This window comes from Nonomuraea sp. NPDC004702 (assembly GCF_053601695.1).
In genome coordinates this window covers 57672-113942 of the sequence record NZ_JBSGCE010000035.1, presented here as the reverse complement: position 1 = coordinate 113942, position 56271 = coordinate 57672, and the positions used below count along the sequence as shown (strand labels likewise).

The window sequence follows — 56271 nt, the reverse complement described above, 5'->3', positions numbered from 1 at the left end:
ATCGGACTTGGCGTAGAAGCTGTTCGGGCGCGCGGCGAGCCGGGTGAGCGTGCCCTGCTCGACGAGGAGGTTGGTCAGGCGCGTCCACTCCTCCTCCGAGCCGTCGCACCACTCGATCCGGTCGGGCTGGGTCAGGGCTGCGATCTCGTTCACCCACGCGACCAATTCGCGATTGCTCGTCGGCGCGGGCACTTCCACGGAAACGGACACGACTGCGACTCCTCCACTCTCTCAGGGCCCAGTCATCATTAACGACGAAGGCGCATGAAAGCCAATTGGCATAGACCTGTTGGCGCGACCGTCGCCGCAGGCAGCGGCCCTGACGATCCGGGGAGCCTACCCAGGTCTCCGAGTTTTAAAAGAGGAATTTCGCGGGGCCGGTCCAGGCGAATTCGCGTGGTCTAAACCAATTACCGCAGTGGTTTAGTCCAATTTCCCGAGCCGTTTCCGCCGGTGTTCTCAGGAATTGACGTCGGGGCCCGCGTTGCGCACTCTGTCGACGTGCTGGAGGGCGTCGCGCAGCTCGGCCAGCCAGGTGTCGGTGTTCTTGCCGACCAGGCGCACGCACCAGGCGAGCGCGTCGCTGCGGCTCCTGGCCACCCCGGCGGCGACCAGCGTGTCGAGCACCTGACGCTCCGACTGACGCAGACGCGTCATCACGGGCACGGAGAGTGTGGTGAACATCACAGTCTCGCCCCCGCACCGCACGCCCCACGAGACCTTCTGGCGGAACCGGCGCTCCGCCTCGCGGGCGATCTCGATCCGCCGCTCGCGGGTCTCCTCACGGAACCGGCGGGCCAGCCCCTCGATGAGGGCGAGCCGCTCGGCCTCGGGCGTGTCGGCGGGCGGGTCGGGCAGCGTGCCGAGCACCGCGATCTCCTCGCGGTCACGGACGATCTCGGGGGCCCCGGTGAACCACCCCTCGGGGAGCCGGCCGGTGAACCAGCCGCGGACCTGCGCGCTCATATCGTCTGTTGACATGTAATCACGATTACACAGTTGCGCGCGAAATGCACGAGCCGAACCGCGGATCGTGCGAAGGTTCGTTCAGCGGACGCGGGCGGCCGCGACGGGGCTGACCCGGACGACGCCGGCCAGGTTCCGCGTGCTCAACGGGGAGATCTTGACGACGTCACCGGTGCGCGGCGCCTGCAGCACCTTCCCGTTGCCCCAGTAGATCGCCACGTGCGAGATGTAACCCGGATTCGTCGGGTCGTTGCGCCAGAAGATCAGATCGCCCGGTTGCGCCTGCGCCAGCGGCACCTGCGGCCCGGCCACCCACTGCTGGTGGGTCACCCGCGGCATCCGTACGCCCGCCTGCCCGTACGCCCACTGCACCAGCCCCGAGCAGTCGAACGTGTCGGGCCCCTCGGCCCCCCACACGTACGGCCGGCCCAGCTTGGACACCGCGGCCTTCAGCGCCGCCGTGAGCTGTTCCACGGTCATGAACGATCCGGACGGCCAGTTCTTCGGGGTGTCGGCCCTGGGCCGCGGCTGGACGGGGTTGACGGTGGCCACCTGCGTGCCCTTGGGCATCGCGGCCAGGATGGCCCGGCGCAGCGCGTCGGAGTTCGCGCCCGGGGCGCTGACGATGAGCGCGTTGTCGCGCGGGAGGCGCAGCCTGCGCCCGGTCTCCTTGGACACGACCGCGTCGACCGCGCCGAACCCGGTGGTGGCGTACGCGCCGATGCGCAGCGGCCCGGCCGGCCCGCTCACGCGGCTGTGCAGCGCCAGGCCGCCGTCGTTGCCCAGCACGAACGAGACCGCCACGTCGCCGGAGGCCACGTTCTGCCACAGGGCGTCCGACGACGCCGTCACCTTGGGGGTGTAGGCCCGGAACGTGGACGGGTTCACCGCGAGCGTCTGCACCCGCTTGCCGTCGAGCGAGATGGAGGCCGCGTCGGCCAGCTCAAGGGCCCGTACGCCGCGCAGCCTGGCCACCTTGCGCAGCAGCTCGTCGGTGAACGGCTTGCGGGTGAGCACGAAGAGGTTGGGCTTGCGCAGCTTGCCCAGCGGCGCCACGGGCTGGTCGGCACGGGACTGGGCCATGAGCGTCTGCTTCGGCACCGGCCGCGCCCGCACCACCTCGACCGGCGCCTGCTCCTCCCCCGTCTGGACCAGCACCAGCACGTCGGTGGTGAGCACGGCCACCAGCATCACCACGATGAAGGGGATGAGCCTGGATAAGTCTCGCCGTTTCCGCGTCTTCACCAGGAAGCTGAGGTCCTGCGCGATTCCCGGTGAACGCGAAAACGCCGCCGGGCCGACGTGGGCCCGGCGGTCAGGATCTGCGGGGGTCAGTTGCCGATGTACGGCACAGCCTCGAGGATCTCGACGGTGTTCTGGCGGCCGTTGGGCATCGAGTACGTCGCCTTCTCACCGATCTTCTTGCCGTTGATCGCCGAACCGAGCGGCGACTTGGGCGAGTAGACGTCGATCGGCGCTCCGCTCTCCTCTCGGGAGGCGAGCAGGAAGGTGACCTCGTCGTCGTCGCCGACGAACCGGATCGTCACGGTCATGCCGGGGCCGACCACGCCCTCGGTCTTGGGGGCCTCTCCCACCTTGGCGTTGTCGAGGATCTGGCGGAGGTGGAAGATCCGGGCCTCCATCTTGCCCTGCTCGTCCTTGGCGGCGTGGTAGCCGCCGTTCTCCTTCAGGTCGCCCTCCTCACGGGCGGCCTCGATCTTCTTGGCGATGTCGACGCGCCCGGGGCCAGAGAGATATTCGTACTCCGCCTTCAGGCGGTCGTACGCCTCCTGCGTCAGCCATGTGACGTTCTCATCGCGAGAGTCGGCCACGGGTTCTCCTTGCTTGCCTAGGGGGCCCTGAGATCACTTGAGGATGTGGACGGTCGAATTGCGAAAGGCTAACAACTCAACCGCCCGGACGCTTCCCCAAATGTCTCACTATACGAGATTGCAGTACTGGATGTGGACGGAAGTGGCCTGACCACTGGTGTCGAGGCTCTCCTTGAGCTGCTTACTACCCTCACCAGCCGGGATTCTTACTTCCTTGCTACCGACTTCCGCGTGGTAGACGTCCAGTGCCCTGATCCGGCAGACGGCCACTCTATCGTCGGGCTTGTACACCTCGAAGGTGATCTCCGCGCGCCCGGGCGCGTCGATGCTGAACGAGACGACCTGCGCCGGGGCCTCCGAGCCGCCGCCGGCCGTCATCGACCACATCACCCATCCCCAGCCGCCCGCGACGATGGCCACCAGCACGCCGATCACGACATGCACGACCAGCCGGCCGCCTCTCTTCGGACGGTCGGGGAAGTCGTCGGGTGTGCCGAGAACGGGTCCGTTCCCGACATCTTCGGTGACCATGGCGGAATCTCCCTGCACTCCCTGAGCGTTATCCGAGACAATTGTCGCCCGCGGGGGGCGTGCCCTCGCGACCGCCCAGCAGAAACTAACCTCTCTGGACGAGTGACCGGTCCTCCACCGAGGAGACCCTGTGAGGAGAACGCGCCCGTGAGTGCACCCCTGAGGTTGATGGCAGTCCACGCCCACCCCGACGACGAGTCGAGCAAGGGCGCCGCCACGATGGCGCGTTACGTGCGCGAAGGCGTGGAAGTGCTGGTCTGTACCCTCACGGGCGGTGAGCGGGGTTCCGTGCTCAACCCGAAGATGGACCGGCCCGAGATCGTGGCCAACATCGGCGAGGTGCGCCGGGCGGAGATGGAGCGGGCCCGCGAGATCCTGGGGGTCCAGCAGCGTTTCATGGGCTTTGTCGACTCCGGCCTGCCGGAGAGCGAGGAGGAGGAGCTGCCCGAGGGCTGCTTCGCGCTGCAGAAGCTTGAGGACGCCTCGGCCCCGCTGGTGGCCGCCGTGCGCGAGTTCCGCCCGCACGTGATCATCACCTACGACGACGACGGCGGCTACCCGCACCCCGACCACATCATGACCAACAAGGTCTCCGTCGAGGCGTTCGAGGCGGCCGGCGACCCCGACCGCTACCCCGGCACCGGCGACCCGTGGCAGCCGATGAAGCTCTACTACCAGATGGGCTTCACCAAGGAGCGCTTCGAGGCGCTGCACGAGGCCATGACCGAGCGCGGCCTCGGCTCCCCGTACTCCGACTGGATCTCCCGCTGGGAGGACCGGCCGGCCAAGTGGCCCGTGACGACGCGGGTGCCGTGCGGCGAGTACTTCCAGATCCGCGACGAGGCGCTGCTCGCGCACGCCACCCAGGTCGACCCCGACGGCTTCTGGTTCGTCTGCCCGCGCGAGCTGCAGCAGGAGATCTGGCCGACCGAGGACTACCACCTGGCGCGCTCGCTCGTCGACACCGAGCTGCCCGAGGACGACCTGTTCGCCGGCATCCACGCCGAGGACGTCTCACCCGCCTGCCACTGACCGGACCACGGCATACGGGTGGCAGACTGAAGGTGTGACAGTTCTCGCAGCTGGTGATGTCAGTCCGGGTCTGCTCGGCTTCACCGTCGTCGCCCTCATCGGGCTGGCCCTCTACATCCTCATCAAGTCGATGAACAAGCAGATGTCGAAGATCCAGGTTCCGCACGAGGGCGACACGGACAAGAAAGCCGAATAGATGCCGATCGAAGTAGTCGACAACTCGACGGAGTGCCGCTTCGAGGTCCTCGTCGACGGCAAGGTCGCCGGGTTCGCCGACTATCGACTGCTGCCCACGAAAGTCGTCTTCACGCACACCGAGGTGCTGCCCGCCTACGAGGGCCAGGGCCTGGCGAGCAGGCTCGTGGAGTACGCGCTGCGCACGAGCGTCGACACCGGGCTGCGCATCGTGCCGCTGTGCCCGTACGTGGCCCGCTACATCGAGCGTCACCCCGAGTTCAAGGAGTACAGCGACCCGTCAGTCGCGGGGTGACCAGGCGCGTTCCAGGGCCTTGGGCAGGCCCCACCAGCCGAGCGGGGTCAGCACCTCGTCGGCGTCCACGATGCCCAGGTAGGTCCACAGGCTGACCACCGAGGCGAACAGGCCCTCGGTGGCGTCGAGGTCGTCGTCGTCCTGCTCCCCCGACTCGATGTCGTCGGACTCGGCGATGAGCCTGGCCAGGCGTTCCGGCGAGGCCAGCACCCCGGGCCCCATGCGGGCCAGCGCCGCCACCGCGGCCAGCCAGTCGGCGTGCTGGATCGCGCACAGGTTGGCCAGGGCGGTGTCCTCGTGGCCGAGCTCCCCCTCCAGGTCGGCGAACTCCTCCGGCACGTCGTCGGCCTCGGACAGATCGGAGATCGGCCCGGCCACGCCCGCCGCCACCGCCAGCCACAACTCCCGGTCGTCGTCCGGCATCGGCCGGTCGTCGAACCCGGCGCAGGCGCGCAGCACGTTCGCGGGGTAGCCGGGCAGGTCCAGCAGCACGCGCAGGCGCGCGGCGGCCAGCTCCAGCTCGACCAGCGGCAGCTCGGGCGCCTTGGGCAGCTCGCCGACGATGCGGCGCAGCTCCGACAGCGCGAACGCCTCCTCCTCGTCGAGGGCGGCGAACAGCTCCTCGTCCTGCTCGTCGCTGACCGCGAAGCCGGGCACCCGGCCGTCGGGCAGCGGCGTGGCCAGCCAGTGCTCCTGGAGCTCCTCGTACGCCCGGCGGGCGGCGTGGTCGCCCTGGGCCAGCGCGTCCGGGTCGATCTCCCCGGCGGCGACGCGCTCCTCCAGGAAGGAGACCATGCGCCCGAACATCTCGGCCGCGACCGGGCCGCGCTCGTCCTCCTCGGGCCAGACGAAGTAGCTGGGCGTCATGAGGATCGGCTCGGTGCCGGTGGACTCGACCCAGCGCTGCACGTCGCCGACGGTGGCCACGCCCGCCTCGATCGAGCTGAGCGTGGCCTTGGCGGAGTCCCAGAACGGCTGCGAGAGCGGATTGCCCGCCGACACCATGGCCCGCCGCAGATCGGGCAGCGCCACCAGCGCCACGCCCGAGGGCACGGCCAGCAGCGCGCGGGCGACGTCCCTGCGCGTGACGGCGGCCGGCGGGCGGCCGGCGTGGGCGCAGACGTAGTCGATGTCCACGCCCGTAACCTACGCCGTCCGCCCCTCCCGAGTCAGCCGCGGGGGTGGCGGGCCTGCCCCGGGGGCGCGGTTTAGGGTGAGCGAGGGAGGTCCTGATGAACCGGTTGAACGACGCCACGAGCCCATACCTGCTGCAGCACGCGGGCAATCCCGTCGACTGGCACCCGTGGGGCGAGGAGGCGTTCGCCGAGGCCCGGCGCCGGGACGTGCCGCTGCTGATCAGCGTGGGCTACTCGGCGTGCCACTGGTGCCACGTGATGGCCCACGAGAGCTTCGAGGACGCCGACACGGCCGCCCTCATGAACGAGCACTTCGTCAACGTCAAGGTCGACCGCGAGGAGCGGCCCGACGTCGACGCCGTCTACATGACCGCCACCCAGGCCATGACCCAGCAGGGCGGCTGGCCGATGACGGTGTTCGCCACGCCCGACGGCCACCCGTTCTACTGCGGCACGTACTTCCCGCGCCCCCACTTCCGGCGCCTGCTGGCCGAGATCCACCGGGTGTGGACCGGCGACCGGGAGTCGGTGCTGGCGCAGGGCGCCAAGGTGGTCGAGGCGCTCAACCAGAACACCGCGTTCCCGCGCGGCGGCACGCCGGAGGCGGAGACGCTGGAGCGGGCCGTCGCCAACCTGCGCGAGTCGTTCGACCCGGTCGACGGCGGGTTCGGCGGCGCGCCGAAGTTCCCGCCGTCGATGGTCCTGGAGTTCCTGCTGCGCTCCGGCGAGCGCGAGATGAGCGGCCGGACGCTCGAAGCCATGGCCCGCGGCGGCATCTACGACCAGCTCGGCGGCGGTTTCGCGCGGTACAGCGTCGACGCCGGGTGGGTGGTCCCGCACTTCGAGAAGATGCTCTACGACAACGCCCTGCTGCTGCGGGTGTACACCCACTGGTGGAAGGCGGGCGGCGGCGACCTGGCCCGCCGGGTGGCGCTGGAGACGGCCGGCTGGATGCTGCGCGAGCTGCGCACGCCCGAGGGCGGCCTCGCCTCGGCCCTCGACGCCGACAGCGAGGGCGTGGAGGGCAAGTTCTACGTCTGGACGCCCGAGGAGCTGCGCGAGGTCCTGGGGGACGACGACGGCCGCTGGGCCACCGGCCTGTTCGACGTCACCGGCACGTTCGAGCACGGCACGTCGGTGCTCCAGCTCCCGCGCGACCCCGAGGACCCGGTGCGGTACGCCGGCGTGCGCGGCAGGCTGCTGGCGGCCAGGGAGCTGCGGGTGCGGCCGGGCCGCGACGACAAGGTCGTGGCCTCCTGGAACGGCCTGGCCGTCGCGGCGCTCGCGGAGGCCGGCGTGGTGTTCGAGCGTCCCGACCTGGTCGAGGCCGCCACGGCGGCGGCCGAGCTGCTCGCGGACGTGCACACGAGCGGCGGGCGGCTGCTGCGCACCTCCCGCGACGGGCGCGCGGGCGCCAACGCGGGCGTGCTGGAGGACTACGCGAACGTGGCCGAGGGCCTGATCTCCCTCTACGGCGTGACCGGCGCGACGAGATGGCTCCGGCTGGCCGGGACGCTGCTCGACACGGTCCTCGACCGCTTCTCCGATGGCTCCGGCGGCTTCTACGACACCGCTGACGACGCCGAACGGCTGTTCCAGCGTCCACAGGACCCCACCGACAACGCCACGCCCTCCGGCCAGTACGCGGCCGCGGGGGCCCTGCTGTCCTACGGCGCGCTGACCGGCTCGGCCCGGCACCGGGAGGCCGCCGCGGCCGCGCTCGCCACGGTGTCGGTGCTGGCCGACCGGCACGCCAGGTTCGCCGGCTGGGGGCTGGCCGTGGCCCGCGCGGCGCTCGACGGGCCCGTGGAGGTGGCGGTCGTGGGCAGCCCCGCCGACCCTCGTACGGCCGCCCTGCACCGGGAGGCGCTGCTGGCCGACGTGCCGGGCCTGGTGGTCGCGCCCGGCGACGGCGAGGCCGGCGGCGAGCCGTTCCCCGCGCTGCTGGAGGGGCGCGGGCCCGTCGACGGCGCGCCGGCCGCCTACGTGTGCAGGGGGTTCGCCTGCCGGCTGCCGGTCACCACGGTGGAGGAGCTGCGGGCCGAGCTAGCCAGTGCCTGACGGCCGGCCGAGGTTGTCGCGCTGGGTGTCGCGGCTCTCGTCCGGGGGCCCCAGAGGCTGGTCGGAGGGCGCCGTGGGCGCGTCCTGGGGGCGTTCGTCCTGCCGGTCGCGGCCGGTCCTGCCGTTGTCGCCGGAGCCGTCGTCGGTGGGCGCCTCGGTGACCGTCGGGTCGCCGAACGGCTGCTGATCGGTGGGGCCGGAGTCGGGGTTGCCCCACTCGTTCTGGTCGGCGGGCGGCGTCGGCTGCTGGTCGCGGACGTCGCGGCCGCGGTCGGGCGGCGAGTAGGAGGACTCGTAGCCGTACTGGGAGGGCTCGGGGAACTCCTCGACGGGCTCGCCGGCCATGGCCTCGGTCATGAACGCCCGCCAGATCTGCGCCGGGAGCTGGCCGCCGAACTGCGTGCCGTAGCCGGGGATGGTGACGGTCTCGTCGTCGCTGCGGAACATGTTCACGGCGACGGCGAGCTGCGGGACGAACCCGTTGAACCAGACGTTCTTGGAGTCGTCGGTGGTGCCGGTCTTGCCGGCCACCGGACGGTCGTAGAGGCGGGCGGCGGTGCCGGTGCCGTACTTGACGACCTGCTGCATCGCGTAGACGGTGTCGGCGGCGGCCTGCTCCCCCACCACCTTCGTGGCGACGGGCTTGACCGTCTTCTTCTCGCCCTTGCCGTCGGTGACCGACTTCACCACGTGGGCCTCCATGTGCACGCCCTTGTTGGCGAAGGTGGAGAAGCCCGAGGCGTTCTGGACGGCGCTGACCGAGGACACGCCGAGCGGGAAGGTCGCGTACGCCTGCTGCCCCTGCAACTGCTCCTTGGGGATGCCCGCGGCCTCGGCGACCTCCGCGACCTTGTTCAGGCCGACCTTCTGGCCGAGGTCGACGAAGGCCGTGTTGACGGAGTTCTGGGTGGCGCTGACCAGGTTGATCTGGCCGTAGGAGCGGCCGCTGTCGTTGGGGATGGGCTTGTCGGCCGAGGCCACGCGCAGCGGCGAGTTGCCGTTGACCCTGGTGGACAGGTCGAAGCCGTTGTCGAGCGCGGCGGCCAGCGTGTACGGCTTGAACGTCGACCCCGCCATCCGCTTGGCCGAGAACGCGTTGTCGTAGTCGCCGACCTGGTCGTGGCGGCCGCCGTAGAAGGCGACGACCTCGCCGGTGGCCGGATCGACGGCGGCCAGCCCGGTGCGCACCTTCTTCGGCGTCGAGGCCGGGAGCACGTCCTTGACCGCCTGCTCGGCCGCCGTCATGAGCTTCTTGTCGAACGTCGTGACGATCTTCAGGCCGCCGCTGTTAATGGTCTCGTCGGAGTAGCCGCGCCGGTTGAGCTCGGCGGTGACCTGGTCGAGCATGTACTGGCCCTGGCCCTTGAGCTCGAACGGCTTCTTGGGCGCCTTGAGCACCGGGAAACGCTCGGCGGCGGCCTGCTGGCGCGACAGCGCGCCCGTCTGGCCCATGGCGTTGATCACGGCCTGCCAGCGGGAGCGGGCCGCGTCGAGGTCGGCGCCCTCGGGGTCGGCGAACCGGCTGGGCTGCTGGATGACCGCCGCCAGGTACGCGCCCTCGGCGACGGTGAGCTTGTCGACGTCCTTGCCGAAGTAGGCGCGCGCGGCCGACTGGACGCCGTTGGCGCCGCGGCCGAAGTAGATCGTGTTGAGGTACTGCTCCAGGACCCAGTCCTTCGACTTGGACTGGTCGACCTTCATCGCGATGAGGATCTCTTTGAACTTGCGGGTGACCGAGCGCTCCTGGCTGAGGCCGCTGTAGTAGTTGCGCACGAGCTGCTGGGTGATCGTGGAGCCGCCCTGGAGCTGCTGCCCGGTGACGGTGGACCACACGGCCCGCGCGGTGCCCTTGAGCGAGACGCCGCCGTCGTTGTAGAACGAGCGGTTCTCGGCGGCGATGACCGCGTCGCGCACGTGCTTGGGCACCTTGGCCAGCTCGACGTTCCGGCGGTCGACGCCCTGCCGGGCGAGCACGGTCTTGCCGTCGCGGTAATAGATCACCGAGCCTTCGGCGGTGGCCGATTTCTGCGTGCTGTCGGGAATGGGAGTCATCGCCCACGCAATGGCGAAAAGACCGGCAAGCACGGCGATTCCGGCGCCGAAAGAGATCAACACTATTCGGAGTACGCGCCGTTTCCGCATGCCTTTTCCACCACCGCCCCGCATCCGAGACCCCCCTCTGAGACACCCTCGCCCAACCCCCGCAAGCTGGGCGAATGTCAAGGGTAAACGATCGATAACGGTGCCTCGTCCCTAAGCGATGGTACGTCTAGCGCCCGCCGCGGCGCGGAACATCGGCGACCAAAGGCAGCACTCGGTAAGGAACCGGGGTGTCGAGTGCGATGATCGAAGAAGTCCTGAGCACCCCCTGAACATCCACGATTTGGTCGATGACCCTTTGCAGATCGGCATTCGTCCGCGCGACCACCCGGCACAGCAGGTCCGCGCCGCCGGTGATGGTGTGCACCTCCAGCACCTCGGGGATGTGGGCCAGCCGGTGGGCGACCGGGTCGTGCCCGGAGACCTGCCTGATCTCCATGGTGACGAACGCCGTCACGTCGTAGCCGAGCGCCACGGGCGACACGTCGGGCCCGAACCCGGTGATCACGCCCCTGGCCACCAGCCGGTCGAGCCTGGCCTGGACGGTCCCGCGGGCGACGCCGAGGCGGCGTGAGCACTCCAGCACGCCCAGCCGGGGCTCGGCGGTCAGCAGCGAGATCAGCCGGGCGTCCAGTTCGTCGATCGTCATGCTGTACAAGTTCTCCGACTCTGACCCGAGATGGGTGGACAGATTGTGCACTCGTTCAAGTAACTGTTGCACAACTCGTCCAGCTAAATCGAGAGTTAGGGGTATGACTGATGTCTTTCCGGTTAACGGCATGGACGCCGTGGTGTTCGCCGTGGGCAACGCCCGGCAGGCCGCCCACTACTACTCGACCGCTTTCGGCATGCGACTGGTGGCCTACCGCGGGCCGGAGAACGGCAGCCGCGACGAAGTCGCCTACGTCCTGACCTCGGGCAGCGCCACCTTCGAGTTCAGGGCCTCGATCCGGCCCGGCACGGACATGGCCAGGCACGTCGCCGAGCACGGTGACGGCGTGATCGACCTGGCCATCCAGGTGCCCGACGTGGAGGCCGGGTACGCCTACGCGGTCGCCCACGGGGCCACCGGCCTGGTGGAGCCGTACACGCTGGAGGACGAGCACGGCAAGGTGGTGCTCGCGGCCATCGCCACCTACGGCGAGACCCGGCACACGCTCGTGGACAGGTCCAACTACGGCGGCGCGTACCTGCCCGGTTACGTGCCGGCCGAGCCGCTCGTCGCGCCGCCCGCGACGAAGACCGGACGCCTGTTCCAGGCGGTCGACCACTGCGTCGGCAACGTCGAGCTCGGCAAGATGGACGAGTGGGTGGAGTTCTACCGCAAGGTGATGGGCTTCACGAACATGGCCGAGTTCGTCGGCGACGACATCGCGACCGAGTACTCGGCGCTGATGTCCAAGGTCGTGGCCGACGGCACCCGGAAGGTCAAGTTCCCGCTGAACGAGCCGGCGATCAGCCGCAAGAAGTCGCAGATCGACGAGTACCTGGAGTTCTACGGCGGGCCGGGCGTGCAGCACATCGCCCTGGCCACCAACGACATCCTCACCACCGTCGACCACATGCGCGCGGCGGGCGTGCAGTTCCTCGACACGCCGGACTCCTACTACGACGACCCCGAGCTGCGCGAGCGCATCGGGCAGGTCAGGGCGCCGATCGAGGAGCTGAAGAAGCGCAAGATCCTGGTCGACCGCGACGAGGACGGCTACCTGCTGCAGATCTTCACGCAGCCGGTCCAGGACCGTCCCACGGTCTTCTTCGAGCTGATCGAGCGGCACGGGTCGCTCGGCTTCGGCAAGGGCAACTTCAAGGCCCTGTTCGAGGCGATCGAGCGCGAGCAGGAACGCAGGGGCAACCTTTAGTTTGTCCCGACTTAGTGGGGGTGATCTGGATTTTATGGGACCACCACCACATTCTGGGCTGATGAGGCGCCGGCGGCGGGGAGCCGCCGGCGCCTCCGGCTCTTCCCCCTCCACGGTGACGAGTCGTCGGGACCGCGTGACCCAGCGTAAGATTCCGGTCACGGGCTGAAGGGGGCTGGTTCACCTTGCGGATCAGGAGACGCGGCGCGGCCGTGCTGGTGGCGCTGATCAGCGTGCTCGCGTGCGCGCCCACCGACGAGCCGCCGCCCCGCTCGGCCGCCGGCCGCCACACGGGCGCCCCGGGCATCGGCGACCCCGACTTCCCGCAGGACGGCAACGGCGGCTACGACGTCGCCCACTACTCGCTGACCGTCGACTACACCCCGGCGACCAAGCGGCTCACCGGCCTGACGAAGATCCGCGCCAAGGCCACCCAGGACCTGTCGAGCTTCAACCTCGACCTCACCGGCCTCGACGTCGCCAAGGTCAGCGTCGACGGCTCGCCCGCGCGTTTCTCCCGCAAGGACGGCGAGCTGACCGTGACCCCGGCCGCGCGGCTCGACGCCGGCTCGCCGTTCACCGCCGAGATCTCCTACTCCGGCAGCCCCACGCCCGCCAAGGACACCGCCAACCTGGGCACGTACGGGTTCATCCCCACCGCCGACGGCGCGTTCGTGGCCTCCGAGCCCAACGGCTCCAAGACCTGGTTCCCCAGCAACGACCACCCGGCCGACAAGGCCACGTTCGACTTCACCGTCACCGTGCCCGCCGGCCTGACCGTCGTGGCCAACGGCGAGCAGAGCGCGTCACCGTCCACCGCGGGCGGCCGCACCACCTACCGGTGGAGCGAGCAGCACCCGATGGCCACCTACCTCGCCACGGCCACGATCGGCAAGTTCGAGGTGCGTCAGGGCCGTTCGCCGGGCGGCATCCCGACGTACGCGGCCGTCGATCCGAAGTTCAAGACCGGCCTCGACCGCGTCTACAACGTCTCGGGCGAGATCACCGACTACTGGAGCACGGTCTTCGGCGCCTACCCGTTCTCCTCGACCGGCGCCATCGTCGACGACTACTCGGCCGGCTACGCCCTGGAGAACCAGACCAAGCCCCTCTACGGCGGCTTCGACCCCGACGAGGGCATCATCGCCCACGAGCTGGCCCACCAGTGGTTCGGCGACAGCCTGACCATCAAGCGGTGGAAGGACCTGTGGCTCAACGAGGGCTTCGCGACGTACGCCGAGTGGCTGTGGTCGGAGCACCGGGGCAAGAAGACCGCCGACACCATCTTCAAGGACTTCTACAACCGCGGCGCCAAAGACCCGATGTGGTCCTACCCGCCGGGCCGGGCCAAGCCCGGTGACCTGTTCAACGAGTCGGTCTACACCCGCGGCGGCATGGCGCTGCACGCCCTGCGCAAAGCGGTCGGCGACCCGACGTTCTTCAAGCTGCTCAAGACCTGGACCGCTGAACACCGCTACGGCAACGTCACCACGCGGCAGTTCGTCGACCTGTCCGAGCGGCTGTCCGGCAAGGACCTCGACCCGCTCTTCGACGCGTGGCTCTTCCAGCCGCGCCGCCCCACCCTCGCCTGACCTGCGCCGAAACGCTTTCCTTCGCCCGGTCCAAGTACAGGTGTAAGGGCGAACGACGAAGGGAGCGAGGCCAGTGCGCCTCAACGAGGACCCGGCGGCCTTCGAGGCCTTCTACCGCCGCCATGTCGACGTCGTCATGAGGTTCGTGGTCCGGCGGGTGAGCGATCCCCACCTGGCCGCCGACCTGACGGCCGACGTCTTCCTGGCGGCCCTCGACTCGGCCCACACCTACGTGCCGGGCCGGGGCAGCCAGACCGCGTGGTTGTACGGCGTGGCCCGCAACGTGGTCTCGGCCCAGCTCCGCAGGTCGGCCAGGGAAGCGCGGGCGGCCGGCCGGATCGCGGGGCGGCGGCTGATGGACGACGACGACCTCGTCCGGATGGAGGAGCGGATCGACGCCGAGCGCGGGATGCGCGGCGCCCTGGAGGCCATGGCGGGCCTGCCGGAGGGCGAACGCGCGGTGCTGGAGCTCGTGGCGATCGACCAGCTCACCGTCTCCGAGGCGGCCGCCGCCCTCGGCATCAGGCAGGTGACCGCGCGGGTCCGCCTGCACCGGGCCAGACGCGCCCTGGAGAACGTCGCTTCGCCGTCGGCCGTGTACGTGGAGGGACAGGCATGAACACTTTCGAGGAGCGGTTGCTCGGCGCGCTCAAGGCGGAGATGGCGGCCGGGACGCGGCCCGTCACGGCTCCGGTCGTCCGGCGGCCCCGGCGCAGGGTCGTGGGGCTCGCCGCCGCGGCTGCGGGGGTCGCCGTGGTCGCCGCGGTGACGGCCACCGGCCTGTTCGGCGCGGGGCCCGCGTACGCGGTGACCGGGACGGCCGACGGCGGGATCGCGGTGGAGATCAACGCCTTCCGGGACCCCGGCGGGCTGGCGGCCGAGCTGGCGGCGGCGGGGGTCGAGGCGGTGGTGGACTACCTGCCGTACGGCCAGACCTGCAAGGAGCCGCGGGGGCGTCAGGGGGGCGGCGAGGGGCGCTTCGAGGCGAGCATCGGCAGGAGCGGCGACGGGATCTCCTTCCGGATCGCGAAGGGCCAGGTCCCGGCGGGGCGGACCTTGGTGCTGGCGGTCACCCTGGACAGGAGCGGGCCCGAGGCTCCTCCGGTGTCCACCTCGCTGCAGGTCGTCCAGGGGGCGGTGGCCCGGTGCGAACCGGTCGCGATGCCCGTCCCGCCGCCGGGCGACCGGAACGACGACGGTTCCGGCACCCGTACGGACACGGGCGGCGACGAGGGCTTCAGCGAGCACACCAGGCAGGGCTGACCTCCGGCGAGGGCGGCCCGGACAGGAACCCGGGCGGGTCGCGGCCTGCGCACCCTCGGCTCGCGCCCGCCCGGCGCCCATCCCGCGAGTCGCGGGGGTCAGTCGCGGGTGGAGGGCCAGTAGGCGTCGCCGGCCAGGAGGAGGGCGGCGGCGCCTACCAGGCCGGCCTCCTGTCCGAGGGCGGCGGGCACGACCTTGAGGCGGCGGGCGAAACCCATGCGGGCGTGGTCCCGCAGCGCCTCCTCCAGGGGGCCGAACAGCGGTTCGCCGGCCTGCGACAGCCCGCCGCCGATCGTGACCAGGTCCAGGTCGCACAGGTGGGTGGCGGAGGCGATCGCGATCCCGAGCGCCCGTCCGGCCCGCCGCATCGCCAGCACCGCCAGGGGGTCGCCGGCGAGCGCGTCGGCCGCCAGCGCCCGCCCGGTGACCGCCCGATCCTCCAGGTACGCCTCAGGACCCTCGGACGCCTCCACGGGCTCGGAGACGGCGGCGGGGGTCCAGCCCTGGGTGAGGGCCCAGGTGGTGAGGGCGGGGCCGCGGGCGATCGCTTCCAGGCAGCCGTGGCCGCCGCAGCCGCAGCGGGGGCCGCCGTCCGGTTCGACCACGACGTGACCGATGTGGCCGGCGTTGCCCGTGCCGCCGTTGACCAGGCGTCCGCCCAGGATCAGGCCGCCGCCGACGCCGGTGGAGACCACCATGCCCAGCATGTCGGCGCTGCCCTGGCCGGCGCCCTGCCAGTGTTCGGCGACGGCCAGGCAGATGGCGTCGTTGTGGAGGCGTACCGGTAAGCCGGGGAACCGGCCGGCCAGCCGGGCGCGCAGCGGGAAGCCGCGCCAGCCGGGGATGTTGAGCGGCGAGACCTCGCCGTCGGGCCAGGTCATCGGCCCGCCGCAGCCCACGCCGACCCCTTCGGCGCGCGCCGACAGGGGGTCGATGAGGGTCGTGAGGGTGTGCCACAGCGTCTCGGCGTCGGCGTTCTGGGGGGTGGCGGCGCGCCGGGACGTGATCACGGCGCCGTCGGGGGCCACCAGCCCGGCGGCCATCTTGGTGCCGCCGACGTCGATCGCCAGGATCACGACAGCTCCGGCTCCGCGGCGCTGGAGAAGACCAGCACGGACGCCGTGAGCCCGTGCACGTGGTTGTGCCCGCCGACCGGCCCGACCTCGCCCGCGGCGAAGAAGCCCGCGACGCCGATCGGTCCCAGCGTGTCGCGCAGGGCGACCGGGTCGTGGTCGGCGGTGCCGAACATCGCCGAGCCCCGGCCGTTGCACGAGAACAGCAATGCGCCGTCGACCTTGCCGAGCTCCTCGCGGTGGGCGTCGAGCAGGTCGTACAGGTCCTCGTCGGCGGTGGCCGCGTCCCTGACCTGGAAGCGCACGGTACGGCCGATCTCCACGATGTCCCCGATGGCCACGGCCTCGCGTTCGGGGTCGATGCCGATGACGCCCCGGATGAGGAAGTCGCCGCGTTCGTGACGTTCGGCGTACTCGTCCATGGCCACGCCGATCTGCAGGCCCGCGGCGACCAGTTCGCGGTCGTCCTCGTCCAGCTCGCTGACGATGTCCTCCAGCCGGGCCAGCGCGGGCTGACCGGCCAGTTCGAGCAGCAGGTTCTCCTCCGAGGCCGTGACCACCATGCTGGGGCCGATCGGGCGGCAGCCCTGGCTGACCACCGTACTGATCTTGATAGGCCCGCTGAGCAGGACGCCGATCGCGCCCTCGGTGTAGATCTTGCCGTCCGCGAACAGCCGTACGGACCCTCTGCCCTGCAGCCCGTTGGCCAGGCCGCCGATCAGCGGCAGGTCGCCGAGCACGTCGACCGAACGCTCCACGAACGCGTCGGTCGGGAAGGTGTACGGGTCGGCCAGCAGGATCGCCACGTGGTCGTCGCCTGTGCGCTCGGGCAGCCCGACGACCACGAACCGGTCCTCGGCCGCCAGCGTCTCCAGGGCGAACGTGGTGAGCCTGGCCCCCTCCAGGGTGGCCGCCCACGCGCTCACCGCGGGCGTCAGCTCGACCCCCTGCCCGTCGCCGATCACACCGGTGGCGCTGCATCCGATCACGTGCGCCTCGGGCGCCAGCTTCATCGCGGCCTGGCCTGCTCTCGCGACGTCCTCGGGGTCCTCGCCGCAGATGAAGAAGCAGACCAGGTCGGCTTGGCCGCTGAGCCTCGACAGTGCCTGACCGACGGCGCTCTCCGCGGCCTCCACCAGGTCGGAACCCACGGCGAGGCCGTCGGCGAAGCGGCTTGTCATCAAGGCCACGCGTCTCGCCTCCCTCGACATGTGCATGTTCCCTAGGGCCGATTCTCCCCACTAAAGGGACAAGCACGCGTACGAACCGTCACGCAATAGGTCAAGATCCGAAATCTCCGCCAGATGCGAAACTCTCTGCCGCATTTCTCGCGGGGGACGTAGTCTCGATCCCGTGCATCAGCCACGTATTCTCCGCGAGTTGCGGGAGAGCGGCCACGTTCATCGCAGCGTCAAGGCCGAGGTCCGGGAAAACCTGCTGGCCAGGCTGCGGGCCGGCGAGCCCCGGTTCCCCGGCATAGTGGGCTTCGACGACTCCGTCCTGCCACACCTGGAGCGGGCGCTGCTCGCCGGGCACGACCTGGTCCTGCTCGGTGAGCGAGGGCAGGGCAAGACGCGGCTCATCCGCACGATCACCGGCCTGCTCGACGAGTGGACCCCGGTGGTCGAGGGCTGCGAGATCAACGACCATCCGTACGCACCCGCCTGCACGCGCTGCAAGACCCTGGCGCGCGAGCTGGGCGACGAGCTGCCGGTGGCGTGGAAGCACCGCGACGAGCGTTACGGCGAGAAGCTCGCCACTCCCGACACCTCCGTCGGCGACCTCATCGGCGACGTCGACCCCATCAAGATCGCAGAGGGGCGCACCCTCGGCGACCCCGAGACCGTCCACTACGGCCTGGTCCCCCGCACCAACCGCGGCGTGTTCTCCGTCAACGAGCTGCCCGACCTGGCCGAGCGCATCCAGGTCTCGCTGCTCAACGTGCTGGAGGAACGTGACATCCAGGTGCGCGGCTACAACCTGCGCCTGCCCCTCGACATCCTGCTCATCGCCAGCGCCAACCCCGAGGACTACACCAACAGGGGCCGCATCATCACGCCGCTGAAGGACCGCTTCGGCGCCGAGATCCGCACCCACTACCCGCTCACGGTCGAGGACGAGATCACCCTCATCCGCCAGGAGTCGGTGCCCGACATCGGGGCCGACGTGCCGGAGCACCTGATCGAGGTGATCGCCAGGTTCACCCGGCTGGTCCGCGAGTCCACGGCCGTCGACGCCCGTTCCGGCGTGTCGGCGCGCTTCTCGATCGCCGCCGCCGAGACCGCCGCGGCCTCCGCCGTGCGCAGGTCCGCGATCAAGGGCGAGGACCAGGCCGTCACGCGCGTCTGCGACCTGGCCTGCGTCGTCCACAGCCTGCGCGGCAAGGTGGAGTTCGAGGTCAGCGAGGAGGGCAGGGAGACCGAGATCCTGGCCCACCTGCTGCGCCGGGCCACGGCCGAGACGTTCAGGAACAGGCTGGGCGGCGTGGACCTGGCCCCGGTGACCGACAAGTTCGCCGAGGGCAACCAGGTGGAGTCCGGCGACATGGTGGCCGCGGCCGAACTGCTGCACCGGATCGGTCCGGTCAGCGGCCTGGCCAAGATCATGTCGAGGCTCGGCATGGGCGCCGGCGAGGAGTCCCCCGGGCACGCCGCGGCGGCCCTGGAGTTCGCGCTGGAAGGTCTCTACCTGATGCGGCGGCTGTCAAAGGAAGACCTCGACGGGGTCACGATCTACAGGACGTGAACAATCGGGCGGTTTCCCGCGTCGTAGTGTTTGGTTGATCACGACTCCGGGGGGAACCGCCCATGCGCCTGCTCATCCATGCCACCGCCGTCGGCCTCGTCCTGGGCGGCCTCGCGCTTCCCGCGCACGCGGCCCCCGCCAAGGCAGCCGCCAAGACCGCCTACGGCTACGCCTGGGCCGACGGCAAGGGCAGCCTGCGGATCGTGCCCATGAAGCCCGCCAAGGTGCGGCGCGGCGGCAACGTGCTCTACAAGCTGACCGCGATCCCGGGGGCCGAAGAGCTCAAGCTCGACTACACCCGCGCCGCCTACAGCCGGGTGACGACGGCCTGCGACCTGAAGGAGACCGAGGGCCGGGTCGCGCTGGACCGCGACGGCCTGGGCCGGACGTCGTGCAAGCCCGCCCAGCTCACCGTCGGGCTCCGGGAGGGCGCGGTCCCGCTGCGGGTCGAGTACGAGGGCGGCAAGGCCGTGAAGGCCCAGGAGTTCCTGCTGAACGCCTGGCCGGAGCCGGTCACCGCGCGCGGCTCGGTCAAGCGCGTCGACGACGCGACGGTCCTGTTCAGCACCGGCGGCAAGCAGCTCAAGCTGGGCTACACGTACCTGACGTCCTTCTACCGGGCCACCGCCCGCTGCGGCGACCGCTGGGTGTCCGGGAAGCCGGCCGGCGTCGACAAGCGCGGGCTCGGCACGCTGCCCTGCGAGTCGGCCGATCTGACCAAGGCGCTCAAGGGGGCCGGGCGCGCGGTGCAGGTGCAGGTGAGTTATACGCCCGACGCGAACAGCGCGGTCGAGGTGTGGGAAGTGGCCAGGCGTCCGTAGACGGGCGGGGGCGGGTTGGGGTTAGCGTGGAAGCGTGATGGCCTTCCGCTACGGCGAATACCACGACGGCCCCGACCCCCTGGCCCCTCCTTACGACGTACGCGCGGCCCTCGACGAGATGGGCGACGCGATCCTGTCCGGTTCGACGCCGGTCCACGCGCTGCGCGACCTGCTCAAGCGCGGGCTGCCCGGCAGCCAGGACCGGCGGGGGCTCGACGACATGCTCAAGGAGGTCCGCAGGCGGCGCAGGGACCTGCGCGAGCGCGGGCGGCTCGACGGCACCCTCGAACGCGCGCGGGCATTGCTGGACAAGGCGATCGGGCAGGAGCGGGCCGAGCTGTTCCCCGACCCGTCCGACGACGCGCGGCTGCGGGAGGCCGGGCTCGACGGGCTGCCGGAGGACACCGCGAGCGCCATCCAGGAGCTGAGCACGTACGAGTGGCGTTCGGCGGCGGCCCGCCAGACGTTCGAGGAGCTGCGCGACCTGCTGCGGCGCGAGGTGCTCGACAGCCAGTTCAGAGGGCTCCGCGACGCGCTGGCCAACCCCGACCCCGAGGCCATGGCCCGCGTCCGGCAGATGATGTCCGATCTGAACGACATGCTGGACAGGGACACCCGGGGCGAGCACACCCAAGAAGACTTTGACGCCTTTATGGCGAAATATGGCGATTTGTTCCCAGAAACGCCCCGAAACCTTGAGGAGCTCGTCGACATCCTGGCCCGGCGGGCCGCCGCCACCCAGCGCATGCTGGCCTCGATGACCCCGCGCCAGCGCGAGGAGCTGTCCAACCTCATCAATCAGACCCTCGACCAGGCCGGCCTGTCCGACCAGATGCGCCGCCTCGGCGAGGCCCTGCACGCCCGCCGTCCCGACCTGGCCTGGAACGCCCCCGAGCGCCTGACCGGCGAGGAGCCCCTGGCCATGGGCGACGCCGTCACCGCCCTGGAGGAGCTGGCCGACCTCACCCAGCTGGAGACCGCCCTGCGCCAGGACTACCCGGGCGCGCGGCTCGACGACATCGACGAGGCCGCCGTACGCCGCGCGCTGGGCCGGGCGGCGGTCGACGACCTGGAGGCGCTCAAGCGCATCGAACGCGAGCTGGAGGAGCAGGGCTACCTGCTGCGCCGCCGCGGCAAGCTGGAGCTGACCCCGAAGGCGGTCCGGCGGCTCGGCGAGACCGCGCTGCGGCGCGTGTTCTCCTCCCTCGACGCGGGCCGGCGCGGCGACCACGACCAGCACGACGCGGGCTCGGCCGGCGAGCTCACCGGCTCCACCCGGCCGTGGCGCTTCGGCGACGAGCAGCCGATCGACGTCGTCCGTACGCTGGTCAACGGCGTGCGCAGCGGCGGCGTGGCGACCGTCCCGCAGGACGGACGGGCCCGGGTGCGGCTGTCCGTCGACGACTTCGAGGTCTCCGAGACCGAACGCCGCAGCGCGGCGGCGGTGTGCCTGCTGGTCGACCTGTCGTACTCGATGGCCCTGCGCGGCACGTGGGCCGCGGCCAAGCAGACGGCGCTGGCTCTCCAGGCGCTGGTGGCCTCCAAGTTCCCGCAGGACGCCGTGCAGATCATCGGCTTCTCCAACTACGCCAGGGTCCTGCAGCCCGACGAGCTGGCCGGCCTCGACTGGGACATGGTCCAGGGCACCAACCTCCATCACGCCCTCCTGATCGCCGGCCGCCACCTCGACCGCCACCCCGACTTCGAGCCGGTGGTGCTGGTGGTCACCGACGGCGAGCCGACCGCCCACCTCATGCGCAACGGCAGGTCCGCCTTCGAGTGGCCGCCGTCGCACGAGACGCTGGAGCTGACGCTGGCCGAGGTGGACAAGATGACGCGACGGCGGGCGACGATCAACGTCTTCATGCTGGCGGCCGACGACCGGCTGAAGGAGTTCGTGGACGAGGTGGCCCGCAGGAACGGCGGCCGGGTGTTCTCACCGAGCGCCGACCGGCTCGGCGAATACGTCGTCAGCGACTTCCTCCGCCTCCGCCGCTCCCGCTGACCGGAAAGGGCGCCTTCGGTCAGCGGCTTTCCCGGCGTCCGGCGCGACCGGCCAGCGCCGGACGCTCACTCGGCCGTACGGCTGAACGCTCGGTGACGGTGGGCGGCCGTCGTCTCGATCCTGGTCTCCTCGGCCAGATGCTCGGCCAGCTCGTCCAGCGTCGCTCCACAGCGGACGTTGGACAGCACGCTTCCGCGGGGAACCGGGCTCCTGCGGACGGCCACCCAGCCTCCGGTCACGTCATGGATGTGCCAGCCAGGGTTGCCGGCCCGCAGCAGCTGCGCGCTCACAGCCACGGTCCCGCCACCGCTGAACGGGCCGTGGCCCAGGCGGACAGCCGCACCGGCACGCGGCCCTGAGACATCGGACGGGCGGTTCAGTACGTCGTCATGTCGCGGCACGTGACCGAAACTACGGACGTCGCCGGAAGGAAAGTCGCACGCCGTGTGCGACTTCTCTAGAGGGTCGTCCGCCGGATGCGCCGCGCCAGCGACCGCAGGGGCTCCGGAACGCGCGTATGCGCCCGCAGCAGCCCGGTGACCGTTTCTCGGACCATCGGGTGGTACGCAGTGTGCTGCGGGGACAGCCGCTCCGCGCGCCTGAGCGAGTCGAGGGCACGATCCGGCCTGCCGGCCATGAGCTGGAGCCGGGCGAGATCGATGTAGTGGTGCGAAGACCTCTCCGGTGGGAGGGATCGGGGCGGCGTGAAGCCCTCGTTCCGCCGCAGCGCCTCGTCGGGGTCCTCCAGCTCGATGGCGGCCGCTATCTCGTGGATGCGCACGTTGCCGGGCCCGAAGGCGAGGCCGTGGTGGTTGGTGTCGCGGCCGATGCGCGAGGCGTACTCACGCGCCGCCCCCAGGTGTTCCCACGCGTCCGTCCCTCGTGGGCGCAGCCGGGCGGACAGGATGGCGGACCTCAGGTGCATCGAGCCCAGGACGGCCAGCCCCGGTTCGCTGTCCGAGACCAGGTGGTCGAACTCCTGGTGGGCGCGTTCGAGGAAGGTGAGTCCCGCCCGGTAGGCCGCCGAGCCGAAGAACACCTGGGCCCGCTCCTCGGCGACGTAGGCGAGCAGTTCCGGCTTGCCGGTCGCGCGCGCGGCCTGCGCCGCACGATCCACGGCGACGGAGACGAGATCGACGTATCCCAGACGATAGGCGACCGACTTGGCCGCCACGAAGGCGTACATCATCATCTCGGCCACGGTCCGGCGCTTCGCGCCCTCACTGCCGTGCAGGACGGCGGCCAGCTCCTCGATCAGGCCCGGTAGCACCCGGCCGAGTTCGGCGTAGTCGATCCTGTCGAGCAGGACGCCGACCCTGCGAACGTCATCGGCCATCGCGTCGAGCGCTCTGGGCTCCACCGTAAGCTCAGGCGGGACGTCCCAGTGGTTGAGTGCGATACGGACGGCGGGAATGCCGGCGTGCGCCCGGTCGGCCGGTGCGGTGGAGCCCCGGTAGGGCTGTCCGGTGAGTTCGGTGACGCCGATGTGCAATGCCCTGGCCACGGCCGCGATGAACCAGGGGGTCGCGGGCTTGCTCCCTCGCTCGACCTGGGAGACCAGGCTCTTGGAGCAGGGGACGAGCAGGGCCAGGCCGTCCTGTGTCAACCCGGCCAGCTTCCTGGCTTCGGCGATCCGGGGGCCGATACCGCCGTCGTCCAGGATCAGGATGTTCGTACCGGCGGAGCTCATGGGAGTCCCCTTCCCGAGGCCGGCTGCTGCCTTCTCTGGCCAGGGTAAGAGGCGGTCGATCGGGAGAGAGCCGGTTCGGCAGGACGATGCCGGAAGCCGGGAGGGCCGCCCTGTGCGGGTGCGGCACTCGTGCCCGGCGGGGGTCCGGGGTCGGGAGACCCCCGGACAGGGGGTTCGGGGGAGCTGGGCTCCCCCGATGAAGCGGAGCCCGGAGCTCTTCGGCGCGCAGCGCCCCTGGAGCGGAGGCCCTTGCCTTTGGGGCTTTGGGGCTTTGGGGCTTGTCCGAGGGTTTGTCAGGCTTCGATCAGGCGGGCGTAGAAGTCGAGGGCCACGTCGAACCCGTCGCGGCAGTTGCGGTGCGACCGGTAACAGGGCCGCCAGGCCGAGCTGGCCCCCACGCCGGCCCGCGCGTCCACCAGAGCCGACGGCACGCGTTCCGGCCGGGGCAGCAGCCCGTGGCCCAGGTAGCGGACGCCGGTCAGCTCGGTGTGCGCGCCCGCCCCGCCGGAGACGAAGCGGCCGAGCCGCCAGCCGCTCTCCTCGTCCCACACCAGCGCGTGGCCGTCGGTCAGCTTGACCGTTGCGTGCCGCGGATCGCACGGGCCTTCCCACCAGTCGGCCACCTCGGCTCCGAGCAGGTCGACGACGCGCTCCACATAGCCCGCCGGCTGCTGCAGCCACTCGTCGGTGTACGGCTCGACATGCCTGATGGCCACGGACGGCACCCCCTTGTGCCCTGAAGGTAAGAAAAAAGCAACGGTGACCAACCATACCCGTGGCGAACTTATTCCGTTGCACGTCCGTCTAGTCATTACGGACGATATTTACGTCGGACACGGGGAAGGAGGAGAGCCCATGATTGCCACGATCTTGCTGATCACCCTGATGGCCGTAGCGGTGGCCGCCACGGAGCTCATCATGCGTTGCTCCTCGCAGGTTAAAGAGAGTGTCGAGCCGCCGACCGAGATCGTCGGGGACTAGTCTCAGGCGCATGTCCCTGCTTCTCTGGCTGCACATCGGCTTCGCCATCTTCACGATCGGCCCGCTGACCGCCGCGACGATGGCGGCTCCGCGGGCCATCCGCACGAACAACGTGCCCGTCCTGCGGAACATCCAGCGCACCACGAGGATCTACAGCCTGGCCAGCCTGGGTGTGCTGGTGTTCGGCGTGGCCCTGGGCGTCGTCGTCGGGAACGGCGTGCTCGGCCTGTGGTACATGACGGCGTCGATGACGCTGTTCATCGTGGCGATCGTGTTGCTGGTCATCATTGACCGCGACCTGCGCACCGCCCTCCGCGCGCTCGAAAGCGAGAACGCGGAGGACGACGCGAAGGTGCAGACCGGACGGGTCGCGGCGATCAGCGGCCTGCTGGCCGTGATCTGGCTGGTGATCCTCTTCCTGATGGTCGTCCCGACGCCTTGACGGTGGTCCCGACGCCGTGATGGTGGTCCAGGCGTCCTAGCCGAGGGCCTGGGTGAGGTCGGCGAGCAGGTCGTCGACCGTCTCGATGCCGACCGACAGGCGCACCAGGTCGCTCGGCACCTCCAGGGGCGAGCCCGCCGCGGAGGCGTGCGTCATGCGGCCCGGGTGCTCGATGAGCGACTCGACGCCGCCCAGCGACTCGCCGAGCGTGAACAGCTTGGCCCGGTTGCACACCTCCACGGCCTCGGCCTCGCCGCCCGCCACGCGGAAGGACACCATGCCGCCGAAGCGCCGCATCTGCTTGGCGGCGACCTCGTGGCCGGAGTGCTCGGCCAGGCCCGGGTAGAGCACCTGGGTTACGCGCGGGTGCGCGAGCAGCAGGTCGACGACGCGCTCGGCGTTGTCGCAGTGGCGGTCCATGCGCACGCCGAGGGTCTTGAGCCCGCGCAGCGTCAGCCAGGCGTCGAACGGGCCGGCCACCGCGCCCATCGCGTTCTGGTGGTAGGTCAGCTCGTCGCCGAGGCCCTTGTCCCGCGCGATCAGCGCGCCGCCGACCACGTCGGAGTGGCCGCCGACGTACTTGGTGGTGGAGTGGACGACCACGTCGGCCCCGAGCGCCAGGGGCTGCTGCAGGTACGGCGAGGCGAAGGTGTTGTCCACGACCAGCAGCGCGCCGTTCTCGTGGGCCAGCTGCGCCAGGGCGGCGATGTCGGCGATGCCGAGCAGCGGGTTGGTGGGCGTCTCGACCCACACGATCTTCGTCTTCTGCGTCATGGCCGACGCCACCGCGTCGAGGTCGTGCAGCGGGACGGGGTCGTAGTGCAGGCCCCAGCGCTCGTGCACCTTGGAGAACAGCCGGTACGTGCCCCCGTACGCGTCGTTGGGGATGATCACGTGATCCTGCGGCCGGCACACCGTGCGCAGTAGGGTGTCCTCGGCGGCCAGGCCCGAGGCGAACGCCAGCCCGCGCGCGCCGCCCTCCACGGCGGCCAGCGCCTCTTCCAGCGCCGTCCGCGTGGGGTTGGCCGAGCGGCTGTACTCATATCCCGAACGCAGGCCGCCCACGCCGTCCTGCTTGTAGGTGGACGTGGCGTAGATCGGCGGCACGACCGCGCCGGTCAGCGGGTCGGGCTCCTGACCTGCGTGGATCGCCAGGGTCTCAAAACCGTTGGTCATAGGCCCCACGTTAACGGAAAGCGGCCCGCGATCCGTTCCCCAGCGGATCGCGGGCCGGTGGCGGGGCCCCGTCCCCCGACGGCGCCCGCCCGGACCCGCGCGGCCATGCCCGCGCGGGCCACGTTCTCGAAGGCTCAGGCCGCCCGGGGCTCGCGGGCCGTCGCGGCCGTCGCGGCCGGCACGGCCGGGGCGCTGAGCCGGACGACCTCCACGTCGATGTGGCGGCCGCTGGCGCCCTCCGCCTCCTCACCGTTGATGCGCGAGAGCAGCACGGGGTCGGCCAGCGCGAGCAGCGCCGTGACGACCAGTCCCAACCCCAGCAGAACGAACCCGATGACAACCATGTCCTGTCCCCCTTCCGACGTGTTCCAGCATCGCCGAGGGGCCGTCGCCGCCGCCTCCGCTGAAGGGCTGGTCCGGCGGCGACCGGGTCGGCCGATCGGTTGATACGAGTTGTCCGACTTCCGGCCTACTCTCGTGACGTGGGGGATTCGAAAGGCATCGTGTACTGGGTCCGGCGGCTGAGCGAGATCGCGATGCTCGGCTGGCTCGGCCTGATGCTGATGCTCGACCTGGCCATCGCCGTCAGCGTCGGAGGGTTGCAGTGGTTCGTGCCGTTCTGCGGCGCGGCCGGGATCGCGGCGGTCGTCCTGCGCCGCCGCCACCGGCTTGAGGGCTTCTGCGCGCTGCTGGGGCTGTCCTTCGCCGCGTCGGTGGTCATCGGGTCGGTCGGCGCGCTGGGCGCGCCCGGCATGGCCGAGACGGGGTCGCTGCTGATCCTCCTCATCGGCGTGCTGCGGCACGTGGAGCCGGTACGGCGGGCGGCGGTGCTGTCGCTCATGGGGCTGGGCGTGCTGATGGCCGAGTCGGCCAGGCGCGACTACCCCACGGCGGGGCTGGCGTTCGCGTTCCTGCTGTTCGCGGGGTGGTCGACGGCCGCGGGCATCGGCGGCTACCTGCGGTTCCAGCAGGAGCGCCGGACCGAGGCGGTGCACTCCGTACGCCGGGCCGAACGTCTCGAACTGGCCAGGGAGCTGCACGACCTGGTCGCCCACCACATCACCGGCATCGTCGTCCAGGCCCAGGCCGCGCGTACGGTCGCCGAGCACAAGCCCGAGGCCGTGCTGCCCGCGCTCGACGCGATCGCCTCGGCCGGGTCGGAGGCGCTGACCTCGATGCGGCGCATGGTCACCGTCCTGCGCACCGAGGACGAGGCCGACCGCAGGCCCGGCACGACGCTGGCCGACCTGCGGCTGCTGACCGAGCGGTTCTCGGTCGAGGGGCCGAAGGTGGCCTTCGAGATCGGGTCGGGCATCGACGACCGGACGCTGCCGCCCGAGGTGATGACGACGCTGCACCGGGTCCTGCTGGAGTCGCTCACCAACGTGCGCAAGCACGCCACCCGGGCCGCGTGGGTGGAGGCCGACCTGCGGCGGTACGAGCGGGTGGTCGTGCTGCGGGTGCGGAACTTCGGCTCGGTCGCGTCAGACCCGCGGGTGTCCCGGCTGGGCGGCGGGTTCGGGCTGGTCGGCATGGCCGAGCGGGTGGAGGCTCTGGGCGGCAGGCTCTACGCGGGCCCGTCCCCCGAGGGCCCCTGGGAAGTGATCGCTGAGTTCCCGCTCCCCTGACCCGCCCGACCGTCCGACCGCGACCTCGCCGGATTCCCACTGTCCTGACCCGGCCGACCGGTCGGCCGGGCCCTTGCCGGGTTCCCACTGGCCCGAGACCTCAGGATCCCGCTCCCCCGCGGCGAAGGACGCGGCGAACTCCGGCTCGCCCATTGCGGCGCGCAGGCGGGCGGTGATCCGGTCCACGTCAGGGCGTTCGCCGGCGGGAAGGGGCGCGCCGACGGCCCGCCGGAGCGCCGCGGCCCGTCCCAGCTTCCGCGCCGCCTCCGCCAGGTGCTCGCGGCCCGCGATCGACAACGCGCCCGCCAGCCCCTCCAGGGCCAGTGCCACGGCCCGCGGGTCGCCCGTCGCGCGGGCGTTCGCGTACCCCTCGCGCTGGCGCGCCAGCGCGGTCTCGGCGTCGCCGCGCTGCTCGGCCACGAACCCCCACTCGGCCATGACGAACGCCGTCCCGGGCGTCCCCCGCACCTGCCGCAGCCAGTCGAGCGCGGACAGCAGGTACGACTCCGCCTCCTCGTACCGCCCCTGCCTGCGGGCGCTCATGGCCAGTCCGAGCAGCGCGTTCTCCTCCGCCGACCGGTACGACTGCGCCACCGCCAGCCGCCTGGCCCGCCCGTGGTAGTCGTCGGACCGCTCGTAGTCGCCCGTGAGCAGCGCGAGCCGGCCGAGCGCGGCCAGCTTGAACGACACGTCGAACCCCAGCCCCTCGGCCAGTCGCAGCGCCTCGTGCCGCAGCTGGGCCGCCCGCTCGTAGTCGCCGCGGATCTCGGCCAGCCGGTCGAGGACGTCCATGGCCTCGACCTGCCCCCATTCGTCCCCCAGCTCGCGGAAGAGGGCCAGGCCGCGCTCGCCGTCGCGTTCCATCGCCGCGAGGTCGCCGCGGCCCACCGCGAGCTTGGCCCGCAGGCACAGCGCCGCCGCCACCCCCCACCGGTCCCCCAGCTCCTCGTACGCCGCCAGCGCCCGTCCCACCGCGTCCCGGTGCGCCGCGTGGTCGCCGTACGCCCAGCGGACGAAGCTGAGGAACCAGTCGGCCAGCGCGGCCCCCGCACGGTCGAGCGCGGCGCGGCGTACCGGCGGGGTGGGCTCGCCGAGCAGCAGCCCGATGCCGGCCAGCCACACCGAGGCCAGGGCGGCGGCGCTGTCCTCGCCGCCCGCCGACAGCGCCGCCTCGATCGACCTGCGGGCCTCGCGCAGCCTGCCGCGCAGGATCCAGTACCAGGCGAGCGCGTTGGCCAGGCGCAGGGGCTCCGGTCCTGACAGGGCCAGCCGCAGGTTGGCGCTCTCGGCGTCCAGCCGGTCCAGCCATTCGTGCTGGCGCGGGCCGCGCAGCTCGGCGCGGGCGGCCAGGTCGGTGTAGTAGCGGGCGTGCCGCTCCCGCAGCAGGTCGTGCTCACCGGCCGCGCGCAGCCGTTCGAGGCAGTAGGCGGTCACCGACTCCAGCAGCCGGTAGCGGGGTCCCAGGGGACCGGGCGCCACGGCGACCAGCGACCGGTCCACGAGCCTGGCCAGCACGTCGAGCACGTCCACGCCGGGCTCGGCGCAGACCGCCTCGGCGGCCTCCAGGGTGCAGCCGTCGGCGTGCGCGGCCAGCCGCCGCAGCACCGCGCGTTCCTCGTCCGACAGCAGCTCCCAGCTCCAGTCGATGGTGGCCCGCAGCGTGCGCTGCCGGGCCGGGGCGTCCCGCATCCCGGCGCTGAGCAGCCTGAACCGGTCGTCCAGGCGGGCGGCCAGCTCCTGTACGCCGAGCGCCCGCACCCGCGTCGCCGCCAGCTCCAGGGCCAGCGGGATGCCGTCGAGCCGCCGGCAGATGACGGCCACGGTGGGGCCGGGCTCCACGTCCGCGCGGGCCGCGAAGAGCCGCACGGCGTCGGCCTCGGCCAGCGGGTGGACGACCCGGACCCGTTCGCCGGACACGCCCAGCGGCTCCTGGCTGGTGGCCAGCACGCGCAGGCCGGGCGCGGCCCGCAGCAGCGCCGAGACGAGCCCGGCGACCTGCTCGACCAGGTGCTCGCAGTTGTCCAGGACCAGCAGCGCGCTCCGGCCCGCCAGCACCCCGGCCAGCCTGGACGCCAGCGGCACGGAGTCGTCGTCGCGCACGCCCAGCACGGCCGCCACCGCCTCGGCCACGTCGGCGCCCCCGGCCCCGGCCAGCTCCACCAGCCACACCCCGTCGGCGAACCCGCCCCGCCGCGGCTCGGCGGAACCCTCGGGGAAGGCCAGGCGGCGGGCGGCGGCGAGGGCGAGACGGGTCTTGCCCACGCCGCCCGGCCCGGTCAGGGTCACCAGCCGCGAGTCCGTCAGCAGGGCGGCGACCTCGGCGAGGTCGGCGTCCCGGCCGACCAGCGGGGTGAGCGGCGCGGGCAGGTTGGTGAGCGGCCCGGGGTCGGCGGCGGGCGGCGGGGCGGCCAGCGAGGGGTCGTGGCGCAGGATCGCCCGGTGCAGCGCGGCCAGCTCGGGCGAGGGGTCGAGCCCCAGCTCCTCGGCCAGCCTGACGCGCAGCTCCTCGTAGCCGGCCAGCGCCTCGCTCTGCCGGCCGCCCCGGTACAGGGCCTTCATGTGCGAGGCGCGCAGCCGTTCGCGCAGGGGGTGCCGGGCGACCAGGTCGGCGAGGTCGACGTCGTGGCCGAGCGCGAGGCGCACCTCGGCCTGCTCCTCCAGGGCCGACAGGCGCAGCTCGGTCAGCAGGGTGATCTCGGGACGGGCGAACCCCTCGTCGGCGAAGTCGGCGTAGGCCGCGCCCCGCCACAGGGCGAGCGCCTGGTCGAGCTCGCGGGCGCGCTCACGCGGGGCGGCGCCGCGGCGGCCCACGAGCGCGCGGAACCGGACGGCGTCGCAGTCGTGGGCGGCCAGCCGGTAGCCGGCCGGGCCGTGGACGACCATGGCCGGGTCGCCGAGCGCGCGGCGGAGCTGGGAGACGCGGGCCTGGAGGGTGCCGAGCGGGTTGCGGCCGGGCCGGTCGCCCCACAGGTCGTCGATCAGCCGGTCGGCGGAGACCGGGCCGCCGCCGGCCGCCAGCAGGGCGGCGAGGAGCGCGCGGACCTTGGGCTCGGCGACGTGGATCTCCTCGCCGCCGTCCGTCCGGACGGTCAGCGGGCCGAGCACCCCGAATCGCACCATGCAGAGACTAACCCGTAGCCGGTCATAAGGATTTCCGTAGGGCGGTGCCGCAGGCTCCCTGTCATGACTCAGGTGACAGTTGCAGGACTCGGCCCGATGGGGTCGAAGATGGCCGAGACGTTCCTCGGCGCGGGTTTCGACGTGGCCGTGTGGAACCGTACGGCGAGCAAGACCGAACCGCTGGTCGCCCGGGGAGCCCGGCGCGCGGCCTCGGCCGCGGACGGCGATCTGCTGGTGTTCAGCCAGATCGGCTACCAGGCGATGTACGACAGCCTCGGCGAGGCCGGGCTCGACGGGAAGGTGCTGGTCAACCTCAGCTCGGGCACCCCGGAGGAGCTGCGCGCGGCGGCCCGCTGGGTGGCCGGACGCGGCGGCACGCTCATCACCGCCGGGATCATGGTCCCGCCCCCGGGCATCGGTCAGCCGGGGGCGTACTCCTTCTACAGCGGCCCCAAGGACGTGCTCGACCGGCACACGGCCACGCTCAGGGCCCTCGGCGACGTCGTCCACGTCGGCGCGGACGAGGGCCTGGCGATGATGTACTACCAGTCGCTGCTGCTGATCTTCTGGTCCAGCCTGACCAGCCAGATGCACGCCATGGCGATGCTGAGCACGGCCGGGGTCTCCCCGCTGGAGTTCCTGCCGTACGTGCGGGAGACCTTCACCCAGCTCGGCGGCGACGGCGTGATGGGGTTCGCGAAGATCCTGGCCGAGGAGTTCGCCGCCGGGGCCTACCCCGGCGAGCTGAACTCGCTGCACATGCAGGCCGTGGGCCTCGGCCACGTCGTGCACGCGCTGGCCGAGGCCGGTGTGGAGACCACGGTGCCGAACGCGCTGAAGGAGCTGTTCGAGCGCGCCGACGCCGAGGGACGCGGGCACGAGGGCCTCGGCACCGTGATCGAATCGATAAGGAAGCCCTGATCAGTGGTTGGCGAGGAAGGCGAGCAGGTCCTGCCGGGTGAGCAGCCCGGCGGGCTTGCCGTCCTCCAGGACGACGGCCGCGTCGGCCTTCTCCAGCGCCTCGACCGCGCGCGCGACGGGTTCACCGCTGCCGATCGTGGGTAGCGGCGCCGACATGTGGTCGGAGATCGGGTCGTCGGAGGCGAGCCTGCCGTGGTAGAGGGCCTCCAGGAGGTCGCGCTCGACGATGGAGCCGACCACTTCGGCCGCCATGACCGGCGGCTCCTCCTTCATGACCGGAAGCTGGGACACCGAGTACTCGCGCATGATCGAGATGGCCGTGCCGACCGACTCGTGCGGGTGGGCGTGCACGAACTCCGGCAGGCCCGGCCCCTTGCGCGCCAGCACGTCGCCGACCAGGCCCTCGTCCGAGCTGGTGGTCAGGAAACCGTAGTCGGCCATCCAGTCGTCGTTGAAGATCTTCGACAGGTAGCCGCGGCCGCCGTCGGGCAGCAGCACGACCACCACGTCGTCGGGGCCCGCCTTGGCCGCCACCTGCAGCGCCGCCACCACGGCCATGCCGCACGAGCCGCCGACCAGCAGCCCCTCCTCGCGGGCCAGGCGGCGGGTCATGTTGAAGGAGTCCTTGTCGGACACCGCGATGATCTCGTCGCAGATCCCGGTGTCGTACGTGGCCGGCCAGATGTCCTCGCCCACGCCCTCCACCAGGTAGGGACGGCCCGAGCCGCCGGAGTACACCGAGCCCTCGGGGTCGGCTCCGATGATCTTCACCCGGCCGTCGGAGACCTCCCTGAGGTAGCGGCCGGTGCCGCTGATCGTGCCGCCGGTGCCGATGCCCGCCACGAAGTGCGTGATGCGGCCGTCGGTCTGCTCCCACAGCTCGGGGCCGGTCGAGTGGTAGTGGGAGTCGGGGTTGTTGACGTTGGAGTACTGGTCGGGCTTCCAGGCGTTGGGGATCTCGCGGGCCAGCCGGTCGGAGACCGAGTAGTAGGACTCCGGGTGGTCGGGCGAGACGGCGGTGGGGCAGACCACGACCTCGGCACCGTACGCGCGCAGCACCGCGATCTTGTCCTGGGCCACCTTGTCGGGCACCACGAACAGGCACCGGTAGCCCTTCTGCTGGGCCACGATGGCCAGGCCCACTCCGGTGTTGCCGGACGTCGGCTCGACGATGACGCCGCCCGGCCGCAGCGCGCCGGAGGCCTCGGCGGCCTCGATCATGCGCAGCGCGATGCGGTCCTTGACCGAGCCGCCCGGATTGAAATATTCGACCTTGGCCAGCACCTGGGCGGAGATCCCCGCCGTGACCTTGTGCAGGCGGACGAGCGGAGTGTTCCCCATGAGATCGACCAGGGAATCGTAAACGCGCACCGAGGTGTTCACCTTCTTTGCCGAAGCTTGATCAGCTTGCCCGAGGCCGAGATCCAGTGGGGGTGGCAGGCCCTCGGCTAGTTTTCAAGCAAACGCTACCGCCGAGTTCGACCGGGAGGGCACTACGTGGTCTGGGCAGCAGGCATGGCACGCGCGGCCAGGCGGATCGCGATGGCGGCGGCGCTCGGAGGTGGCGGGCTCACGGCTCTGGGAGCCACGGCGTACGGCCTGCTGATCGCCGAGGGACTGCTCGCGCGCAAGGCCATCGGCCGCCCCCACGGTCTGGACGGACCGCCCTCCGACGGCGTCTACGGCGATTTCCGCGGCAAGCCCCTCAAGATGGCCATGCTCGGCGATTCCACCTCGGTGGGCCTGGGCATGGCCGACCCCAGCCACACCCCCGCCGTCCTGCTGGCCAACGGCGTGGCGGCGGTGGCCGAGCGGCCGGTGCACCTGCTCGTGGCGGGCAAGTCGGGCGCCCCCTCCGCGGAGCTGCCCGAGCAGGTGGACGCCGCCCTCGCCATGCGCCCGGACGTGGCGGTCATCTTCGTGGGGGCCAACGACATCATCACCCAGACGCCGCCCGCCGTGGCGGTGCGCCACCTGGCCAAGGCGGTGCGGCGGCTGCGCGAGGCGGGCGTCGAGGTGGTCGTCGGCACCTGCCCCGACCTCGGCACGGTGCGGCCCATCGCCCAGCCGCTGCGCTGGGTGACCCGGCGGTGGAGCCGTCAGCTCGCGGCGGCCCAGACCGTCGCCGTGGTCGACGCGGGCGGCCGTACGGTGGCGTTCGCCGACGTCCTGGGGCCGGAATTCGACACAAATCCGACAGAAATGTTCGGACCGGATCGTTTCCATCCATCTGACCGAGGTTACGCGCAGGCCGCTTACGCGGTGCTACCGTCGGTGTGCGCTGCGTTGGGGCTGTGGCCTGAGCCGCGGCCCGCGCGGGGCGAAGGACTGCAACCGATCTACCTTGCGGCGGCAACGGCCGCGGAGGAGCCCGGCACCGAGGTCACCGCGACCCGGGTCGACGGGCGGGCCACGGGGCTCCACGGCAAGTGGGCCACGCTGTTCCGCCGGCGGCTCGGCGAGACGCCTACCGACGCGTGAGCGCGCCCGGCGGGCGGCTCGACGATCCCACCGACGCGTGATCGCGCGCGCCGGGGGGTTCGGCGACGCCTGATCCGGTCACCCTCCGAGCCTGATCCGTCACTCCTCGTCCTCTTTTGGAGTGAATTGCCTGTGCTCCGGCCCCTCATGAAACCTTCCCTGGCCCTCGCGGGGACCCTCGCCCTGACCGCCTGCTCCGGCAGCGACGCCGCCACGGCGAACTTCCCCTCCTGGCAGAACACCCAGGTCAACGCGGTCAGCCGGATCGTGTCCGCGGCCGGTGTGGTCACCACCACCTCCATGAAGCCCGACGGCACGCTGGAGACGGTGGCGCTCGGCCTCGAAGACGGCCGGCGCCTGTGGGCGTACCCGGCCACCATGGCGGGCCGCCTGCCCGGCATGGGCGTCTCCGCCCCCGCGGTCGTGGAGACGGCCAAGGGCCAGGGGGTGGTCGTGGCCCTCGATCCGGCGAAGAAGGGCCGCTGGAACGCCACCCTCATCGCCCGCGACGCCCGTTCCGGGGCGCAGAAGTGGGCCAGGCCCATGCACTCCACGTTCGGGCCGCAGCGCTGCGGCCCCTACGTGTGCGTGTCGGAGCACACCGCCCTGACCCACGCCCGGATGGTCGTGCTCGACCCGGCGACCGGCCGGGTGATGTGGCGGCTGCCCGGCATCTCCGAGGTCGAGTGGTCCGACCCGGCCCGGGTCCTGCTGCTGCGGATGGCCGCCAACCCCATGATCGAGTCCTACGACGTCAAGACCGGCAAGCTGCAGTGGCAGCAGCCGATCGAGCAGGCGCTCGGGCCCGGCATCGACCTGTCGGGCGGGTGGGCGTTCGGCTCGACCGGCGACAACCTGGTCGGCTACGTCGCCCCCTACACCAACCCCCAGACGAAGAAGGTCTCCACCTTCGGGCTGTTCTCCATCAGGATCAGCGACGGCACGGTCAACTGGATGCGCCCCTCGGTCGTGCGCGTCTATCCCAGCGGCAGCCCCGGCTACGCGCCCGTCGTCCGCCCGGTCGACCGCCAGGGCGCCTACGGCGGTTTCGCCAGGCTCGACTCCGAGACCGGCCGGGTGGTCGGCCAGATCACCGCCTCCGACGTCCCCGGCTCGGGCTGGTGGCTGGCCTTCCCCGATCGCATGGACAAACTGGGCTTCCTCAAGCACGACGCCAAGGGCAGCGCCTTCGACCTGGTCTCGGGCAAGCCCGCGCAGGTGGGCGAGGAGCGGGGCTGGTCCTTCTGCGTCACCGATCCCAAGCCGCTGCCGCTGCGCGGCCAGGCCCCCGGCTTCTACTCCACGGCCGCCGTCTGCGAGTACGACCTGGGCACCGGCACCCGCGTCTCCCCCATGAACGCCCCGCCGCCCTGGTTCACCGGCAGCCAGGACGGCTGGCGCCTGTGGCGCGACGAGAAGGGCGCCGTGCACGCCGTCAACGACCACACCGCCACCGCCCCCGGCATGTACGGCTGACGCGGGGCCCCGGGGTGCTTGCGAGGAGGACTGGAATATAGTTCTAATATCACCGCCGGACACAAGGAGGGGCCATGCCCGAGGCAGTCATCGTCGCAACCGCGCGTTCCCCGATCGGACGAGCCTTCAAGGGGTCGCTCAAGGACATCCGTCCCGACGATCTGACCGTACAGATGATCCAGGCGGCGCTGGCCAAGGTGCCCCAGCTCGACCCGAACACGATCGACGACATCATGCTCGGCTGTGGCCTGCCGGGCGGTGAGCAGGGCTTCAACATGGCCCGGGTGGTGGCGGTGCTGCTCGGGCTCGACACCGTGCCGGGCACGACCGTCACGCGCTACTGCTCCTCCTCGCTGCAGACCACGCGGATGGCCTTCCACGCGATCAAGGCGGGCGAGGGCGACGTGTTCGTCTCGGCCGGCGTCGAGACCGTCTCGCGCTTCGCCAAGGGCAACTCCGACTCGCTGCCCGACACCCACAACCCGCTGTTCCTCGACGCGACGGCTCGCACCAAGCAGGCGGCCGAGGGCGGCCGCACCTGGCACGACCCCCGCCAGGACGGCGCCGTCCCCGACATCTACATCGCCATGGGTCAGACCGCCGAGAACCTGGCCCAGCTCAAGGGCGTCAGCCGCCGCGAGCAGGACGAGTTCGGCGTGCGCTCCCAGAACCTGGCCGAGAAGGCGCTGGCCGACGGGTTCTGGCAGAAGGACATCACCCCCGTCACGCTCCCCGACGGCACCGTGGTCAGCAAGGACGACGGCCCCCGGGCCGGCACCACGTACGAGGGGGTGGCCGGGCTCAAGCCGGTCTTCCGCCCCGACGGCACGGTCACCGCGGGCAACTGCTGCCCGCTCAACGACGGCGCGGCGGCCCTGGTCATCATGAGCGACGTCAAGGCGGCCGAGCTGGGCATCACGCCGCTGGCCCGGATCGTCAGCACCGGCGTCAGCGGGCTCTCGCCCGAGATCATGGGCCTCGGGCCGGTGGAGGCGTCCAAGCAGGCGCTGTCCCGGGCCGGGATGGCGATCGAGGACATCGACCTCGTGGAGATCAACGAGGCGTTCGCGGCGCAGGTGATCCCGTCGTACCAGGACCTCGGGATCGAGCTCGACCGGCTCAACGTCAACGGTGGCGCCATCGCCGTCGGGCACCCGTTCGGCATGACCGGGGCGCGCATCACCTCGACGCTGATCAACAGCCTGCGCCACCACGACAAGAGCCTCGGCCTTGAGACGATGTGCGTGGGCGGCGGCCAGGGCATGGCGATGGTGCTGGAGCGCCTGTCCTAGATCGTGCTCGGCGGCCCCGTGCCCGGCCTTCCCGGCCGCGCGGGGCCGTTCGCGTCCCGGAGGTCAGCCCTGGCGGTCGGGGCCGGCCTGGAGCGGGGTGACGCGGACGATGACGCGCCGCTCGCTGACCATGGCCTCGCGGTAGGCGTCCCAGTCGGGGTGTTCGCCGGAGATGTCCCGGTAGTAGGCGACGAGCTGGTCCATCGCCTCCGGCAGGGAGACGATCTCGGCCGTGCCGTCGACCTGGAGCCACTCGCCGAAGAAGCCGTCGGCGAGCACGCAGAGCGAGACGCGGGGATCCCGGCGGATGTTGTGCACCTTCATCGCCGTCTCGCGGGTGCTGATGACGATGTGCCCGCCGGCCACGCCCGCCAGCACCGGCGACATCTGCGGGTGCCCTCCGCGACGGCTGGTGAGCAGGACTGCGTGGTGGTGGGTCTCGATGAAGCCGAGCGCCTTGTCCAGATCCATGTGTTCATGATGCCGCGCCCGTGCTCGGAGCACGGGCGCGGGGATGGGGAAGGGCTCTACATCAAGCCCATGCGGGTACGGCGGTGCCGCTCGTGCTCCAGCACGATCGCGGCGGCGTAGCCGTGGGTCAGCCCGTGCTCGTCGGCGAGCCAGTTGGCCCGCTCGTCGCACCTCAGGAAGGATGGGCCGTTGTCGATGGCTTGGAACCACTCGGGGAGTTCGCGTCCCGTTATCGTGGGGACCCTTGCGATGAGCTTCGTCTGCGTCTCCGGTGAGTGGTTCAAGGACATGGGCACCTCCGCGGATTAAGGTCCTTTGCTCGACACTGCAACACCGCGCTGCGAATGGCAACCCCCCGGCCAGGCATCATTCTGTGACGGCAGGTAGATTTCCGGTCGCACAAAGAGAGGGCCCCGCCGGTTACGGCGAGGCCCCCAGGAGATGAACGATCAGTCGTCGCCGGTGAAATAGCTGATGAGGCGGAGCACCTCAAGGTAGATCCAGACCAGGCTCAGCATGAGGCCGAACGCGCACTGCCAGGCGAACTTGTCCGGGACGCCCTGGCGCACGCCCTGCTCGATCGAGTCGAAGTCGAGGAGCAGGAAGAAGCAGCCGATCAGGATCATGACGATGCTGAAGATGTAGCCGAGCGGGCTGTCGGTGCGCAGGCCGAGCCCGACGCCGTTGAAGATGCCGACCAGCAGGTTGACCAGCACCAGCCCGACCACCGCGATGGCGGCCGCCATGCCGTACCTGACCAGCTTGGGGGTGACGCGGACGACCCGCAGCGAGTAGACGGTCAGCACCGCGCCGAAGGCGAAGGCCGTGCCGAGCACCGCCTGGAAGACGATGCCGCTGATGGCGCCCTCGAACAGCTGGCTGATCTTGCCGAGGAAGACGCCCTCGAACACCGCGTAGCCCAGGATGAGCGCCGGGTTGGTGCTCTGGGTGAACGAGGCGATCAGGCCGAGGATGAGGGCCACGACGGCGGCACCGACGGCCACCATCGGGGGGACGTTGAGCACCCACGTCGCGGCGGCGGCCACGACGAGTGCGCCGAGGGTGAGGAAGCCCCGGACGACGACGTCGTCGAGGGTCATCGCCCGGTAGGCGGGCGGGGCCGGGGGTGCGTACGACGGGGCGTCGTACATGTTCCGCAGGGTGTCGGGTGACGGGGCCGGGCCGGCCCAACCCGCGCGCTGCTGGCGCGCCCTGCCGAATACGGGGTTCTTGCTCTCCATCGCTGCCTCCTGTGGCGCCGAGCCTACGGGGCCTGGCGGCACCTAGGTCAACTCACGCTCAGATCGAAGTTCGTCGGGGGGACTTCGGCAGCGAGGACAACGAACGTGACCTCGCACGAGTTCCCGAGGCCGGGACGGCCGTCCGGGGCCGACGGCGGGGCGGCGAGTAACTGCGTCGCAACCAATGGAAACCGGGTTCTGTTGGGTTTCGTGATGAAAACGGAATCTTCCGGATGCCTCACCGGACCGGGTCTTCCCGGCAAACGACTGGAAGCATTGTGTGACGGGTTGACAGCAGTAGTGAACCACCGGATGCGACAAGACGCTTCACTCGGAGAAAACCCCAGGTCGGGGACACTTAAGAATGGTGCCCCCGGCGGGATTCGAACCCGCACTACAACCCTTTTAAGGGGTTTGCCTCTGCCATTGGGCTACGGGGGCGCCGCAATCATACGAAACGGACCATGCTTCCGAGGAGCACAACTTCGCATCAGGCGTCACAACTGTGAAGTCTGCGGTGAAGTGATAGCGCCCCTGGCACTCTGTCCAAGAAGAGTAGACCGTCCAGATGGTCCAGTTGGTGCTGAATGCAGCGGGCCTCGAAGGCGTCCGCCTCGATGACGACCGGCTCCCCTGTGCCCGGCAAATGCCCATGTACGGTGATACGCGTCGCCCGTCGCACGTCGGCCATGAGCCCCGCGATGGACGCGCACCCCTCGCGCCCGCCGTCCCAGTGGGAGGCGCTCGTGAGGCGAGGGTTGACCAGGACGAGCTCCCCGGCCCATGACCGGGCCCGGGGGTGGGCCCAGGCGTTGAAGGCGATCAGCCGCCACCTCAGGCCGATCTGCGGGGCCGCCAGCCCCGTCATGGCCGTCTCGCCGCGCAGGGTGGCGAGCAGGTCGGCCGCGGCCCGCACGGTCTCTGGGGCCGTCGGGTCGACCGGCTCGGCCCTGGCCGACAGCGCCGGGTGCGGCGCGCCGAGCACCTGGCGCGGGGTGCCTCTGGCGCCCGTCACAGCAGGTCCGGCTCGACGGGACGGAAGGTGATCTCCGAGTCGAGCCCGGCGCCGACCGCCGCCAGCCGGCGCATGAGGGCGGCGACGTCGACGTCCTTGGGCAGCTCGACGTCGGCGATGAGCACGTAGAGGCGGCCGGTGAGCCGGGTGCTCATGCCGGTGATGTTGCCCCCGTCGGCGGCCAGCACGGCGCTGACGGCCGAGATGATGCCCGGCCGGTCGGGGCCGTGCACGGTCAGGACGTAGCCGAGGCCGCCGCCGTCGTCGCAGAAGTGCCGCCGCGCCTCGATCGCCGAGGCGGAGACCACCAGCTCGGGCGCGCCGAGCCGCTTGGTCAGCTCGGCGGAGTCGAGATCGCCGGAGACCAGCAGCATCATCGCCACGTACCCGCCGAGCAACGTCATGGTCGAGTCCTGGATGTTCGCGCCGCAGTCGGCCAGCGAACCGGTGACGGCGGCGATCACGCCGGGCCGGTCCACGCCGAGCACGGTCACCGCTGAGAGCCCCACCCGTGGTACCCCTTCCGCATTTCTGTCCAGGGGTGCCGAAAACGCCCCGGCGATGCTCGCCGGGGCGCTGCCGTATCTGGGCTAGCGGCGGGTCGTCGCCACCGCGGCCCTGAACCCGTCGCGCGGATGCTCCATCTCACCCAGCGAGATGGTCTCTCGCTTGAAGAACAGGGCCAGGGTCCAGTCGACGACGACACGGACCTTGCGGTTCAGCGTCGGCACCCGCGACAGATGGTAGGTGCGGTGCATGAACCACGCAGGGAAACCGCGCAGCTTGACGCCATAGACATTGGCGACGCCCTGATGCAGGCCCAGTCCGGCGACCGATCCGACATACTTGTGGCGGTAATCGACCAGTTGCTCGCCCCGCAGGTGCCGGACGATGTTGTCGGCCAGCACCTTGGCCTGGCGCACGGCGTGCTGGGCGTTGGGTGCGCAGTACTGGCCCGGGTTCGTCACGTCGGGCACCCCGGCCGCGTCGCCGGCGGCGAAGGCGTCGCGGGTGCCGGCGACGGTCAGGGCGGCGGTGGTCTTGATCCGGCCCCGCTCGTCCAGGGGCAGGTCGCTGTCGTTGACGACCGGGCTCGGCTTGACGCCCGCCGTCCACACCAGGGTCTCGGCGTCGAACTCGGTGCCGTCGCTGAGCACGACGTGGCCGCCCTCGCACGACTCCAGCCTGGTGTCCAGCTTGACCTCGATGCCGCGTTCGCGCAGCTGCTCCAGCGTCCACTTGCCCATCTCGGGGCCGACCTCGGGCAGCACCCGGTTCGTGGCCTCGACGAGGACCCAGCGCAGGTCGGCCGGGGTGATGTTGCGGTAGTAGCGGGTGGAGTCCTTGGCCATGTCCTCCAGCTCGGCCAGCGCCTCCACGCCCGCGAAGCCGGCCCCGACCACCACGAACGTGAGCGCCCTGCGCCGCACCTCGAGATCGACGGTCGACTCTGCCACGTCGAGCAGGTGCAGCACGCGGTTGCGCAGCGCGATGGCCTCGCCGACGGTCTTGAACCCGATGCCGATGTCGGTCAGCCCGGGGATCGGCAGCGTACGCGAGATCGACCCGGCGGCCATCACGATCACGTCGTAGGCCACCTGGCGCGGCTCGCCCTCGGCGGGCTGGAAGGTGACGACGCGCTCGGCGTGGTCGACCTTGGTGACCGTGCCGTTGAGTATGCGCACCTTGGGGAGGATCCGGCGCAGCGGGGCCACCATGTGCCTGGGCGAGAGGTTGCCCGCCGCCGCCTCCGGCAGGAACGGCTGGTAGGTCATGTAGGACTGGGGGTCGATGATCGTGATGCGCGCCTCGCCGCCGCGCAGCTCGCGGTGGAGCTTGCGCTGCAGCCTGAGCGCGGTGTACAGGCCGACGTAACCGCCGCCGACGATCAAGATGTGCTTGTTCATCCTGAGGCCCCATCCCTCGTGGAATGCTTGTGAAAGCATTCACAAGCTTACGTCGGGCCCTTCCGGAGAGTCCAACCCTGGGATGGTGGGACGCGTCACACCGCCAGTGACCTGGCCCGGAGGAAGACGTCGTCCAGCATCTGGGCGGTGACGCGGCCGGTGAAGGTGTTCTGCTGGCTAGGGTGGTAGCAGCCGATCAGGGTGACCGGGGCGGCGTCGTGCCGGACCTCGACCTCGACGCCGTGGCCGAACCGGGGGCGAGTGCGCGGCAGCTCGTAGCCGGCGTCCTTGAGCGCGGGCCACATGGCCTGCCAGGCGAACCCGCCGAGCGCCACCACCGCCCGTACGCTCCCCGCCACCATCGCCACCTCCCGCGCCATCCACGGGAAGCAGGCGGCCTTCTCCTCCGGCGTGGGCTTGTTGGCCGGAGGCGCGCAGCGCACCGACGCCAGCACCCTGGTGTCGATGAGCTCCTGACCGTCGCCGGCGTACGTGCTGGTCTCCTTGGCCGCCAGGCCGCAGCGGTGGAGCGAGGCGAACAGCCAGTCGCCGCTGCGGTCGCCGGTGAAGATGCGGCCCGTCCTGTTGCCCCCGTGGGCCGCCGGGGCCAGGCCGACCAGCAGCACCTTCGGCCGCTCGGCCCCCCACCCGGGGACGGGACGGCCCCAGTACGTCTCGTCCGCGAACGCGCGCCGCCGCACGCGCGCCACTTCCTCGCGCCACTCCACCAGACGCGGGCAGGCGCGGCAGACGGACTGCGCGGCCGTGAGCTCCGCGAGGGTGCCGGTGGTGGAGGCGAGGCGGCGCACGTCCGCGGGGTCATGGGCCACCGGGGTGTCAGGGGTGGCGGGATCGCCGGGCCAGCCGGTGCCGGGTGGTACGAAGCTCATGACACCGATGGTGCCCGATCACCTCGTCCTCTCGGGCACGGGCGTGGTGGCGGTGGCGGTGGCGGTGGCGGTGGCGGTCGGCGCGGGCGTCGCCGAGGGGGCGAGGGGCGCCGTGGAGGCCGTCGGGCACGCGGGGGGCGCGGCCGTGGGCATGCCGTCGTCGGCCATCATGTCCTGCTGCTGGACCAGCGGCAGCGGGTAGCGGTTGAGCACCGGCTCGCCGCAGGACCGGTCGACCATGTACCCGTGGTCCTCGGGGCTGACCGTGATCGGCTTGCCGTCCTGGTCGTAGAGGTAGACGTCGGTCAGCGGGCTGCCGTCCTTGGCGTACGGCTTGATGTTGTAGACGTCGAGACCGCCGCCGACCAGCATCACGTCGGCCGGCGCCGCCATCGCGACCGGCTGGTCGTCCCGGTCGGAGACCGTCGCCATGCCGGCGAGCAGCGCCAGCCCCGCCAGCACGTTGACGCCCGTGGCCAGCAGCGCGGCGAAGCGCCCCCCGCGGGCCCGGCCGAACCACACCGAGACCCACACCGCCACCGCCACGAGCGCCCACTCCGCCAGGTTCCCCGGGACCACGCCGCCGCCCGCCGTGATCGCCAGCAGCAGCATGGCCAGCAGGTAGCCGCGCAGCACCCACCAGCCGGGCCGCAGCTCGGGCAGGAAGGCCACGAAGCTCCGGTACGGCTTGTGCCGCAGCAGCTCGGCATGCGCCCGCGCCGCCCACACGCGCGGCCGCGGACGGCGACTCCGGCGGCTCTGAGGACGCCCTCCGTAGGCGGCCACCAGCTCCTCCGCGTACGCGGCGGGCGGCCCGAGCCGATCCTCCAGCGGCAGGTCGGACTCGGCCGCGATCTCGGCCAGATGGTCGTCGAGGTCCTCGATCAGCTCCTCGCGGTCGGGGTGACCGGCCAGGGCGTCGCGGACGGCCTGCGCGTACTGTTCCGGCGTGGTCATGCGTGGCCCTCCTTGAGCAGGGAATCCATGGTGGCCGCGAACGACGCCCACCGCTTGGCGGAGGTGGCGTACAGGGTGCGGCCGACCTCGTTGAGCCCGTAGTACTTGCGGTGGGGGCCCTCGTCGGAGGCCACGACGTAGGAGTTGAGCGCGCCGGCCTTGAACAGGCGGCGCAGCGTGCCGTAGACGGAGGCGTCGCCCACCTCTTCCAGGCCCGCCTCCCTGAGCCGGCGCACGACGTCGTAGCCGTAGCCGTCGCGCTCGGCGAGCACGGCCAGCACGGCCAGGTCGAGCACGCCCTTGAGCAATTGGCTGCTATCCACGCGAAGCAGAGTACTGCGCTATGCACAGTAGTGGCAACAAGAGAACCGGGCGGCTCCCGGAAGGGTGCCGCCCGGTCACATGATCAGCTTAGGCGTCGGTCTTGGGGCAGGTCGCCGAGTAGTTGGCGACGCCCGACGAGGCGGCGTTGGGGCTGACGACGACGAGCTCGATGGTGCCCTTCGTCTCCTTGCTGTTCTGCGTGCCACCGACGCCCCAGGTCACGGCGAGGTCGCCGTTGACCTGACGCTCAAGGACGTTGACGTCCTTGACGCCGTTGACCACCCAGTAGTACTTGACGGTGGTCGGGCCGGTGCTGTGCAGGGTGGCCGAGAAGTCCACGCCGGGACCACGGTTGTCCTTGCACATGTCGGTGCGGGTGTTGGTGACCGACACGGACGACACGGACGCGGTGGGCTTGGGAGCCTCGCACGCCGCGTACGACTGCGTGATCGAGTCGTTGTTGTTCGGGCCGGTGACCGTCAGGGTGATCTTGCCACCCTTGGCGGCCTCGCCGGTCAGCGCCTGCTCGGAGAGCTCGACGGTCTTGGAACCGCTGCCCCCGAAGAGGCTCTCGCCCTTGGCCACGGACTGGCCGTTGACCGCCCAGGTGTACTGGACGCGCGCGGCGCCGGTCGCGCTGACCGTGGCGTGCGCGCCGACCTTGCAGCCGTTGTGGTTGGTGGCCGTCACCAGGTTGGTGGCCGACACCTTGACAGCGGGAGCGGGGGTCGAGTCCTTGCACCACACCTTGTAGTAGGCGCGGTTGGACAGGGCGTCGTCGGGGCCGACGATCTCCAGCTGCGCCCAGCCACGCTGGCTGTGACGCGGGGAGATGCCGAAGCCGACCTTGCGCTTGTTCCAGACCTTGACCTTGCCGTGGTCGACGACCTCACCGTTCAGGATCCAGCGGTAGCGGACCCAGGTCGGGTGGTTGACGCTGATCAGACCGGTGAAGTCGATCTTGTCACCCGGGGTGCAGACGCCCTCGTAGGACGAGGGGTTGGCCCAGGCGCGAGCCGAGACCGACACGTCCTTGTCCGTACGAACACCCGAACGGTCGTCCCCGTCATTCCTGCCACCTTGGTCGGCACAGCTGACCGAGAAGTAGCCCTTCTTGGACGTGGCCTTCTTCGGACCGAGGACCTGGACGGCCTCCCAGCCCTTGACGTCACCCTTGAAGGTCACCGACTCCTTGACGGTGACCGACTTGGTGCCGTGGCCCTTGAGCTTGACAACCTGGACCTTGCCCTTGGACCCGTCACCGTGGAGCCAGCGGTAGGCGAGCTCGGTCTTGCCCTTGACCGGGACCGAGATCCTGGACGAGAAGCGCAGGTTGACCGGACAGGAACCCTGGTAGTCCTTCGACGAGACCTTCGGCGTGGTGACCGAGACCTTGCCGGACTTGGTGGACTTGGCCGCGGTGGCCGTGCCGGTCTTACCGGCCGCGGCCGAGGTCGCCGCCTGAGCGGGGCTGGCTACCAGGCCCGCTGCCATGGCGGCCAGCACGGCGGCGGAGGCGCCGAACGCCGCCGCCTTACGTGCCAACCCAACAGACATCATGTGAGAGTGCTCCATTCCGTGAGGGAAAAGACGCGCTCGGGAACGGTCGCCACGCCGTCACCTTCCGTGCACAGCAATATGGCAAAGCCCCCGTTTTGCGCCTTTACCTAATCACAATAGTGATTGCACGCTCAACACGGGTCATAGATCGGAAATGTCCGGATTTGGCTATCTCAGCCGGCGAGGGACCAGGCGATTCCATCCAAGATGTCGTGTTCGCTGACGACGACCTGCGAAAACGCAAAACGACGCACGATCCGGTCAAGAATTAGCGCACCGGCGCCAATCACGTCAACCCGCCCAGGATGCATCACCGGAATCCGCGCGCGATCACCATGGGTCATCGCCAGCAGCCGCCGCGTCACCTCGTGAACCTCTTCGGCGGTGATCCTGGAGTGGTGGATGCGCTCGGAGTCGTAGGCCGGCAGGTCGAGGGCGATGCCCGCGATCGTGGTCACCGAGCCCGCCAGGCCGACCAGCGTGTGCGCCCGCTCGACGGGCACCGCCTCCTCGACCCGGTCGAGGGCCGCCTCGATGTCGGCGACGACGGCCTCCAGCGCCGGGGCCGGCGGCGGGTCGCCGGCGTCCCTCAGGTGGCGTTCGGTCAGCCGGACGCAGCCGATGTCCACCGACAGCGCGGCCTCGGCGTGCTCGGAGCCGACCACGAACTCCGTGGAACCGCCGCCGATGTCCACCACCAGGTAGGGCGGCAGCGGGCCCTGCGGCATCTCGGTCTCCGGCGAGATGCGCAGCAGGCCCCTGGTCGCCCCCCTGAACGACAGCTCGGCCTCCTCCGCCCCCGTCACGACCTCGGGCGTCACGCCGAAGATCTCGCGGACGCCGTCGGCGAACTCCTGCCGGTTGCCCGCGTCGCGGGTCGCGCTCGTGGCCACCACCCTGGTCGCGACCGCGCCGTGCCGGTCGATCAGCTCCCGGTAGGAACGCATCGCCTTGAACGTGCGCTCCAGCGCGTCGGGCGCCAGCATGCCGGTGCGGTCGACCCCCTGCCCCAGACGGACGATCTCCATCCGCCGCTCGACGTCGTGCAGCGTGTCGTCGCGGACGTCGGCGATGAGCAGGCGCACCGAGTTGGTGCCGCAGTCGATGGCGGCTACACGCATGGTCCGTCACTCCACCAGTCGGGGAGCGCGTCGAGCGCCTCCCTGCCGAACGGGTTGCTCCCCGGCACCGCCAGCTCGTGCGCCACCAGGGCGTGCAGGCACTTCACCCGCAGCGGCATGCCGCCGGTGCTCTGCATGTCGCGGGGCAGCGGCTCCATGCCCTCGTCGTGGGCCGCCTTGTCGCGCCTGGCGACGTAGTCGTCGTGCGCGGCCTGGTAGGCGGCCGCCAGGTCGGGGTCGCTGGCCAGCCTGGCCTGCATCTCGCGCATCAGGCCGGAGCCTTCGAGCGTGCCGATGGCCGAGGCGGCCTTGGGGCAGGTCAGGTAGTACAGGGTCGGGAACGGCGACCCGTCGGGCAGCCGCGGCGCGGTCTCCACCACGTCGGGATTGCCGCACGGGCAGCGGTGGGCCACCCCGCGCAGCCCTCTGGGCGGCCGGCCGAGCTGCCGCTGGACCGCCTCGACGTCGTCACTTTCCACTGCTGCTCTCCACCGCTCTGCGGCCCGTGCCCTTGTCGGCGGCCTCCACCGACTCCCACAGCGTCTGGTACCACGGCGGCACCTCGACGGGCTGCTTCACGGCCGTCTGCTCCTTGCCCTTCTCGGGCTCCATCACCACATAGCACTTCTCGCCGGGGCCGCAGAAGTGCAGCCGCTCCTTGGCGGTGCGCTTGATCCAGTTGGGATCGTCGCTCTGCCGGTCGCGGGCCAGCAGCGTCTGCCGCTCGGCTTCGACCCTGGCCTTCTCCGCCTGCAGCTCGGCGATGCTGCGGCGCAGGCTGATGTACTCGCGCACAGGGTAGGCCAGGCTCATCGCGATCGCGCACACCACGACCGCGAGGATGGCTGCCCGCCCGGTCAGCTGCGGCCTCTTCGCCAATGCTGCACACCCCCTTCGACGTACGGCCCGCGGCCGTCAGACCTTCCCAGGCCGCGGACCGTCAGTCGAAACTAGCGCCGGAACCGCGGAAAAGCCGCGCGACCCGCGTAGCGGGCGGCGTCGTCGAGAAGCTCCTCGATGCGCAGCAACTGGTTGTACTTGGCCACGCGGTCGGACCGCGCCGGGGCGCCGGTCTTGATCTGGCCGCAGTTGACCGCCACCGCCAGGTCGGCGATCGTCGTGTCCTCGGTCTCGCCGGAACGGTGGCTCATCATGCACCGGTAGCCGTTGCGGTGGGCCAGGTCGACGGCGTCGAGGGTCTCCGACAACGTGCCGATCTGGTTGACCTTGACCAGCAGGGCGTTGGCGGTGCCCTCGTCGATGCCGCGCGCCAGCCGCTCGGGGTTGGTGACGAACAGGTCGTCGCCGACCAGCTGCACCTTGTCGCCGAGGGCCTCGGTGATGGCCTTCCAGCCCGCCCAGTCCTCCTCGTCGAGGGGGTCCTCGATGGAGACGAGCGGGTAGTTGGCGACCAGGTCCGCGTAGAAGGCGATGAGCTCCTGCGCCGAGACGCCCTTGCCGTCGATCGTGTAGACGCCGTCCTTGTGGAACTCGGAGGCGGCCACGTCGAGGGCCAGCGCCACGTCTTCGCCCGGCACGTAGCCGGCCCGCTCGATCGCGACCAGGATCAGGTCGAGGGCGTCGCGGTTGGAGGGCAGGTTGGGGGCGAAGCCGCCCTCGTCGCCCAGGCCCGTCGCGTAGCCCTTCTCCTTCAGCACGCCCTTGAGCGCGTGGTAGACCTCGGTGCCCATGCGCACGGCCTCGCGGAACGTCTCCGCCCCGATCGGCGCGATCATGAACTCCTGGATGTCGACGTTGGTGTCGGCGTGCGCGCCGCCGTTGAGGATGTTCATCATCGGCACCGGCAGCACGTGGGCGTTGGGGCCGCCGACGTAGCGGAACAGCGGCAGGTCGGCGCTGTCGGCCGCGGCCTTGGCGACGGCGAGCGAGACGCCCAGGATGGCGTTGGCGCCCAGCTTGGCCTTGTTGGGCGTGCGGTCGAGGTCGATCATGATCTGGTCGATGATGCGCTGGTCCTCGGCCTCGACCCCGTTGATCTCCTCGAAGATCTCGTCGGTCACGGCGAGCACGGCCTTCTCCACGCCCTTGCCGCCATAGCGCTTGCCGCCGTCACGCAGCTCGACCGCCTCGAACTGGCCGGTGGACGCCCCGCTCGGCACGGCGGCGCGGCCGCTGCTGCCGTCGTCGAGCACGACCTCGACCTCGACCGTGGGGTTGCCCCGGGAGTCGAGGATCTCGCGAGCGTAAACGACCTCGATGGTAGCCACGGGTTGCGCTCCTAAATCGAAAGGCAATATGCCATCAGAGCCTATCGGTACCCCGGCCCACCGGTACGGCACGGTCCGGCCACCGAGCCTCGGGCCCGCCGTGGGTCAGCTGGCCGGGGACAGGCTCCAGGCCTGGAGGCGGCCGCCCGTCGCGGCGACCAGCAGCCCGTCGCCCACCGCCAGGGCGGTGACCTTCCTGCCCGGCGCGAGGCCGCCCAGCCGCTCGCCGCGGTCGGCGTTCCAGACGGTGACCCCGTCGCCGCCCCCGGCGATCATCCGGCGGCCGCCCGCGGCCGTGACGCCGGCGCCCGCCGCGCCAGTGGTGAAGCCGCGCACGAAGGCGCCGCTGGCCAGGTCGTACACGGCGGTCGAGCGGCCCGTGGTGACGGCGGCGTGGCCGTCGCCGAACGCGGCGACCGAGCGCACCTCGCCCTTGCCCTCGCCGAGCAGCCCGCCGGCCGCGCCCACCAGGCCCCGGCCGGTGCCGACGAGGGCCTTGCCGGTGGCCTCGTCCCAGGCCAGGGCGGTGACCGGGCCAGCGGCGGCCCTGGTGCTGGCGACGACGCGGTTGGAGGCCAGGTCGAGCGTCACGACCCGGCCGTCGCGGCAGCCGATCACGACCGCGGGCTGCTTGCGCCACTGGCCGGGCGCCAGGCGGGCCTCCGACGGGCACACCGAGTGCCACGTGCCGGGGCGGGCGTCGCCGATGCGCCAGCGCCGCACGGCCCCGTCCGTGCCCGTCCAGACCGCCGTCTGCCGGCCGCCCACCGGGACCAGCAGCAGCGAGCGCACCGGCGTGGGGCCGGCGTTCGCGAGCCGGTCGAGCGGCTCGCCGGCACGCGGGTCCCACACCTCGATCGAGTTGCCCGCCCGCTCGGCGTAGACGACGACGGGCGCGCCCTTGTGGTGACCGATGGCCATCGCCGCCACCTGGGCCCCCGGCTCGGGCCCGAACTCGGGGCCGAGCTCGACGCCGAACGCCCCCGCCTGCCCGCCGTCCCCGCCGCCGGAGGGCAGACCGGCGTTCCGCCACAACGCCCCGGCCACCACCCCCACGACGACGAGCACGCCGACCCCGGCGGCAGCCCACCTCCGCCGCGTCACCGGACGCCCGCCGGACGGCGCCTCCCGCACCTCACCCGCCCCGGGCCGCGCCCGCCCACGGACGTGCCCGCCGACGTGCCCGCCGACGCGCCCGCCGACGTCCGCACGGACGTGCCCGCGGACGTGCCCGCGCGGCGCCGTACGGCCCAGCAGCCGCGCCAGCACGTCGTCGGCCGACGGCCGCGCCTGCGGCTCCTTGGCCAGGCACGCCGCCAGCACCGCGCGCAGCGGCTCGGGCACCTCGCGCAGGTCCGGCTCGGCGTGCAGGATCCGGTTCATCACGGCCGGGATCGAGTCCCGGCCGAACAGCGGCTCCCCTGTGGCGGCGAACCCGATGGTGGCCGCCCAGCTGAAGACGTCGGAGGCGGCCGTCGCGCTCTCCCCCGCGATCTGCTCCGGCGACATGTACCCCGGCGTGCCGACGACGCTGCTCGCCGTGGTGGAGATGTCCAGGTCCTTGGCGATGCCGAAGTCGATCACGCGGGGGCCGTCCTGGCCCATCAGCACGTTGCTCGGCTTGAAGTCGCGGTGCACGATGCCCGCGCCGTGGATGGCGGTCAGCGCCGTGATCGTGCCGGCCGCCAGCCGGTCCAGCTCGCCGCCAGTCAGCGGGCCGCCGTCGAGGACCAGGTCGTGCAGGGACGGCCCGTCGATGAACTCGCTGACGATGTACGGCCGCCCCTCGGCCAGCCCGCTGCCGTAGATCCGCGCCGTGCGCGCGCCGGCCACCTTGGCGGCGGTCGTGCTCTCCCGCAGGAACCGGCGGGTGGCCCGCTCGTCGCCCAGCAGGCGCGGATGCAGCACCTTGACGGCCGCGTGGCCGCCGCCCGCGTCGCGGCCGAGGAACACCGATCCCTGGCCGCCGTCGCCCAGCCGGCCGAGCAGGCGGTAGCCCGCCACCTCCCGCGGCTCCCCCGAGCGCAGCGGTCTCAGCTCCACCACCAGTCCCCCTCGGCTCGCCGGTTCAAGCCCCCGAGGATCCTGGCATTGGGTGACTTCTTCCGACAACCAGGGCGGTCAGGCGTTGGACTCCCACGCGCGTACGCGGTCGCGGTAGGCACGGGCCGCGGCGCGCAGCTCGGCCTCGGGGTCCAGCCCGGCCTCCTGCGCCCGGCGTACGAGGTCGAACAGCTCGCGCGCCACCCCCTGGCCGATCGCGGCCGCCAGCGCCTCGGGCGCACCGGCCCGCTCGGCCCTGCGCAGCAGCTGGGCGGCCAGCGCGAGCGCGGGCTGGCCCATGGGGACGCCGTCGAGCACCGACGACTCGCCGCCCTTGGCCGCCCGCTCGGCCGCCTTGATCGCCTCCCAGTTGTCGTTGACCTCGTCCACGCTCTCGGCCCGCACCGATCCGAACACGTGCGGGTGCCGCCGGACGAGCTTCTCGACGATCCCCGCGGCGACGTCGTCCATGTCGAACGTCTCGGCCACGCGGGCGTGGAAGACCACCTGGAGCAGCAGGTCGCCGAGCTCCTCGCGGAGCGCCGGGTAGTCGCCCTGCTCGATCGTCTCCAGGACCTCGTACGACTCCTCCAGCAGGTACGGCACCAGCGACTCGTGCGTCTGCTTGCGGTCCCACGGGCATTCGGTGCGCAGCCGGTCCATCACCGCGACCAGGTCGAGCACCCGCGAGCCCGGCAGGTCGTACGAACCGGGCACGACCTCGATCAGCGGCGGCTCGTCGAGCGCGATGGCCGCGCGCCCGATCGCGCGCATGAAGTCCTCGTCGTCACCGGCGAGCCAGACCACCCGCTCGCGCACCGCCCGCCTGGACAGCGCGACCGCGTCGGGCACGACGACCTCCGCCTCGATCCCGGCGGCGGCCAGATAGGGGAGCTGCGGATGACCGGCGGAGCCGGTCAGCACGGGCCCCGAGCGCAGCGCCTGCCAGGCCTGGTCGCTCAGCAGGCCCGGCGCGACCCTGGGCGAGGTGGTGACGACGATCAGCGGCATCGGGCTAGCCCTGCTGTTGCTGCTGCGCCTGCTGGGAGGACTTGCCGAACCGGCCCGGATCGACGAAGCCCTGCTGGCTGAACTCGCCGTAACGCGGGCTGTAGACCGGCTTGATGCTCGTCAGCTCCTTGACGAACTTCTCCTGCGCGGCCTGGTCCTGGGCGCCGCCGAGCTGGTTGCGCACCTTGACCGCGCCCAGCTCCGCGCGCAGGTAGCCACGCGCGTCGGCCGGGCTGACGCCCCTGGCGATCAGGTTGATCTCGGGCGACTGGTACTGGCCCGGGTCCTTGAGCGCGTTGTCGACCTCGCTCTCGCTGACCTGCACGTTGTGCTTGGCCGCGAGCTGCCTGAACGCGCTCTCGTTCGCCATCCGGTAGAGCACGAACTGGGTGACGGGCACCCCGAGCTGCTCGGCCGAGACGTTGGCGCGCTTGAGGGCGGCCTCGTACTCCTGAACGTTCTTGGTCAGGTCGCGGGCCGAGATGCGCTCGCTCCCGACCACGGCCGCGGCTCCGGCCTCCATGGGCGAAGAGCAGGCGGTCAGCGCGGCGAGTCCTACCGCACCGGCGGCCACAGCCACTCGAATCGACTTCACATGCGTCCCTTTCCGAACAAAAACCGCGCTTAGCTTACCCGCGCGGGCTCAAGAAACATCGCCTCGACCAGGTCGCCGCACCATTTGAGCAGATCCAGGTCGCGCAGCGGCTGCCCGCCCAGCGGCTTGGTCTTGGGCACCGGCACGAGCAGCGTCTCGGCCGCCTGCTTGTAGACCGCCTTCTTGTACAGCCGGTCGAGCCTGACCTGCTGCGACTCCCGCAGCCGCGCCGGGCCGAACTTGATGTTCTGCCCCTGCAGGGTGACGTCGGTGAGCCCGGCCGAGCGCGCCTTGATCCGGAAGCGGGCCACCTCCAGCAGGTTCTCCACCTCCACCGGCGGCTTGCCGTAGCGGTCGGTGAGCTCGTCGCGGACCTCGTCGATGTGGATCGGCGCGCTGATGGCAGCGATGCGCTTGTACGCCTCCAGCCGCAGCCGCTCGGAGGTGACGTAGTCGTGCGGGATGTGGGCGTTGATGGGCAGCTCGACCTTGACGTCCTGCTGCTCCTCCTGGACCTCGGCCCCGGACAGCTTCGCCTTCTGCTCCTGCACGGCCTCGGCCATCAGGCGCACGTAGAGGTCGAAGCCGACGCCCGCGATGAAGCCCGACTGCTCGGCGCCGAGCACGTTGCCCGCGCCGCGGATCTCCAGGTCCTTCATCGCGACGTACATGCCCGCGCCCATCTCGGTGTGCTGGGAGATGGTGGCCAGGCGCTCGTGCGCGGTCTCCGTCAGCGGCTTCTCCGGCGGGTAGAGGAAGTACGCGTAACCGCGTTCCCTGCCTCGCCCGACCCGGCCCCTGAGCTGGTGCAGCTGGGACAGGCCGTAGTTGTCGGCCCGGTCGACGATGAGCGTGTTGGCGTTGGGCACGTCGAGGCCGGACTCGACGATCGTGGTGGAGACGAGCAGGTCGTACTCGCGTTCCCAGAAGCCGACCATGATCTTTTCGAGCTGGTGCTCGTTCAGCTGGCCGTGGGCGACCGCGATGCGCGCCTCGGGGACCAGCTCGCGCAGCCGCGCCGCCACCCGGTTGATCGAGGCCACCCGGTTGTGCACGAAGAAGATCTGGCCGTCGCGCATCAGCTCGCGCCGGATCGCCGCCGCGATCTGCTTCTCCTCGTACGGCCCCACAAAGGTGAGGATCGGGTGCCGCTCCTCCGGCGGCGTGAGGATCGTGGACATCTCACGGATGCCGGTCAGGCCCATCTCCAGCGTGCGCGGGATCGGCGTGGCCGACATGGCCAGCACGTCGACCTGCGTGCGCAGGTGCTTCATGGCCTCCTTGTGCTCGACGCCGAAGCGCTGCTCCTCGTCGATGATGATCAGCCCGAGGTCCTTGAAGCGCACCTCGGGGCTGAACAGCCGGTGGGTGCCGATGACGACGTCGACCGCGCCCGACCGCAGCCCCTCCAGCGTGCCCTTGACCTCGCCGTCGGTCTGGAAGCGCGAGATCGGCCTGATCGCGACGGGGAAGCTGGAGAACCGCTCGGTGAAGGTGGACATGTGCTGCTGCACCAGCAGCGTGGTCGGCACCAGCACGGCCACCTGCTTGCCGTCCTGGACCGCCTTGAACGCCGCCCGCACCGCGATCTCGGTCTTGCCGTAGCCGACGTCGCCGCAGATCAGCCGGTCCATCGGGACGCCGCGCTCCATGTCGCGCTTGACCTCGTCGATGGCCTCCAGCTGGTCGCCGGTCTCGGCGTAGGGGAAGGCGTCCTCCATCTCCCGCTGCCACGGCGTGTCGGCGCCGAAGGCGTGGCCCGGCGAGGCCATGCGGGCCGAGTAGAGCCTGATCAGCTCGCCGGCGATCTCCTTGACCGCCTTCTTGGCCTTGGACTTGGCCTTGGCCCAGTCGGCGCCGCCCATGCGGTTGAGCGTGGGCGCCTCGCCGCCGACGTAGCGGGTGACCTCGTCGAGCTGGTCGGTGGGCACGTAGAGGCGGTCGCCCTTGGCGTACTCGATGACCAGGTACTCGCGGGTCGCGCCCTGGACCGTGCGCTGGACCATCTCGACGTAGCGGCCGACGCCGTGCTGCTCGTGCACGACGTGGTCGCCGACCTTGAGCTGCAGCGGGTCGACCATGTTGCGGCGGCGCGAGGGCAGCCGGCGCATGTCCTTGGTGGACGCCTTCTGGCCCACCAGGTCGAGGTGGGTGAGCACGGCCAGGCGCGGCGTGATGAACCCGTGCTCGATCAGGCCGGTCGAGACGTGCACGACCTTGGGCTCGGGCGCCTTGTCCAGGAAACGCTGCAACCGCGCGGGCACGTCGACGCCCTTGAGCAGCTCGACCATGCGCTCGGCCGGCCCGTGGCCCTCGCTGAGCAGCACGACCGCCTTGTCCTCGGCCAGCCAGCCCTTGATGTCGGCCAGCGCCTTGGCGGTGTCGCCCCGGTAGGCCTCGGAGTCATGGGCGTCGAGCTCGACGCCGTTGCCGAACGGCGCCATCGTCCACCACGGCTGGCCCAGCGCGTCGGCGTGGCCGCGGATCTCCTCCAGCGTGCGGAAGGCCGCCGCGCCCAGGTCGATCGGCGCCTCGCCGCCGGCCGCCGCGTTGATCCAGGACGCCTCCAGGAACTCCTGCGAGGTGCGTACCAGCTCTTCTGCCCGGCCCCTGATGCGCTCGGGGTCGCACACGAACACCGCCGACCTGACCGGCAGGTGGTCGAGCAGCAGGTCCATCTCCCCCGCCAGCACCGGCGCGAACGCCTCCATGCCCTCGACCGGAATGCCGTCGGCGAGCTGGTCGAGCACCTCGGCGAGGGCCGGATGCTCCTGCGCCAGCTCCCGCGCCCGCGCCCTGACCTCGCCGGTCAGCAGCAGCTCGCGGCACGGCGGCGCGAACAGGCCGTCCTCGGCCGCCTCAAGCGAGCGCTGGTCGGCCACCTTGAACCAGCGGATCTCCTCGACCGTGTCGCCCCAGAACTCCAGCCGCAGCGGATGCTCCTCGGTGGGCGGGAACACGTCGAGCAGCCCGCCGCGCACGGCCACCTCGCCGCGCTTCTCCACCATGTCGACCCGGTGGTAGCCGTTGGTGACCAGGCGCTCGACCACCTCGTCGAGGTCGGCGTCGTCGCCCGCCCGCAGCCTGATCGGCTCCAGGTCGCCGAGCCCCTTGACGATCGGCTGGAGCAGCGCCCTGACCGGGGCGACCACCACGCCGAGCGGCCCGGCGGCGGTGTCGCCCTTGACCGGGTGCGCCAGCCTGCGCAGCACGGCCAGACGCTGGCCCACGGTGTCGCTGCGCGGCGAGAGCCGCTCGTGCGGCAGCGTCTCCCAGGCCGGGAACACCGCGACCGAGCTCGGTTCGAGCAGGCTCGTCAGCGCCGCCGCCAGGTCCTCGGCCTCCCGGCCGGTGGCGGTGACGGCCAGCACGGTGCGCTGATCGTGCGCGGCCAGCGCGGCCACGCCGAACGGCCGCAGCGCCGAGGGCGCGATCAGTGAGACGTCGCCGCCCTCTTCGAGCGCGGCGGTCAGCTTCGGGTCGGCCCCGGCCCCCAGGGCCACAAGGTCAAGCAGTCCGGAAAGACTCATCAGATACGCCCACAGCCCCACGACGGCAACACAACTACCCCCGGCCGGGTCAGGTCGCGGGGGTCTCCACCCAGCCTACTCGGGGTGCGGCACCCGGTAACCGGGGACCGACGGCCAGCGTACGGTGAGCACCACCGACTCCTCCTCGGCGACCCACGAGTGGTCCACGCCCTTGCCCCAGACCACGTAGTCGCCCGGCTCGGTCAGCAGCACGCCGCGCCCCGGCAGCTCCACCCGGAACCGGCCGCTGATCAGGACGAGCAGGGCGGTGCGCTCCTCGCCCCTGACCCACTGGGCGCGCTCGTCGCCCGCCGGGTGCACGCCCCACTTGATCTCGACTTCCTCACTGTGTCTTGGGTCGCCGAAGGGTTTGAAGTGACCGAGCAGCCAGCCCCGGTCGCCGGCCGCGTCGATATTGGCGTTCCCCACGTAAACCTGCCCGTCCACGGGGCAGGACGCTAGCAGGGAAGTGCGTAACCGAGACGGCTCGATTGATTACTGTAGGTGACATGTCTGAGGTGCGATCAGTCGCCCAGCGAGGCGACCTCTTCGGTCAACGGATCCGCGAGCACTGGGCCGGGCGGTACAGCCGGCGGCTCGACATACTCGTCGCGGGGTGCGCCCACGACGAGCCGCTCGACGTGGAGCCGCTGGAGGCCAGG

The 56271-nt window shown here is 71.3% G+C and carries 53 protein-coding genes, 1 tRNA gene and 2 pseudogenes (2 of these 56 running past the window's edge); 19 read left to right on the top strand and 37 right to left on the bottom strand.

Going from position 1 to position 56271, the window contains the following annotated elements; all coding sequences use genetic code 11:
• From ACWEJ6_RS34570 to ACWEJ6_RS34550, 5 genes are all read right to left on the bottom strand, one after another.
• On the bottom strand, window positions 1–210 hold the beginning of the coding sequence (locus ACWEJ6_RS34570; protein WP_387677052.1) for a phosphoenolpyruvate carboxykinase (GTP). 1584 nt of this gene lie to the left of the window's left edge; only the first 210 of its 1794 coding nucleotides appear in the window; the start codon lies at window positions 208–210; the stop codon falls past the left edge of the window.
• Window positions 211–459: 249 nt separating this feature from the next.
• Complete coding sequence (locus tag ACWEJ6_RS34565; RefSeq protein ID WP_352352974.1) at window positions 460–981, bottom strand: hypothetical protein; 522 nt, start codon at window positions 979–981, stop codon at window positions 460–462.
• 66 nt (window positions 982–1047) lie between these two features.
• A complete protein-coding gene (locus ACWEJ6_RS34560; RefSeq protein WP_387677474.1) occupies window positions 1048–2157 on the bottom strand; it encodes a C40 family peptidase in 1110 nt (369 codons plus the stop codon).
• A gap of 140 nt (window positions 2158–2297) precedes the next feature.
• Window positions 2298–2798: a transcription elongation factor GreA gene (greA, locus tag ACWEJ6_RS34555; protein WP_352323258.1), complete on the bottom strand. Its 501-nt coding sequence runs from the start codon at window positions 2796–2798 to the stop codon at window positions 2298–2300.
• Window positions 2799–2906: 108 nt separating this feature from the next.
• On the bottom strand, window positions 2907–3329 hold the full coding sequence (locus ACWEJ6_RS34550) for a DUF4307 domain-containing protein (protein WP_357974645.1): 423 nt from the start codon (window positions 3327–3329) through the stop codon (window positions 2907–2909).
• Between the two features lie 147 nt (window positions 3330–3476).
• Here ACWEJ6_RS34550 and mca point away from each other — a divergent pair, with 147 nt between their 5' ends.
• From mca to ACWEJ6_RS34535, 3 genes are read left to right on the top strand one after another with little or no spacing between them, the layout of a single operon-like run.
• The gene (mca, locus tag ACWEJ6_RS34545; protein ID WP_352323256.1) at window positions 3477–4361 is read left to right on the top strand and encodes a mycothiol conjugate amidase Mca; all 885 of its coding nucleotides are present in this window, start codon (window positions 3477–3479) and stop codon (window positions 4359–4361) included.
• 34 nt (window positions 4362–4395) lie between these two features.
• Window positions 4396–4557, top strand: coding sequence for a hypothetical protein (locus ACWEJ6_RS34540; RefSeq protein WP_352323255.1), 162 nt, complete (start codon window positions 4396–4398; stop codon window positions 4555–4557).
• Window positions 4558–4851, top strand: a complete 294-nt coding sequence (locus ACWEJ6_RS34535; RefSeq protein ID WP_352323254.1) for a GNAT family N-acetyltransferase — start codon at window positions 4558–4560, stop codon at window positions 4849–4851.
• Here ACWEJ6_RS34535 and ACWEJ6_RS34530 read toward each other — a convergent pair.
• Window positions 4837–5988: a hypothetical protein gene (locus tag ACWEJ6_RS34530; RefSeq protein ID WP_387677048.1), complete on the bottom strand. Its 1152-nt coding sequence runs from the start codon at window positions 5986–5988 to the stop codon at window positions 4837–4839. The genes ACWEJ6_RS34535 and ACWEJ6_RS34530 overlap by 15 nt on opposite strands.
• A 95-nt stretch (window positions 5989–6083) precedes the next feature.
• Here ACWEJ6_RS34530 and ACWEJ6_RS34525 point away from each other — a divergent pair, with 95 nt between their 5' ends.
• Window positions 6084–8048: a thioredoxin domain-containing protein gene (locus ACWEJ6_RS34525; protein ID WP_452429210.1), complete on the top strand. Its 1965-nt coding sequence runs from the start codon at window positions 6084–6086 to the stop codon at window positions 8046–8048.
• On the opposite strand, the gene ACWEJ6_RS34520 is transcribed toward ACWEJ6_RS34525, so the two are convergent.
• Both ACWEJ6_RS34520 and ACWEJ6_RS34515 read right to left on the bottom strand, forming a co-directional pair.
• The gene (locus ACWEJ6_RS34520) at window positions 8034–10100 is read right to left on the bottom strand and encodes a transglycosylase domain-containing protein (protein WP_452429208.1); all 2067 of its coding nucleotides are present in this window, start codon (window positions 10098–10100) and stop codon (window positions 8034–8036) included. The genes ACWEJ6_RS34525 and ACWEJ6_RS34520 overlap by 15 nt on opposite strands.
• Before the next feature lie 217 nt (window positions 10101–10317).
• A complete protein-coding gene (locus ACWEJ6_RS34515) occupies window positions 10318–10797 on the bottom strand; it encodes an Lrp/AsnC family transcriptional regulator (protein ID WP_352323250.1) in 480 nt (159 codons plus the stop codon).
• A gap of 103 nt (window positions 10798–10900) precedes the next feature.
• Between ACWEJ6_RS34515 and hppD the strand changes: the two genes are divergently transcribed.
• The 4 genes from hppD to ACWEJ6_RS34495 all read left to right on the top strand — a co-directional run bounded on the left by hppD (window position 10901) and on the right by ACWEJ6_RS34495 (window position 14865).
• Window positions 10901–12010, top strand: coding sequence for a 4-hydroxyphenylpyruvate dioxygenase (hppD, locus tag ACWEJ6_RS34510; RefSeq protein ID WP_352323249.1), 1110 nt, complete (start codon window positions 10901–10903; stop codon window positions 12008–12010).
• Between the two features lie 185 nt (window positions 12011–12195).
• Complete coding sequence (locus ACWEJ6_RS34505) at window positions 12196–13602, top strand: M1 family metallopeptidase (protein WP_452429205.1); 1407 nt, start codon at window positions 12196–12198, stop codon at window positions 13600–13602.
• Window positions 13603–13675: 73 nt separating this feature from the next.
• Entirely contained in the window at window positions 13676–14221 is a 546-nt protein-coding gene (locus ACWEJ6_RS34500) for an RNA polymerase sigma factor (protein WP_352352982.1), read from the top strand.
• Entirely contained in the window at window positions 14218–14865 is a 648-nt protein-coding gene (locus ACWEJ6_RS34495; protein WP_452429203.1) for a hypothetical protein, read from the top strand. Before ACWEJ6_RS34500 ends, ACWEJ6_RS34495 begins: the two co-directional genes overlap by 4 nt.
• A 98-nt stretch (window positions 14866–14963) precedes the next feature.
• Here ACWEJ6_RS34495 and ACWEJ6_RS34490 read toward each other — a convergent pair whose 3' ends face one another.
• Together ACWEJ6_RS34490 and ACWEJ6_RS34485 are read right to left on the bottom strand one after the other, a co-directional pair.
• A complete protein-coding gene (locus ACWEJ6_RS34490; RefSeq protein WP_452429201.1) occupies window positions 14964–15941 on the bottom strand; it encodes an ROK family protein in 978 nt (325 codons plus the stop codon).
• Window positions 15938–17119, bottom strand: a complete 1182-nt coding sequence (locus ACWEJ6_RS34485; RefSeq protein WP_352353142.1) for an FIST signal transduction protein — start codon at window positions 17117–17119, stop codon at window positions 15938–15940. Before ACWEJ6_RS34485 ends, ACWEJ6_RS34490 begins: the two co-directional genes overlap by 4 nt.
• A 172-nt stretch (window positions 17120–17291) precedes the next feature.
• Here ACWEJ6_RS34485 and ACWEJ6_RS34480 point away from each other — a divergent pair, with 172 nt between their 5' ends.
• From ACWEJ6_RS34480 to ACWEJ6_RS34470, 3 genes are all read left to right on the top strand, one after another.
• Window positions 17292–18683: a sigma 54-interacting transcriptional regulator gene (locus tag ACWEJ6_RS34480; RefSeq protein WP_452429199.1), complete on the top strand. Its 1392-nt coding sequence runs from the start codon at window positions 17292–17294 to the stop codon at window positions 18681–18683.
• Window positions 18684–18745: 62 nt separating this feature from the next.
• Window positions 18746–19504, top strand: coding sequence for a hypothetical protein (locus ACWEJ6_RS34475; RefSeq protein ID WP_452429197.1), 759 nt, complete (start codon window positions 18746–18748; stop codon window positions 19502–19504).
• 37 nt (window positions 19505–19541) lie between these two features.
• Entirely contained in the window at window positions 19542–21509 is a 1968-nt protein-coding gene (locus ACWEJ6_RS34470; protein WP_452429217.1) for a vWA domain-containing protein, read from the top strand.
• 65 nt (window positions 21510–21574) lie between these two features.
• Here ACWEJ6_RS34470 and ACWEJ6_RS34465 read toward each other — a convergent pair whose 3' ends face one another.
• The 3 genes from ACWEJ6_RS34465 to ACWEJ6_RS34455 form a co-directional block, all read right to left on the bottom strand.
• Window positions 21575–21799 carry a hypothetical protein gene (locus tag ACWEJ6_RS34465; RefSeq protein ID WP_452429195.1) on the bottom strand — a complete coding sequence of 75 codons (225 nt, stop codon included), beginning with the start codon at window positions 21797–21799 and terminating at the stop codon, window positions 21575–21577.
• A gap of 167 nt (window positions 21800–21966) precedes the next feature.
• Window positions 21967–23199, bottom strand: a complete 1233-nt coding sequence (locus ACWEJ6_RS34460) for a helix-turn-helix domain-containing protein (RefSeq protein ID WP_452429193.1) — start codon at window positions 23197–23199, stop codon at window positions 21967–21969.
• 293 nt (window positions 23200–23492) lie between these two features.
• On the bottom strand, window positions 23493–23915 hold the full coding sequence (locus tag ACWEJ6_RS34455) for a DUF6292 family protein (RefSeq protein ID WP_364337729.1): 423 nt from the start codon (window positions 23913–23915) through the stop codon (window positions 23493–23495).
• A gap of 139 nt (window positions 23916–24054) precedes the next feature.
• Here ACWEJ6_RS34455 and ACWEJ6_RS34450 point away from each other — a divergent pair, with 139 nt between their 5' ends.
• Both ACWEJ6_RS34450 and ACWEJ6_RS34445 read left to right on the top strand, forming a co-directional pair.
• A complete protein-coding gene (locus tag ACWEJ6_RS34450) occupies window positions 24055–24180 on the top strand; it encodes a hypothetical protein (RefSeq protein ID WP_352326121.1) in 126 nt (41 codons plus the stop codon).
• Window positions 24181–24190: 10 nt separating this feature from the next.
• Complete coding sequence (locus ACWEJ6_RS34445; protein WP_364392534.1) at window positions 24191–24622, top strand: DUF2269 family protein; 432 nt, start codon at window positions 24191–24193, stop codon at window positions 24620–24622.
• A 36-nt stretch (window positions 24623–24658) separates the two neighbouring features.
• Here the strand turns inward: ACWEJ6_RS34445 and ACWEJ6_RS34440 are convergent, their stop codons facing one another.
• Entirely contained in the window at window positions 24659–25798 is a 1140-nt protein-coding gene (locus ACWEJ6_RS34440) for a cystathionine gamma-synthase (RefSeq protein ID WP_387677017.1), read from the bottom strand.
• Between the two features lie 134 nt (window positions 25799–25932).
• Window positions 25933–26142 (bottom strand): hypothetical protein, encoded by a 210-nt coding sequence (locus tag ACWEJ6_RS34435; protein ID WP_364392530.1) that lies wholly within the window; start codon window positions 26140–26142, stop codon window positions 25933–25935.
• Window positions 26143–26334: 192 nt separating this feature from the next.
• On the opposite strand from ACWEJ6_RS34435, the pseudogene ACWEJ6_RS34430 reads away from it, so the two are divergent.
• Window positions 26335–26997, top strand: a pseudogene (locus ACWEJ6_RS34430) (histidine kinase dimerization/phosphoacceptor domain-containing protein); the annotation flags it as partial.
• Between the two features lie 285 nt (window positions 26998–27282).
• On the opposite strand, the gene ACWEJ6_RS34425 reads toward ACWEJ6_RS34430, so the two are convergent.
• Window positions 27283–30546 (bottom strand): BTAD domain-containing putative transcriptional regulator, encoded by a 3264-nt coding sequence (locus ACWEJ6_RS34425; protein ID WP_452429189.1) that lies wholly within the window; start codon window positions 30544–30546, stop codon window positions 27283–27285.
• A 72-nt stretch (window positions 30547–30618) separates the two neighbouring features.
• Here ACWEJ6_RS34425 and ACWEJ6_RS34420 point away from each other — a divergent pair, with 72 nt between their 5' ends.
• Entirely contained in the window at window positions 30619–31467 is an 849-nt protein-coding gene (locus ACWEJ6_RS34420; RefSeq protein WP_387677008.1) for an NAD(P)-dependent oxidoreductase, read from the top strand.
• Here ACWEJ6_RS34420 and ACWEJ6_RS34415 read toward each other — a convergent pair whose 3' ends face one another.
• A complete protein-coding gene (locus ACWEJ6_RS34415; protein WP_352323551.1) occupies window positions 31468–32838 on the bottom strand; it encodes a cystathionine beta-synthase in 1371 nt (456 codons plus the stop codon).
• Between the two features lie 126 nt (window positions 32839–32964).
• Here ACWEJ6_RS34415 and ACWEJ6_RS34410 point away from each other — a divergent pair, with 126 nt between their 5' ends.
• The 3 genes from ACWEJ6_RS34410 to ACWEJ6_RS34400 all read left to right on the top strand — a co-directional run bounded on the left by ACWEJ6_RS34410 (window position 32965) and on the right by ACWEJ6_RS34400 (window position 36716).
• Window positions 32965–33948 (top strand): SGNH/GDSL hydrolase family protein, encoded by a 984-nt coding sequence (locus ACWEJ6_RS34410; RefSeq protein WP_452429186.1) that lies wholly within the window; start codon window positions 32965–32967, stop codon window positions 33946–33948.
• A gap of 147 nt (window positions 33949–34095) precedes the next feature.
• Window positions 34096–35424, top strand: coding sequence for an outer membrane protein assembly factor BamB family protein (locus ACWEJ6_RS34405; protein WP_452429184.1), 1329 nt, complete (start codon window positions 34096–34098; stop codon window positions 35422–35424).
• A 74-nt stretch (window positions 35425–35498) separates the two neighbouring features.
• Window positions 35499–36716, top strand: a complete 1218-nt coding sequence (locus tag ACWEJ6_RS34400) for an acetyl-CoA C-acetyltransferase (RefSeq protein ID WP_387677001.1) — start codon at window positions 35499–35501, stop codon at window positions 36714–36716.
• 63 nt (window positions 36717–36779) lie between these two features.
• On the opposite strand, the gene ACWEJ6_RS34395 is transcribed toward ACWEJ6_RS34400, so the two are convergent.
• The 20 genes and pseudogenes from ACWEJ6_RS34395 to ACWEJ6_RS34300 all read right to left on the bottom strand — a co-directional run bounded on the left by ACWEJ6_RS34395 (window position 36780) and on the right by ACWEJ6_RS34300 (window position 56056).
• A complete protein-coding gene (locus ACWEJ6_RS34395; RefSeq protein ID WP_352352999.1) occupies window positions 36780–37187 on the bottom strand; it encodes a PPOX class F420-dependent oxidoreductase in 408 nt (135 codons plus the stop codon).
• A gap of 56 nt (window positions 37188–37243) precedes the next feature.
• The gene (locus ACWEJ6_RS34390) at window positions 37244–37477 is read right to left on the bottom strand and encodes a DUF4287 domain-containing protein (RefSeq protein ID WP_352323556.1); all 234 of its coding nucleotides are present in this window, start codon (window positions 37475–37477) and stop codon (window positions 37244–37246) included.
• A 159-nt stretch (window positions 37478–37636) separates the two neighbouring features.
• Entirely contained in the window at window positions 37637–38428 is a 792-nt protein-coding gene (locus tag ACWEJ6_RS34385; protein WP_387676998.1) for a Bax inhibitor-1/YccA family protein, read from the bottom strand.
• 365 nt (window positions 38429–38793) lie between these two features.
• Window positions 38794–38869: transfer RNA gene (locus tag ACWEJ6_RS34380), tRNA-Leu, on the bottom strand.
• 49 nt (window positions 38870–38918) lie between these two features.
• On the bottom strand, window positions 38919–39443 hold the full coding sequence (locus tag ACWEJ6_RS34375; RefSeq protein ID WP_452429181.1) for a peptide deformylase: 525 nt from the start codon (window positions 39441–39443) through the stop codon (window positions 38919–38921).
• Complete coding sequence (locus ACWEJ6_RS34370) at window positions 39440–39952, bottom strand: glycine cleavage system protein R (RefSeq protein ID WP_387676995.1); 513 nt, start codon at window positions 39950–39952, stop codon at window positions 39440–39442. Before ACWEJ6_RS34370 ends, ACWEJ6_RS34375 begins: the two co-directional genes overlap by 4 nt.
• Window positions 39953–40033: 81 nt before the next feature.
• Window positions 40034–41350 (bottom strand): NAD(P)/FAD-dependent oxidoreductase, encoded by a 1317-nt coding sequence (locus tag ACWEJ6_RS34365; protein WP_452429179.1) that lies wholly within the window; start codon window positions 41348–41350, stop codon window positions 40034–40036.
• A 95-nt stretch (window positions 41351–41445) separates the two neighbouring features.
• Complete coding sequence (locus ACWEJ6_RS34360) at window positions 41446–42240, bottom strand: uracil-DNA glycosylase (RefSeq protein WP_452429177.1); 795 nt, start codon at window positions 42238–42240, stop codon at window positions 41446–41448.
• A gap of 18 nt (window positions 42241–42258) precedes the next feature.
• Window positions 42259–43197, bottom strand: coding sequence for a hypothetical protein (locus tag ACWEJ6_RS34355; protein WP_452429175.1), 939 nt, complete (start codon window positions 43195–43197; stop codon window positions 42259–42261).
• Window positions 43194–43520 carry a PadR family transcriptional regulator gene (locus ACWEJ6_RS34350; protein ID WP_352323564.1) on the bottom strand — a complete coding sequence of 109 codons (327 nt, stop codon included), beginning with the start codon at window positions 43518–43520 and terminating at the stop codon, window positions 43194–43196. Before ACWEJ6_RS34350 ends, ACWEJ6_RS34355 begins: the two co-directional genes overlap by 4 nt.
• Before the next feature lie 88 nt (window positions 43521–43608).
• Window positions 43609–45066: a hypothetical protein gene (locus ACWEJ6_RS34345; protein WP_452429173.1), complete on the bottom strand. Its 1458-nt coding sequence runs from the start codon at window positions 45064–45066 to the stop codon at window positions 43609–43611.
• Between the two features lie 188 nt (window positions 45067–45254).
• Window positions 45255–46202: a Ppx/GppA phosphatase family protein gene (locus ACWEJ6_RS34340; RefSeq protein WP_449913914.1), complete on the bottom strand. Its 948-nt coding sequence runs from the start codon at window positions 46200–46202 to the stop codon at window positions 45255–45257.
• On the bottom strand, window positions 46193–46681 hold the full coding sequence (locus ACWEJ6_RS34335) for a DUF501 domain-containing protein (protein ID WP_352323567.1): 489 nt from the start codon (window positions 46679–46681) through the stop codon (window positions 46193–46195). The genes ACWEJ6_RS34340 and ACWEJ6_RS34335 overlap by 10 nt, the downstream gene beginning before the upstream one ends.
• Window positions 46671–47081: an FtsB family cell division protein gene (locus ACWEJ6_RS34330; RefSeq protein WP_387676979.1), complete on the bottom strand. Its 411-nt coding sequence runs from the start codon at window positions 47079–47081 to the stop codon at window positions 46671–46673. The genes ACWEJ6_RS34335 and ACWEJ6_RS34330 overlap by 11 nt, the downstream gene beginning before the upstream one ends.
• Window positions 47082–47152: 71 nt before the next feature.
• Entirely contained in the window at window positions 47153–48430 is a 1278-nt protein-coding gene (eno, locus tag ACWEJ6_RS34325) for a phosphopyruvate hydratase (RefSeq protein ID WP_352353009.1), read from the bottom strand.
• A 105-nt stretch (window positions 48431–48535) separates the two neighbouring features.
• Window positions 48536–50476 carry a protein kinase domain-containing protein gene (locus ACWEJ6_RS34320; RefSeq protein ID WP_452429170.1) on the bottom strand — a complete coding sequence of 647 codons (1941 nt, stop codon included), beginning with the start codon at window positions 50474–50476 and terminating at the stop codon, window positions 48536–48538.
• A gap of 75 nt (window positions 50477–50551) precedes the next feature.
• A complete protein-coding gene (locus ACWEJ6_RS34315) occupies window positions 50552–51484 on the bottom strand; it encodes a MazG family protein (protein ID WP_452429167.1) in 933 nt (310 codons plus the stop codon).
• Window positions 51485–51488: 4 nt separating this feature from the next.
• Window positions 51489–52085 (bottom strand): annotated as a pseudogene (locus tag ACWEJ6_RS34310) (SurA N-terminal domain-containing protein); the annotation flags it as partial.
• Between the two features lie 23 nt (window positions 52086–52108).
• Complete coding sequence (mfd, locus tag ACWEJ6_RS34305) at window positions 52109–55609, bottom strand: transcription-repair coupling factor (protein WP_452429165.1); 3501 nt, start codon at window positions 55607–55609, stop codon at window positions 52109–52111.
• Between the two features lie 75 nt (window positions 55610–55684).
• Entirely contained in the window at window positions 55685–56056 is a 372-nt protein-coding gene (locus ACWEJ6_RS34300) for a cupin domain-containing protein (protein WP_358294522.1), read from the bottom strand.
• A gap of 62 nt (window positions 56057–56118) precedes the next feature.
• Here ACWEJ6_RS34300 and ACWEJ6_RS34295 point away from each other — a divergent pair, with 62 nt between their 5' ends.
• Window positions 56119–56271, top strand: partial view of a methyltransferase domain-containing protein gene (locus tag ACWEJ6_RS34295; protein WP_358294524.1) — the 5' end (the start) only. It continues 567 nt past the right edge of the window; only the first 153 of its 720 coding nucleotides appear in the window; it begins with the start codon at window positions 56119–56121; its stop codon lies off the right edge, out of view.

Bases quoted from the DNA above. Each gene is read 5' to 3' on its own strand.
- hppD (WP_352323249.1), top strand. From the start codon at position 10,901: ATGACTGATGTCTTTCCGGTTAACGGCATGGACGCCGTGGTGTTCGCC.
- ACWEJ6_RS34525 (WP_452429210.1), top strand. From the start codon at position 6,084: ATGAACCGGTTGAACGACGCCACGAGCCCATACCTGCTGCAGCACGCG.
- ACWEJ6_RS34470 (WP_452429217.1), top strand. From the start codon at position 19,542: ATGGCCTTCCGCTACGGCGAATACCACGACGGCCCCGACCCCCTGGCC.
- ACWEJ6_RS34385 (WP_387676998.1), bottom strand. From the start codon at position 38,428: ATGGAGAGCAAGAACCCCGTATTCGGCAGGGCGCGCCAGCAGCGCGCG.
- ACWEJ6_RS34365 (WP_452429179.1), bottom strand. From the start codon at position 41,350: ATGAACAAGCACATCTTGATCGTCGGCGGCGGTTACGTCGGCCTGTAC.
- ACWEJ6_RS34355 (WP_452429175.1), bottom strand. From the start codon at position 43,197: ATGACCACGCCGGAACAGTACGCGCAGGCCGTCCGCGACGCCCTGGCC.
- mfd (WP_452429165.1), bottom strand. From the start codon at position 55,609: ATGAGTCTTTCCGGACTGCTTGACCTTGTGGCCCTGGGGGCCGGGGCC.
- ACWEJ6_RS34315 (WP_452429167.1), bottom strand. From the start codon at position 51,484: ATGCCGCTGATCGTCGTCACCACCTCGCCCAGGGTCGCGCCGGGCCTG.
- ACWEJ6_RS34435 (WP_364392530.1), bottom strand. From the start codon at position 26,142: ATGGTTGTCATCGGGTTCGTTCTGCTGGGGTTGGGACTGGTCGTCACG.
- ACWEJ6_RS34395 (WP_352352999.1), bottom strand. From the start codon at position 37,187: ATGGATCTGGACAAGGCGCTCGGCTTCATCGAGACCCACCACCACGCA.
- ACWEJ6_RS34400 (WP_387677001.1), top strand. From the start codon at position 35,499: ATGCCCGAGGCAGTCATCGTCGCAACCGCGCGTTCCCCGATCGGACGA.
- ACWEJ6_RS34390 (WP_352323556.1), bottom strand. From the start codon at position 37,477: ATGTCCTTGAACCACTCACCGGAGACGCAGACGAAGCTCATCGCAAGG.
- ACWEJ6_RS34340 (WP_449913914.1), bottom strand. From the start codon at position 46,202: ATGCGTGTAGCCGCCATCGACTGCGGCACCAACTCGGTGCGCCTGCTC.
- ACWEJ6_RS34495 (WP_452429203.1), top strand. From the start codon at position 14,218: ATGAACACTTTCGAGGAGCGGTTGCTCGGCGCGCTCAAGGCGGAGATG.
- ACWEJ6_RS34425 (WP_452429189.1), bottom strand. From the start codon at position 30,546: ATGGTGCGATTCGGGGTGCTCGGCCCGCTGACCGTCCGGACGGACGGC.
- ACWEJ6_RS34550 (WP_357974645.1), bottom strand. From the start codon at position 3,329: ATGGTCACCGAAGATGTCGGGAACGGACCCGTTCTCGGCACACCCGAC.
- ACWEJ6_RS34360 (WP_452429177.1), bottom strand. From the start codon at position 42,240: ATGAGCTTCGTACCACCCGGCACCGGCTGGCCCGGCGATCCCGCCACC.
- ACWEJ6_RS34535 (WP_352323254.1), top strand. From the start codon at position 4,558: ATGCCGATCGAAGTAGTCGACAACTCGACGGAGTGCCGCTTCGAGGTC.
- ACWEJ6_RS34440 (WP_387677017.1), bottom strand. From the start codon at position 25,798: ATGACCAACGGTTTTGAGACCCTGGCGATCCACGCAGGTCAGGAGCCC.
- ACWEJ6_RS34485 (WP_352353142.1), bottom strand. From the start codon at position 17,119: ATGACAAGCCGCTTCGCCGACGGCCTCGCCGTGGGTTCCGACCTGGTG.
- ACWEJ6_RS34445 (WP_364392534.1), top strand. From the start codon at position 24,191: ATGTCCCTGCTTCTCTGGCTGCACATCGGCTTCGCCATCTTCACGATC.
- ACWEJ6_RS34475 (WP_452429197.1), top strand. From the start codon at position 18,746: ATGCGCCTGCTCATCCATGCCACCGCCGTCGGCCTCGTCCTGGGCGGC.
- ACWEJ6_RS34560 (WP_387677474.1), bottom strand. From the start codon at position 2,157: ATGCTGGTGGCCGTGCTCACCACCGACGTGCTGGTGCTGGTCCAGACG.
- ACWEJ6_RS34460 (WP_452429193.1), bottom strand. From the start codon at position 23,199: ATGAGCTCCGCCGGTACGAACATCCTGATCCTGGACGACGGCGGTATC.
- ACWEJ6_RS34520 (WP_452429208.1), bottom strand. From the start codon at position 10,100: ATGACTCCCATTCCCGACAGCACGCAGAAATCGGCCACCGCCGAAGGC.
- ACWEJ6_RS34450 (WP_352326121.1), top strand. From the start codon at position 24,055: ATGATTGCCACGATCTTGCTGATCACCCTGATGGCCGTAGCGGTGGCC.
- ACWEJ6_RS34405 (WP_452429184.1), top strand. From the start codon at position 34,096: ATGAAACCTTCCCTGGCCCTCGCGGGGACCCTCGCCCTGACCGCCTGC.
- ACWEJ6_RS34565 (WP_352352974.1), bottom strand. From the start codon at position 981: ATGTCAACAGACGATATGAGCGCGCAGGTCCGCGGCTGGTTCACCGGC.
- ACWEJ6_RS34515 (WP_352323250.1), bottom strand. From the start codon at position 10,797: ATGACGATCGACGAACTGGACGCCCGGCTGATCTCGCTGCTGACCGCC.